The organism is Pseudomonas sp. NY15437 (assembly GCF_048068435.1).
Lineage (GTDB): Bacteria > Pseudomonadota > Gammaproteobacteria > Pseudomonadales > Pseudomonadaceae > Pseudomonas > Pseudomonas nitroreducens_B.
The window spans coordinates 280,761-326,922 of sequence record NZ_JBLUQC010000008.1; the positions used below are offsets into that span (position 1 = coordinate 280,761).

Genomic DNA, 46,162 nt, shown 5'->3' on the forward strand with positions numbered 1-46,162 from the left:
CAAGTTGCGACCAATAGCCATGAGCCTCGCACCATGATGCGAACTTTCGGCGTCATCACTCTTATCCTCTTTATTCTTTTCGAGCGATCTTCAGGCAATACAAGACCCACCTCGAAAGCACATGAGGCAACATGAACTATCGAGCACAGGCTATTGAATTAGCTGGATATTTTGAGTCGAAGAATTATTCTTCGGATGAACTTTCAGAACACTTTGCAGATTGTTGGCTTATCGTTACCGACCCTTGATTTACGGGGATGGCTCGATACTAAATAGCCCTCTGCCGACGAACAAATATCGTCTTCAGATGGGCCCCATAACAATCCGGCATGGCCGGACAAGGCACGACGATGACCCTCAAGCAGTTGCGTTACCTGATCGCCATCGCCGAGGCCGGCAGCTTCTCCGCCGCCGCCCGCAAGGCCTATATCGCCCAGCCGGCGCTGAGCCGGCAGATCGGCATGCTGGAGAGCGAACTGGAAGTGCAATTGCTGCTGCGCCAGCACGACGGCATCGACCTCACCGACGCCGGCCGGCGCCTGTACGAGGTGGCCCGTTCGGTGGTGCAGAAGATCGATTCGGTGAAGGACGAACTGGTGTCCAGCCGTGGCGACCCACGCGGGCGGGTGTCGGTGGCGATCCCGGTGACCACCTCTGCCCTGCTGCTGCCGGCGATCATCCAGCGCGTGCAGGAGAAGTTCGCCGGCATCGACCTGGTGGTGCGCGACGGCCTGAGCAAGGAAGGTGGCGAAGCCATCGAACTGGGCAAGGTGGATTTCGGCATCGTGCCCAATGCCGAGGAACTCGAAGGCGTGATCGCCGAGCCGATCTTCGTCGAGCAGCTCTACTGGGTCGGTCAGATGCCGCTGGCCAGCACGGGCGACACCATCACCCTGGCCGAGGCGCTCAGCCGGCCGCTGGTGATGCCGCCACGGGGCATGCACCTGCGCCGGCGCATCGAACAGGCGGCCATGGCGGCCGGGCTGGAACTCGACGTGAAGTACGAGCAGCAGTCCGCCTATGGCATCACCGGCCTGGTGGTCAGCGGGCTGGCGGCCTCCATCAGCAACTGGCCGCCCATCGAGGTGGGCTCGCAGTCCCTGGCGCGGCGCATCGTCGAGCCGCAGATCGAACGCACCATCTCCATTGCCCACTCGGCGCACAAGCCGCTGAGCTTCGCCGCGTCCTGCGTGCACGACCTGGTGCGCGAGCTGCTGGTGGAGGTGGTGCGCAACGGCATGTGGAAAGGCGAGCTGATCGAGCGCCCGCCCCTGCCGGCGGTCAATCTCGCGGATTGACCGCCGCTTCGGCACCGCCGATCAATGGGCGCCGGCCAGTTCGCCCGAGAGCTGCGCCCGCGAGCGCTGCGGGCGCATCCAGGCCAGGCCGACCAGCCCCGCCACCACCAGCAGCACGCCGCTGACCGCGAAGCCGTGGGCATAGCCGGCGCCGTCCAGCCCGCCCGAGCGCTGCACCAGGAAACCGGTGACTATGGGCGCGCTCAACCCCGCCAGCGAGGCGAAGGCGTTGCCGATGGCGAGAATGCTGCCGCGCTGGGCAGTGGGCGTGACCTCGGCGAGCATCGCCGGGCCCACCGAGTACATCACCAGCGCCAGGCCGCCGCTGAGGGTCATGTAGGTCATGCGCAGCGCCACCGGCAGGTCCGCCAGCAGGCTGATGGAGAGCACGCCGCTGGCCAGCAGGCAGGCCGAGACGAACACGCCGCGCGCCACCCGCGAGCTCACCCCGGCGCGCAGCAGGCGTTGCGACAGCCACGCCATGAACAGGCTGAGCGGCATGGTCACCAGCACGAACAGGCCGAACAGCCGTCCGGCATTCAGCGCGCTCATGCCCAGGCCGCTTTCCAGGTAGGCCGGCACCCAGGTCAGGGTCAGCGCCAGCGACCAGTTGGCGGCGAAGTGGCAGAAGTAGTTGGCCAGCACCGTGCTGTCGCCCAGCAGACGGCGGTACGGCAGGCGCTCACCGCCGCCGTGGCCGCGCGGGCCGTCACCCAGCCGCCCCTCCTGGCCGAAGAAGAACCAGGCCACGCACCAGATGGCGCCGAAGATCGCCAGCACCGCAAAGTTGCTGCGCCAGCCGTAGTGGGTGCTGATCCACGGGATCATCAGCCCGGCGATCAGCAGCCCCATGGCACTGCCCGAATGCAGCAGCGCCACCGGCAGGCTGCGGCGCTCGTCGGGGAACCACTTGTACAGCGCGTGGGTGGCCACCGGCGAGGCCGGTCCCTCGCCCACGCCCAGCAGCACCCGGCAGGCCACCAGCGTCCACAGCGACGTGGCATAGAGCATCGGCAACTGCACCAGCGCCCAGAAGGCGCCCATGCCCAGCAACAGCCAGCGGGTGGAGCGGCGGTTGGCGAGGAAGCCGCCGACCACCGCGGAGATGGAGAACAGCCAGTGCAGGCTGCCACCGACCAGGCCGAACTCGGCCGGGGTCAGGTTCAGCTCCTTCATCATCGGCACCGCCACCAGGCCGGTCACCACCTTGTCGAGGAAGTTCACCAGCATCATGGCCGCCAGCAGGAAGGCGACCGTCCAGGCGCGGCGGGGCTGATAGGCGTTGTGTCGGGCATCGAAATTGTGCATGTCGCTTATCTCTCTTGTTCTTGTCGGGTGCTGCGCTCGCGCGGTCGGGCACCCGATCAATCGGGCATGAGGATGCCCTTGGCGATGGTGTTGCGCTGGATTTCGCTGGTCCCGGTGAGGATGCGCATCATACGGGTCGCTCGGAACAGCCACTCCACCGGATGCCCGTTGATCAGGCCGGCGCCGCCGTGCACCTGCACCGCACGGTCGGCGATGCGGAAGGCGGTTTCCGAACTGAACACCTTGCACATCGACGACTGCGTGCGGATGTCGCCGCCGGCGTCGTAGCTGGCCGCCGTGGCGTACATCATGCTGCGCGCGGCGTACAGCTCGGTGGCCATGTCGGCGATCATGTGGCTGACCGCCTGGAACATGGCGATCGGCCGGCCGAACTGCACCCGCGTGCGGGCGTAATCCACCGACAGGTTGAGCGCCAGTTCGGCCATGCCGAGCATGGTTGCGCAGTGCAGCAGACGGTTCAGGGTGATACGCCCCATGGCCAGCTTGAAGCCCTTGCCCTCCTCGCCGATGCGGTGCGCCACCGGCACCTTCACCCCGTCGAGGAGGATGTCGCCGTGGGTGCCGGGGCCGGACATCGCCTGGTAGTCGGAAACCACCTGCGCGCCGGGCGCGGCGAGGTCGACGAAGAACGCCGAGATGCCCTCCGCGCCCTTGCCCGGCCCGGTCACCGCCAGCAGCACGGCGAAGTCCGCGTAGGGCGCGCCGGAGATGTAGCGCTTGGCGCCATCGAGCACATAGTGGTCGCCTTCCCGGCGCGCGCTGGTCTTGATCGCCGTCGCGTCGGAGCCGGCCTCGGCCTCGGTCAGGGCGAAGCACACGGCCTTCTCGGCGCGGCACACCGGGCGCAGGAAGTGTTCGACCTGCTCGTCGCTGGCGACGCGGAACAGGTGGCCGATGCGCGGCGGGCCGCTCAGCTCGCCCAGCACATGGGCAGCCAGCACCGCGCCGCTGCTGGCGGCGGCTTCCTTCACCGCGCACAGGTCGGCGATGCCCAGGCCCGCGCCGCCCAGTTCCTCTGGCAGCATGATGTTGTAGAAGCCGCGCTCGCAGGAGCGCCGCCACAGGTTGCGCAGCAGTTCGCGCGGGTGCCTCTCGCCGAAGCGGATGCCCTCGCGCTGCTCCAGCGGCAACAGTTCCTCGCGGATGAAGCCGCGCAGGTCGTCGATGATCGCCTGCGCCTTGGCGCTGGGTTGAATCGCTTGCATGATCGTGCTCCTCAGATCCGCCGTTCCTGGTGCTGCCAATAGGGTTCGCGCACCAGGCGGCGCACGACCTTGCCGTTGGGGTTCTTCGGCAGCTCGCGGACGAAGTCCACGCTGCGCGGCTTCTTGAAGCCGGCCAGCTGCGCAGCGCACAGCTCGATGATCCGCGCCTCGTCCAGCTGCATGCCGGGCTTGAGCACCACCACCGCCTTGACCGCCTCGCCCCACTGCTCGTCGGGCACGCCGACCACCGCCGCCTCGAAGACTTCCGGCAGGCTGTAGAGCACCTGTTCGACCTCGGTGGGGTAGATGTTGAAGCCGCCGGAAATGATCATTTCCTTCTTGCGGTCGACGATGAACACGTAGCCGTGCTCGTCCACCGTGGCGAGGTCCCCGGTGAGGTAATAGCCGTCGCGCATGACCTCGGCGGTCAGCTCCGGCGCCTGCCAGTAGCCCTGCATGATGTCCGGCCCGCGCACGACGATCTCGCCGATCTCGCCGGGCTTCACATCCTCGAAGTCCTCGTTGACCACCCGCAGGTCGGTGTCGAAATAGCAGCGCCCGCAGGAGGCCAGGCGCCTGGGATCGTCCAGCGCGGCGATGTGGTCCTGCTCGGTGAGCACGGTGACCAGCGAGCAGGTCTCGCCGGCGCCGTAGCCCTGGGCGAGGATCGGTCCGAACACCTGCATGGCGCGACGTACCAGGGCCGGCGCCATGGGCGCGGCGCCGTACATCACCAGGCGCAGGCTACTCAGGTCGTAGCTTTCCACGCCGGGGAAGTTCACCAGGCGGTTGATCATCGCCGGCACCAGGAACAGCCGGGTGACGCGCTCGCGCTGGATGGTTTCCAGCAGCAGGCGGTCGTCGTAGCGCTCCACCAGCAGGTTGCACGCGCCGGCGGCGAGCAGCGGCATGATCTGCATGCCGCTGGCATGGGTGATCGGGCCGACGTGGGCCATCACGTCGCCCGGCCCGGACCGGCCGGTCGGGCTGGCGATACTCTTGCGCACCAGCGCCTTGCGGTTGCCGACGCTGAGCATGGCGGCCTTGAGCACGCCGGAACTGCCGGAGGTGTAGTGCAGCACGGCCAGGGCGTCGTCCGCCGGGTCGCAGCTGATGTGCGCCTCGCTGCCGCGTTCGAGCACCTGAGCGTAGGGCACGTCGGCGCCCTCGTCGGCCAGCGGGACGATCAGCCTGAGGTCCGGCAGCTCGCCGCGGCGCTGGTCGATCAGCGCGGCGAAGGCGGCATCGGCGATCACCGCCTGGCTGCGCGAATCCTTCAGCACGCTGATGACTTCGTCGGCGGCCAGGCGCGCATTGATCGGCACCTTGACCATGGCGTTCTTGTAGAGCGCGACCTCCGCCTCCACCAGTTCGACGCGGTTGAGCGCCAGGATCGCCACGTGGGCGCCCTGCTCCAGCCCCAGCGCCAGCAGGCCGGAGGCCAGGCGGTTGGTGCGGCGTTCGAGCTGGGCGAAGGTGAGGCGTAGGCGGGAGTCGACCACGGCTTCGCGGTCAGGCCAGTAAAGCGCACTGCGGCGCAGGATTTTTCCCAGGTCCACTTGTTGTTCTCGTTGTCAGGCTGCTGATGAAAGTGACGAACGAGATGCTAAGAGCCGTGCGCGGCAACCGGCCAATACCATAGGGCGATGCCGGCCATGCCGGAATGCGATGGGTCCCGCGGGGTGGCGCTGGCGCTCAGTCCACCGGCGGTTCCTGGGCCACCCCGCGCGGCCCGGCGACACCCCAGATGGCCAGCCCGACCACCGGGAAGATGACGATCAGCAACGACCACAGGGCCTTGGCATTCACGTCCTTGTCGCTACGGAAAATGCTGACGATGGCCCACAGGTCCAGCAGCACGATGATGATCGCCACGGCGATCCAGAACCACGAGGCAAGGGCGAACGTGGACATTGGCGATGTCTCCTCTTCGGCTTCGGGCGAAGCTCGCCCGTGTCCTTGGGCTGGCCACAATCCACGCCCAAGGTTCATTCCGCGCGATGAAGGTGCGCCCCGCCCTGTAGGAGCGGGCCACGCCCGCGATTCGCCGGCAAGGCAGGCGCCCCGCCCGGCATCACCTGCCAGCCCCCACCCGCCGGATGGGTTTCGCGGCGCGCCCGCGCCATGCCACCTGTAGGAGCGGGCCACGCCCGCGATCCGCCGGCAAGGCCAGCGCCTCGCCCAGCATCACCTGCCAGCACCCACCCGCCGGATGGATTTCGCGGACAAGGTCCGCTCCCACGGGAACGCCGCCGTCGCATGGCGCAACCGTTCGTCCCTGGCGTCGAACACCCGGCGCCCTGCCCGGGTCATCCCCATAGGCGCCGCGAACGACGTCGCCCACTGCCACTGCTCGTGCCGAGCCACTCACACTCGACCCGAATCGCGAGGTGCACACGATGGGCTGGAATGATCATCAGGATGTCGAACGCTCGGAAGGTCTTCGCCGGCTGCTCGAAGACGGCGTACTGGAGGCGGACAGCCGCGAGGAAATCCTCGCCCGCTACATCCTCAACCACGGGTTCGCCGCGCTGTCGGAAGCCCAGCAGCAGGAATTCCACGATCAATTGCTGCCGCTGCTCGACCGCCGTGACCGCGGCGAGGGGCTGATGCCGCAGAGCGACCTCGACCCGGCGATCGACGATCCCGAACTGGCCCGCGCGCAGATCAACGATCCGGGCAACGAAGACCCCGGCTCGCTGATCGAGAGCGAGGTAGCCGAGGGGCTGCGTCCGGGGCACCGGGACCGCCGCTGATCTTTCCATGAGGCTCGAGGAGAACGCCATGACCTTCCCCCTGACCCACTTCTTCGTCCACCCCGAACAGGCCTGGCGCGAGCTGCGCGACAGCTCGGACCAGCATCCGGCCGCCTACCTGCCGTTCTGGCTGCTGATGCCGCTGATCCCCGCGGTGTGCCTGTTCATCGGCACCACCCAGGTCGGCTGGCGCCTGCCCGGCAACGACGAGACCCAGTACCTGAGCCTGGCCAGCGGCGCGCTGCTCAGCTTCTGGTGCTACGTCGGCCTGGTGGCCGGGATCGTGATCATCGCCTACCTGACCCGCTGGGTCCTGTTCCGCACCGAGGTGCGCCCCAACGTCAACCGCAGCATGGGCTTCTCCACCGCCGTGGCGCTGCCGCTGATGCTCGCCGGGGTCGCCGCGCTGCTGCCCTCGCGCTGGTTGCTGATCCTCGCCGCCGGCGTGGCCACGGCGTATTCGGCCTGGCTGTTGTTCATCGGCCTGCCGATCTACATGCGCCTGACCCAGCGCAGCGCGGTGTTCTACGCCGGCTGCATCCTGGGCTTCGGCTTCCTCGTGCTGCTGACCACCGCGTTCGGCTTCCTCGAGCTATGGGGCCAGGCGATGAACGGGTCGGGCGAATATCTGCAGGAATAGCCGGGTCTGGATCCCGGCTCCCGTAGGAGCGGACCTTGTCCGCGAAATCCATCAGACCGCCAGACGCTCACAGGCCTGTCACCAGGGCTGACCGCCGGCCCTGCCGACGGATCGCGGGCAGGGCCCGCTCCTACAGGTCACGTCCACGCGGCTCTTCGAAGGAGCGAGCTTGCGCAGCACCCGACTACGGCAAGGGGCCAGACAGATTGGCTGCCTTGCCGAGCTGCGGAGTACACCGCACCGGATTTCGCGGACAAGGTCCGCTCCTACGAACCCGTCACGCCGGAGCAAACCGGTAGGAGCGTGCCGCGCACGCGATGGCGGACAAAGTCCGCTGTTCCGGGTGGGCGGTTCGCGAGCAAGAACCAGGCGTCCCCCTCGCTCCTACGAAGAGCGACTGCGCGACGGCCTGGCATTGGCTTGGAAGACTTCCAGGAAAACTTCCGAACACTCTGACCGCCCCGTTCAGCAGGCCGAGTGGAGTCGGAGTTCCAGGGGTTGAGCGGCATGGATGCCGCGAGAGCCGCGATGGGCCAGGGATGGCCCGTCGCGGCGGGCCCCTGGAACTGCGATGGAGCGAGGGTATTTTTCGCCTGAGCGAAAAACCGGATGTCCGGGGCAAGACCTTTGCCTTCTTTGGGGCGACTGCCAAAGAAGGTCGCCCGAGGGGGCGAAACCACAACACATCCGCACACACAGAAGCGGCGCGGGAACGCCCAAGTGCCGACGCAGCCAAACAGGATCGCCATTCGAGCACGAACAAGGCGCCGGCCCTGCCGGCGGATCGCGGGCATGGCCCGCTCCTACAGGTGGGCATGGCGGGAGCGGATTTATCCGCGAAATCCCTCTGGTTGGCCGGCGCTCACAGGCATGACGCCAGGGCCTCGCCGGCGGTTCGCGGGCATGGCCCGCTCCTACAATGGGGGCCTATGCCACTTCGCTCTTCACTCCCGCATCCAGGTCCACCAGCAGCTCGATCATCGCCCGTGCCGCCGCCGAGAGGCGGTCGCCGCTGCGGGTGACGATGCCGCAGCGAGCCTGGAGGATGTCGACGTTCTGCGGCAGGTTGCGAAAATGCAGGCGCACCAGTTCGCCGCGGGCCATCGGCTCGCTCAGCGCCTCTTCCACGGCGATGCCGATGGCATCGGTCTGGCCGACGATGCGCACCAGCGACGCCATGTCCTCGCACTGCACGTTGGTGGTGATGTCGATCTTGCCGCTGAGGTTGGCGAGCATCTTCCGCGCGCTGGGCGGGATCAGCGTGGCCGCCAGCGGGTAGGCGAACATGTCGTTGGTGGAGAGGCTTTCCTTGGCCAGCAACGGGTGCCCCTCGCGGCAGAAGAACAGGCCGCTGCGCGGTTTCAGCGCGCGGGTGTGGAAGTTCGGGTCGGCCTCGAAATGACGGATGTCGGCGACGAAGAACTCGATCTCCTCGCGGCTCAGGCTGCGCGCCAGGCGCTCCCAGTTGTCCACGCCGAACTGGATGTGGATGCGCGGGTAGCGCTGGACGAAGCGCGCCACCGCATCGGACACCAGCTTCTGCGCCGGCGCCGGGCCGCTGCCAAAGCGCAGCTCGCCCGAATCCAGCTTGTTCAGCCGGGCCACCGCATGGCTCAGGTTGTTGGCGCCCTGCACCAGGCTCAGCGCGTGCTGCAGCACCACCTGCCCCTCGGGGGTGGGGCGCAGGTCCTTGCTGCCGCGGTCCACCAGGCGGCAGCCCAGTTCCTGCTCCAGGCCCTGGATGCTGCGGCTGAACGCCGGCTGGGTGATGCCCATCGCATCGGCGGCGCGAACGAAGCTGCGGTGTTCGTTGAGGGCAATGAAGTAGCGGAGTTGGCGCAAATCCATGATGCATTTCCGGCATTGAAAATAGTGGGCAAAGGCATTTGCCGCTTTCGTATGCGCTGGTTTTAAATGCAAGCTCTTATTCCGTCAACGAAGAATAAAACAAACATCTATTCTTTTATGAACTAAGAATATAGCTCAGACCAGGAGTCGCCCGATGCCAGCCTTGCACCTCCTTTCCTCGCGAATGTGCCTGTCGCGCTGTCGCTGACAGCAAAAAGCCGCTTCAACCCCACTGAAAACGTCGTTCGCCACTGCTGCGTGGCGCGGCCCCGTTTTGCCCGCGATTGGCGCCGGCAGATAAGGACACAGCATGACTTTTAGACATTCGCCCTTCCCCTTCAAACTTCACCGGCTGCGCTACGCCATCGTCCTGCTGGCCCTGGGCGGCGCGCTGCCGGTATTCGCCGAGGAAGCCGAGGACGGCGGTAACAGCAGTGACGCCAGCAACCCGGTCAGCGCTGCGCCGGCCAAGGCCGACGCGACCCTGGGCAAGGTCACCGTAACCGCCCGCCGCCGCGAGGAAGACTCGCAGAAAGTACCCACGCCGATCACCGTGGTCGGCGGCGAAACCCTGGAAACCCAGCGCGTCTACAAGGTGCAGGACCTGCAGCAGATCCTGCCCAGCGTGAACGTCGCCTTCATCCATGCGCGGCAGTCGAGCATTGCGGTGCGCGGCATCGGCAACAACCCGGCCAGCGACGGCCTGGAAGGCAGCGCCGGGGTCTACCTGGACAACGTCTACCTCGGCCGTCCCGGCATGGCGGTGTTCGACCTGCTGGACATCGAGCAGCTGGAACTGCTGCGCGGGCCGCAGGGCACGCTGTTCGGCAAGAACACCACCGCCGGCGTGCTGAACATCACCACCCGCGCGCCCACCTTCACCCCCGAGCGCAGCGTGGAAGTCTCCGGCGGGCAGGACGGCTACTTCCAGGGCAAGGGCACCGTTTCCGGCGCGCTGACCGACACCCTGGCCGGGCGCGTGTCGGCCTACCGCACCCGCGACGACGGCTACATCAAGAACATCCACGACGACAACTACCTCAACGGCGGCGAGCGCCAGGGCATCCGCGGGCAACTGCTGTTCAAGCCCAACGAGGACTTCGACCTGCGCTGGATCAACGACTACAACGAGGAGGATTCCAGCAACGGCAGCATGGTGGTGTACGGCGCCGCCGACCGCTTCTGGCAGCGCGCGGCCGCGGTGGGCGCCTCGCCGATCCGCGATCCGGACCGGCACAAGGTCAACATCAACAGCCGCCAGCATGTCAGCGTGCACCAGGGCGGCAGCTCGGTGGAGGCCAACTGGAACCTCAACGGCGGCTACAAGCTGACCTCCATCAGCGCCTATCGCTACTGGCACTTCACCCCGGCCAACGACGAGCAGCTCAACGTCTCGGCGATCAACAACACCGGCGTGGAAGTCCACGACCGCCAGTTCTCCCAGGAAATCCGCCTGGCCTCGCCCACCGGTGGCTTCTTCGACTATGTGCTGGGCGCCTACGCGTTCAACCAGAACCTGGGCAACAAGACCTTCACCGACTACGGCCCGCTGGCCGACCGCTACCTGCTGGGCACCAACCTGAATGCGCTGAACAACACCTATTCGAAAGCCAACGGCAAGATCAACACCGACAGCTTCGCGCTGTTCGCCCAGGGCACCTGGCACCTCACCGACAAGCTGGACTTCACCGCCGGCCTGCGCGGCACCTACGAGGAAAAGGACGCCAAGGTCGAGCGCTTCTCGCCGGTGGGCGGCGCGCCGGTGACCGGCGTCGGCGCGGTGGTGCGGCGCAACCAGCTGGGCGCCTACGACTCGGGTGACCTGAGCCTGTACAGCTTCGCCCCCTCGGCGCTACTGAGCCTGAGCTACCAGTTCACCGACGACCTGCTGGGCTATGCCTCGCTGTCCCACGGCGAGAAATCCGGCGGCGTGAACCTGGCCGTGGCCAGCGCCCCGACCGCGGGCGCGGACTCGCTGCTGGTCGGCCCGGAGCGCGCCAACGACGCCGAACTGGGGATCAAGACCACCCTGTTCGACAACCGCCTGCAGCTCAACACCAACATTTTCTGGACCGGCATCCACGGCTACCAGGCGACCACCCTGTACCAGCCGCCGGGCTCGACCCAGCTGGTCTCGGTGCTCTCCAACGCCGGCAGTGTGCGCTCGCGCGGCCTGGAGTTCGAGGCGACCGCCCTGCCGATCCGCGGCCTGACGCTGAACTTCAACGGCTCCTACAACGACGTCACCTACCTGTCGTTCAAGGACGCCCCGTGCCCGGCGGAAGTCTCCACTCAACCCAACGCCCCGGCCACCTGCGACCTCACCGGCCAGCGCGTGGTCGGCGCCTCGAAGTGGATCGCCAACCTCAACGGCGAGTATGCCTGGAACCTCGACGACGGCATCCGCCCCTACGTGACCGGCAGCTACTCCTACCGCTCCGAGGCCGAAGGCACGCTGGACAACTCCGACCTGTCGAAGATCGACGGCTACGGCCTGGCGAACTTCTCCGTCGGCCTGCGCAAGGACATCGGCGACGGCCAGCTGGACGCCTCCGTCTGGCTGAAGAACGCCTTCGACAAGGACTACTACCTGGCCGCCTTCGCCAGCATCAACGGCTCCTACACCGCCTCGGTGGGGCAGCCGCGCACGCTGGGCGCCTCGGTTCGCTACGACTTCTGATCCCCATCCGCCGCGCCAGAGTGCGCGGCGCCATTGCACAGCAAGAGGACGATGAGATGAGCAACGCAGCACAGGCTATCAAGCAAGACCTCGTCAATCTGGACATCCACCCGGTCGCCGGGCGCATCGGCGCGGAGATCCGCGGCGTGACGCTCTCCGGCGAGCTGGACGCCGCCACCGTCGACGCCATCCAGGCGGCGCTGGTGAAGCACAAGGTGATCTTCTTCCGCGGCCAGACGCAATTGGACGACCAGGGCCAGGAGGCCTTCGCCCACCTGCTCGGCAAGCCGGTGGCGCACCCCACCGTGCCGGTGCAGGACGGCACCCACTACCTGCTGGAGCTGGACGGCGCCCAGGGCCGCCGCGCCAATTCCTGGCACACCGACGTGACCTTCGTCGAGGCTTACCCCAAGGCTTCGATCCTGCGCAACGTGGTCGCTCCCGAGGCCGGCGGCGACACCGTATGGGCCAACACCGCCACGGCTTACGACGACCTGTCGCCGGAACTCAAAGCGCTGGCCGACTCGCTGTGGGCGGTGCACAGCAACGAGTACGACTATGCCAGCGTGCGCCCGAACGTCGACCCGGCGCGCCTGGAAGAGTACCGCAAGATTTTCACCTCCACCGTCTACGAAACCGAACACCCGGTGGTGCGCGTGCACCCGGTCAGTGGCGAGCGGACCCTGCTGCTGGGGCATTTCGTCAAGCGCCTGAAGGGCCTCTCGCAGCATGACTCGGCGCACCTGTTCGCCGTGCTGCAGGGCCACGTCACCCGCCTGGAGAACACCGTGCGCTGGCGCTGGCAGCCGGGCGACGTGGCCATCTGGGACAACCGCGCGACCCAGCACTACGCCGTGGACGACTACGGCACCCAGCCGCGCATCGTGCGCCGCGTGACCCTCGAAGGCGATGTGCCGGTGGGTATCGACGGGCAGCGCAGCCGGACGATCAAGAAGGTTTGAAGGTCCTCTGCCGCCGAACCCTTTCCCCAGCCCTCTCCCTGAAGGGAGAGGGAGTATCCGATTGAAGCGTATCTCCCGTGCGGTCCTGCTACGTCGGCGCAGGACTGGCACGTGGTTTCGCCTGGCACCGATCCAGTCCCCTCTCCCTTCAGGGAGAGGGTTAGGGAGAGGGCCGCCCATGCCTGAACGGAGCACTGTAAGATGACCCAATCCGCCCTCCAGCAATCCACCCCCGAACCCTTCGCCATCGTCCCCCTCGACGCCCCGCTGGGCGCCGAAGTCCGCGGTCTGGACGCCCGCGAGCCGCTGACGCCCGAACAGATCCTGGCGATCAAGCAGGCCCACCGCGAGCACCACATCCTGATCTTCAAGGACCAGCAACTGGACGATCAGCAGTACCTGCGTTTCGCCACCCTGTTCGGCGCGGTGTTCCAGCCGCCGGCGGACGTGCCGGTGCTGTCCTCCGGCGCCGATGGCAAGGCCCCGGACATCGTCAAGGTGGCCAACACCGAGGACGGCGAACTGGGCAACTTCGCCCTGCCGGCCCACGTCGACCACCAGTGGACGCCGGTGCCCTCCTCCGGCTCCTTCCTCTATGCGCTGGAGGTGCCGAAAACCGGTGGCGAAACCCAGTTCACCAACCTCGCCCGCGCTTACGAAACCCTGGACGAGGCGACCCGCGCCGAGATCGATCCGCTCAGGCTGATCAACTACAACCCGTTCATTCGCCTGAAGAGCGGCGGCTACAACGGCACCTTCGTGCGCTACCGCACTCCGGACATCGAGCCCATCCAGGGCACCGAGCACCCGCTGGTGCGCACCCACCCGGAGAGCGGCAAGCGCGTGCTGTTCCTCTCCGTGCACACCGAGGTGGAAATCCCCGGTGCCGACCCGAAACGGGGCGCCGCGCTGGTGGAGAAGCTGCGCGAACACCTGCAGAAGCCGGAGCTGATCTACAGCCACAAGTGGTCGGTGGGCGACATCGTTTGGTGGGACAACCAGGCGGTGCTGCATGGCCGCAATGCCTTCCCGGCGAGCGAGAAGCGCCGCCTGAAGCGCATCAGCCTGTCCGGCAGCCGGCCGTTCTGACGCAGCGTAGGAGCGGACTCTGTCCGCGAGGGTTTCCAGGCCGCTCACGGCGCCTGCCTGGGGTTCGCGAGCAAGCTCGCTCCTACGAAGAGCCGCGCGGAACAGGTTTTCCGCCAGCCCGTGCACGGCGGATAACGCTGGCGCTTCATGCGCCCTCCGCGCCTGGATTTTGTAGGAGCGCGCCATGCGCGCGATCGCGGGCATGGCCCGCTCCTACAGGGAAACGCCCTGCGAAAAGGGGTCATTGCCGCGGGCGTTTTTGATCGGGTAGGAGCGAGCTTGCTCGCGAACCGCTTAACGCTGGAGCGGCCGGGTAATCCGTTCGCGAGCAAGCTCGCTCCCACAGGGAACCTGCAGCCCCTAGAGCGAGAATGCCGCCGCGATGGCTCGAAGAAGCCCTACGGACAACGCTCTCTATGCTTATGCAAAATCGATTCTTGTCCTGAATCAATTATTCCTTTTATAGTCTCGCCAACTCGTCATAACAAGTTATGAACTATGGCCGAACTCCTCCCGCTTTCCCCCGTTCCCCTGTACAGCCAGCTCAAGGAACTGCTGCGTACGCGCATCCTCGACGGTACCTACCCGCCGCTCAGCCGCATGCCCTCCGAGGCCGAGCTGGGCAAGGCCTTCGAGGTCAGCCGGATCACCGTGCGCCAGGCGCTGGGCGATCTGCAGAAGGAAGGGCTGATCTTCAAGATCCACGGCAAGGGCACCTTCGTCGCCAAGCCCAAGGCATTCCAGAACGTCAGCACCCTGCAGGGCCTGGGCGAGTCCATGAGCCAGCGCGGCTATGAGGTGATCAACCGCCTACGCAGCTTCAAGACCGTGCCGGCCGACGCCCAGGTCGCCGCCCGGCTGCAGGTCGCCGAGGGCGACAACGTGGTGCAGATCAAGCGCGCCCGCCTGGTCAACCGCGAGCTGGTCTCGCTGGAGATCACCTGGCTGCCCGAGGCCGTCGGCAAGCGCCTGGAGAAGGCCGACCTGGTCAGCCGCGACATCTTCCTGATCCTGGAGAACGACTGCGCACTGCCCCTGGGCCACGCCGATCTCGCCATCGACGCCATCCTCGCCGACGCCGAACTGGCCCGCGCGCTGGAGGTGGAGGAAGGCTCGCCGGTGATGCGCATCGAGCGCCTGACCCACACCGCCGACGGCACCCCGCTGGACTACGAACACCTCTACTACCGCGGCGATGCCTTCCAGTACCGCCTGCGCATCGACCGCCACAAGGAACAACAGCCATGAGCCAGTTCGACCTTTCCCAGGTTCCCGAGGACAAGCACCTCGCCTACGACATCGTGGTGATCGGCGGCGGCACCGCCGGCCCGATGGCGGCGATCAAGGCCAAGGAAGCCAACCGCGAGCTGCGCGTGCTCCTGGTGGACAAGGCCAACGTGAAGCGCAGCGGCGCGATCAGCATGGGCATGGATGGCCTGAACAACGCCATCATCCCCGGCCATGCCACGCCCGAGCAGTACACCAAGGAGATCACCGTCGCCAACGATGGCATCGTCAACCAGGCGGCGGTCTACGCCTACGCCACCCACAGCTTCGAGACGCTGCAGCAGCTGGACCGCTGGGGCGTGAAGTTCGAGAAGGACGAGGTCGGCGACTACGCGGTGAAGAAGGTCCACCACATGGGCGCCTACGTGCTGCCCATGCCCGAGGGCCACGACATCAAGAAGGTGCTGTACCGCCAGCTCAAGCGTGCGCGCATCGAGATCACCAACCGCCTGGTGGTCACCCGCCTGCTCACCGACGCCGAGGGCGCGGTCAACGGCCTGCTCGGCTTCGACTGCCGCACCGCGCAATTCCAGGTGATCCGCGCCAAGGCCGTGGTGCTCGCCTGCGGCGCCGCCGGGCGCCTGGGCCTGCCGTCGTCGGGCTACCTGATGGGCACCTACGAGAACCCCACCAACGCCGGCGACGGCTACGCCATGGCCTACCACGCCGGTGCGGAGCTTTCGAACCTGGAATGTTTCCAGATCAACCCGCTGATCAAGGACTACAACGGCCCGGCCTGCGCCTACGTCACAGGCCCGCTGGGCGGCTACACCGCCAACAGCAAGGGCGAGCGCTTCATCGAGTGCGACTACTGGAGCGGCCAGATGATGTGGGAGTTCCACCAGGAACTCGAAGGCGGCAACGGCCCGGTCTTCCTCAAGCTGGACCACCTGGCCGAGGAAACCATCCAGACCATCGAGGAAATCCTCCACAGCAACGAACGCCCCAGCCGTGGCCAGTTCCACGCCGGGCGCGGCACCGACTACCGCCAGCAGATGGTGGAAATGCACATCTCCGAGATCGGCTTCTGCTCCGGCCATTCGGCCTCGGGCGTGTGGGTCAACGAGAAGGCCGAAACCAGCGTCAAGGGCCTGTATTCGGCCGGCGACATGGCCGCGGTGCCGCACAACTACATGCTCGGCGCCTTCACCTACGGCTGGTTCGCCGGCGCCAACGCCGCGCAGTACGTGGCCGGGCGCGAGTTCAGCGAGGTCGATAGCGGGCAGGTCGAGCGCGAGCGCGAACGCGTCTTCGCCCCGCTCCGTCGCGAGCACGGCCTGCCGCCGGCGCAGGTGGAATACAAGCTGCGGCGGATGGTCAACGACTACCTGCAGCCGCCCAAGGTGACCAAGAAGATGGAAATCGGCCTGCAGCGCTTCGCCGAAATCGCCCACGACCTGGACCAGATGAAGGCCAACAACCCCCACGAGCTGATGCGCGCCATGGAAGTCAGTGTGATCCGCGACTGCGCCGAGATGGCCGCCCGCGCCTCGCTGTTCCGTACCGAGAGCCGCTGGGGGCTGTACCACCACCGCGTGGACTACCCGCTGCGCAACGACGCCGAGTGGTTCTGCCACGCGCACCTGAAGAAGGGCGAGGACGGCGCGATGACCAGCTTCAAGAAACCCATCGAGCCCTACGTGATCGCGCTGGATGAGGATGAGCAGCAGGCTTACGAGAAGCTGCGGGTGAAGAGCGAGGCGGCTTGATGACGTCCGGCAGGCCGAAGAGCCCCTCTCCCCCCGCCCTCTCCCGCAAGCGGTAGAGGGTGCTGTCTGGAGCGAGCGGCAACCACGGAGCCAGCCGGCGATCGCAGGAATACGCGCGAAACGAAAAAACGCTATCCGGCGAGCTCCGCATTACCCGCCGGCACGACCAAGCCCCCTCTCCCTTCAGGGAGAGGGCTGGGGAGAGGGTAACGAGCCACCGCGCCGAACCCTGGCTCTAAAACAACCAGCCCGCCGCCACGACGGCCGGCAAGCAACACCATGAGGACCGCGTGCAATGGCCTACCAACCCCAGGAAATCTTCTTCCGCTCCAGCGCCCCGGTGACGGTGGACGAGGACAAGTGCATCGCCGACAAGGGCTGCACCGTCTGCGTCGAGGTCTGCCCGATGGACCTGCTGGCGATCAACCCCGCCACCCAGAAGGCCTACATGGCCTTCGACGAATGCTGGTACTGCATGCCCTGCGAGAAGGACTGCCCGACCGGCGCGGTGAAGGTCGAGATTCCGTACCTGCTGCGTTGAGCTGCCGCAACGAAGTTTCCCTGTAGGAGCGAGCTTGCTCGCGAACCAGAGCCGGCAGAGGGGCTGTTCGCGAGCAAGCTCGCTCCCACGAAAAGCCCAAGAAACACCAAAAAAAGCAACCGGCCAACGACCGGACGCCTGCTGCAAAACCCCCTCGTTTCCCACCGCAGACCCGCGGCGGAGACGATTCCAACACTGATGATTCGAGGGGAACACCCATGACCTTGCGCACCACCCTGGCCGGCCTCGCGCTGGCCGTCGCCAGCATCACCGCCCAGGCAGAGACGATTCGCGTCGCCATCGGCACCCAGGACACCACCATCAACTGCGCCGCCGGCGGCCTGTTGATCCGCGAACTCGGCCTGCTCGACAAGTACCTGCCCCACGACGGCCAGTACAAGGACGCGCAGTACGACGTGCAGTGGAAGAACTTCACCAGTGGCGCGCCGCTGACCAACGAGATGCTCGCCGGCAAGCTCGACTTCGGCGCCATGGCCGACTTCCCCGGCTCGCTCAACGGCGTCGCTCACGAGGCCGCCGGCAAGCGCAGCCTGTTCATCAGCGTGCTCTCGGGCAGCATCGAAGGCAGCGGCAACGGCATCGTCGTCCCAGCCGCGTCCACGGTGCAGTCGCTGGCCGAGCTCAAGGGCCAGACCATTTCCGTACCCTTCGCCTCCACCGCCCACGGCCTGCTGCTGCGCGCCATCGCCGCGCAAGGCTGGGACCCGGAGAAGGACGTCACCATCATCGCGCAGCCGCCGGAGGTCGCCGGCTCCGCCCTGCAGGCCAACAAGATCGCCGCCCACGCCGACTTCGTGCCCTTCGCCGAGCTGTTCGAAAGCCGCGGCATCGCCCGCAAGATCTACGACGGCTCCCAGGCCAAGGCGCCGACCTTCCACGGCGCGCTGGTGGAAGCGGACTACGCGCAGAAGTACCCGGAAATCGTCGAGGCCTACCTGCGCGCCACCTTTGAAGCCAACCAGCTGCTGGCGAAGGAGCCGGAGAAATACAGCGAGCTGATCGAGAAGGTCGCCGGCATTCCCGCCGAGGTGAACTACCTGTTCCACGGCCCGCTCGGCCTGCAGACCCGCGACCTGACCTGGAAGCCGGAATACCGCCAGGCCGTGGCCACCGCCATCGACACCCTGAAGCTGCTGAAGAAGGCCGACCGCGGGTTGAACGTCGAGCAGTTCGTCGACGACCGCTACATCCGCGCCGCCTTCAAGGCCTCCGGTGCCGACTATGAGCAGGCGCTGAAGAACTACGCCCAGCAACCGCTGCTGGGCAACGACGCACTGACCCACCAGCCGATCACCGACACCCGCAAGGTCGCGCAGATCTGGGTGCGTGGCGAGGCGAAGGTGCGCAGCTATGCGTCCGCCAAGGAAGCGCTGGGCCAGCTCGCCGAACTCAAGCAACAGGGCAAGGAGGTCCGCGCGGTGTACGCCCAGGCCAGCGACAGCGGCATCAAGCTGCTCGCCGGGCAGGCCTGGTTCGTCCGCGGCAAGGACGGCGCGCTGGATGCCTTCCTGCTGCGCGAACAGGCCGACGCCTTCGCCCGCCAGCATGGCGGAGAAGTCGCCGACTTCGCCGCCGCCAGCCAGCAGGCCGTAGCCAGCCGCTGAACCGGCAGCCAACCCTGAACAACAGCCCCGGCGGCCACGCGCCGGGGCTGCGGAGACAAGCCGATGAACAGCACCACCCTCACCCGCTGGAGCCTGCGCCTGGCCTCGCTGCTGGCCTGCCTCGCGCTCTGGCAGGTGCTCAGCGCGCGCCACGTCAACCTCGGCGTGGTCACCTTCGCCAACGTGCCCGGCCCGCGTGACGTGCTGGACGCCGCCTGGAACCTCGCGCAATCGAGCAAGCTCGGCCGCCACCTGGGCAGCAGCCTGCTGCGGGTGCTCGCCGGCTACCTGCTGGCGGCCTTCGCCGGCATCCTACTCGGGCTGGTGATCGGCCGTGGCCGCTGGGCGCGCGACAGCCTGCTGCCGCCGTTGGAAGTGCTGCGGCCGATCCCGGCGGTGGCGTGGATTCCGCTGGCGATCCTGATGTTCCCCAGCTCGGAGCTGTCGATGATCTTCATCACCTTCACCGGCGCGCTGTTCCCCATCCTGCTCAACACCATCCACGGCGTCGAGGCGGTCGACCCGCGCCTGCTCGCCTCCGCCCGCAGCCTCGGCGCAAGCCGCCTGGCGCTGCTGCGCGAAGTAGTGCTGCCGGGCGCCGCGCCGAGCATCGTCACCGGGCTTGCCATCGGCATGGGCACCTCGTGGTTCTGCCTGGTGACCGCCGAGATGATCTCCGGGCAATGGGGCATCGGCTACTACACCTGGGAGTCCTACACCTTGCAGAACTACCCCGACATCGTCGTCGGCATGCTGTTGATCGGCGTGCTCGGCATGGCCAGCAGCCTGCTGGTGCGCCAGCTCGGCGCCCTGGTCACACCCTGGCAGCGCCAGGCCGGAGGCAAGCCATGACCCTGCCCGCCAGCGCACCGGGGCGCGTGCGCGTCGACGGCCTGTCGATCCACCTGGGCAGCGGCCGCGACGCCTTCGAGGCCGTGCAATCCCTGAGTTTTTCCATCGAGCCCGGCGAGTTCGTCTGCGTGCTCGGCCCCTCCGGCTGCGGCAAGTCCACCCTGCTCGGCGCGCTGGCCGGGCACCTGGCGCCCAGCGGCGGCACGCTGGAAGTCGACGGCGCCAGCGTCGCCGGCCCCTCGCCGGAGCGCGGCATGGTGTTCCAGCACCACACCCTACTGCCCTGGCGGCGGGTGCGCGACAACGTCGCCTTCGGCCTGAAGATGCGCGGCGTGCCCCGCGCCGAGCGCCATCGCCAGGCGGATGACATGCTCCAGCTGGTGGGCCTGAACGGCTTCGCCCAGCGCTGGCCATCGCAGCTCTCCGGCGGCATGCAGCAGCGCGTGGAGATCGCCCGCGTGCTGATCAACCAGCCGCGCCTGCTGCTGATGGACGAACCCTTCGGCGCCCTCGATGCGCAGACGCGAATGATGATGCAGGAGCTGCTGCTGGACATCTGGACGCGCCTGCGCACCAGTGTGCTGTTCATCACCCACGACATCGACGAGGCGCTGTTCCTCGCCGACCGCATCCTGGTGATGAGCCCGCGCCCCGGACGCATCCTCGAAGACATCCGCCTCGACTTCCCGCGCCCGCGCCACGCCGACCTGCTCACCACGCCTGAATTCTCCCGGCTCAAGCGCCACTGCCTGGAACTGCTGCGCCACGAAGACGGCCGCCAGCTGCCACGCCTGACGCCACTGGGCCTGCCCACCCAACAACGGATACCGCGATTCGCCATATGACAGCCTTTGACCTCAGCACCGACAACCCCGATATCCTCGACCTGCAGCCGCGCCTGCAGAACGCCGACGCCGGCGTGCGCCGCATCGCCCTGATCGAGCTGGCCGACCTGGAAGAGCCCGACGGCCTGCCCTGGCTCGCCCATGCGCTGAACCATGACGCCGCCGCCAGCGTCCGCGCCGAGGCCGCGCGGCTGCTGGAAGCCTGGGAAGAGCCCGAGGTGGTGGACGCCCTCTGCCAGGCCCTGGCCGACAGCGACGAAGACGTGCGCGAAGCCGCCGCGCAGAGCCTGAGCGAGCTGAAGACCGCCGACGCTGGCGTGCGCCTACTGCCGTGGGCGACCCATGCCGACATCTTCGTCCGCCGCAGCGCCCTGCGTGCCCTGCGCGAACTGCGCCTGGAAGATGCCGCCGAACCGGCCCTGAACGCGTTGGCCGACAGCGACGCCGGCGTGCGTCGCGAGGCCGTGGGCATTCTCGGCTGGCTCAAGCGCACCGACGCGCTGCCGCACCTGGCACGCCTCACCCGCGACGACCCGGACGCGGAAGTGCGCCGCGCGGCGGCCGGCGCCCTCGGCCTGGCCATCGATGCCAGCGTGCTGCCGGCCCTGCAGGCGGCACTGGCCGACCCGGCCTGGCAAGTGCGCGAGGAAGCCGCCGGCACCCTCGGCAAACTGGCCCTGCCGGAGGCCGGCGACGCGCTGGTCAAGGCGCTGGAGGACGACTTCTGGCAAGTACGCCTGCGCGCCGCCCGCTCGCTGGGCAAGCTGCGCTACCTGCCGGCGCTGGAAGGCCTGAAGGGCGTGCTCGGCCACGGCATCAGCAACCTGCGCAAGGAAGCCGCGCTGGCCCTGGGCGAGTTGGGCAGCGGCGATGCCATCGACGCCCTGCGCCACGCCGAGCACGACGGCGACCCGGAGGTGCGCAAGGCCGTGCGCATCGCCCTGGCCCAACTGGGGCAGTCGGCATGAACACGCCGGTCGCCCTGCACCGCTCCAGCGCCGACGGCGAACTGCGCATCCGCTGGGACGACGGCGTCGAACAGTGCATCGGCTTCGCCCGCCTGCGCGGCGCCTGCCCCTGCTCGCAGTGCCGGGCCGCGCGCCTGCACGGGCGCATCGAGCTGGTCTCGGCCGGCGTCGTCCTGCAGCAACTCAACCTGCAGGGCTACGGCGTGCAACTGGTGTTCGACGACGGCCACGACCGCGGCATCTACCCCTGGGCGTACCTTCGCGAACTGGGGCAACCCGCGCTCACCTGATCGCGCGGGACAGGTGTTCGAGCACGCGTTCGACGGCGCGCTCCAGGCAGCCCTTGAAGAAGTGGTCGGCGCCGGCGTAGAGCACCACCTCGCGCTGCGTCGGCCGCGCCCAGTCCAGCAGGTTCGCCAGTGGCGCCATCTCGTCCGCCTCGCCATGCAGGAGCAGGCAGTCGCCCGGGACATCCTGCGCCGCGTAGTCGCGGCCGCCGGGGACGGTGCCGACCGGCAAACCCATCAGCACCAGGGCGTCCGCCGGGGGCGACACCGCGCCGGCCATGCGGGCGAACACATAGGCACCGAAGGAGAAGCCCACCAGCGCCAGTGGCAGGTGCGGATATTCGCCGCGCAGGTGCGCCACCACCGCGAGCATGTCCTGCGCCTCGCCGATACCGTCGGCGTACTCGCCTTCGCTGCCGTCTACGCCACGGAAGCTCGGCCGCACGGTCAGCCAGCCGGCGCCACAGAGCGCGCGCGACAGCGTCAGCGGCACGCGGTGCCGGGGGCTGCCGCCGAGCAGCGGCTGCGGATGGCTGATCAACGCGATGCCCTGCACCGGCACGCCGGGTCGGTCGATCAGCAATTGCAGCTGGCCGGCCGGGCCATCGATCAGTTGCGTACTGCGCAGTTCTGCTTCGGGCATGGGGCGTCCTGGTTGGCGGGGTGGGACCGGCATTGTAGGGGCACGGCGTGCGGCGAGGCAGCATCGGGCTTTCAGGCGCCCGCACAGACAGCAGCGCGCGGCCGTCGTTCGCCCTTTTGTCGGAAGCGCGAAACGAGCAACAGACAAACAGATATTTCCTACAACAAAAGAAGCGAAAAATTTGACCGGCTTCAACCTCGCCGGATCTTGCCTTCCACAGCTCTGTCAGACCATTAACCTGATCGCACCGCCACTTCCGTGGTGATGCGTACGAAACGGCTGACAGCCGTGTAGTGCGTCTTCCGCAAGCCTCTGGGTCTCGCAACCCCGACTGGAGTGCGCAATGAATACCTACCCGTTTGACGAACAGAAGGACTTGTTGCGTTGGCAAGATGTCTGTTACGGAGCGTCACCGCTGATCTTCATCCACGGCCTGGGCTGCGCATCGAGCAGTGACTACCCCCGCGTCGTCGCCTCCGATGCCTACAGCAGGCGCCGCTCCTGGCTGGTGGACCTCCCAGGCGCCGGCTTCAGCGACAAACCCGACGCCAACCTCTACGGCACCACCGCCCAGGCGCAGACCCTGGAACGCTGGATCCGCAGCACGCCGATCAATCGCTTCAGCCTGTTCGGCCACAGCGCCGGCGCCTTCATCGCGCTCAAGCTGGCCGCCGCCCTGCACGAGCGGGTGAACAACCTGATCCTCTGCCAACCCGGCCTCGACGCCTATGGCGTCGGACTGCTCGAATCCATCACGGCGATGAGCGAGCGCGAGTTCGTCAACTCCGGCTTCGCCCTGCTGCTGGAAATGCTCAAGCTCGACGGCGGCCATGAAGCCTGGCTGGGCCCGCTGCAACTGTGCTCGCCCCAGGCCATCTACCAGTGGGCGGCCGCGGCGCTGGCCGATCAGGACAACGGCAACTGGATCGATGGACTGCGCGAGGTGCCCATCGTGAAGAAGGCCGTGATCCTGTCCGACAACGCCCCGCTCAACGACATCCGCCAATACCACCAGGCCGGCTGCCGGGTCGAGATCGTCGCGCAGAGCGGGCACATGATGGCCTACGACAACCCCGACGGCCTGGCGCGGGCGATTTCCCACTTCGTCTACTAGCAACAGCGCCCCGTTTCCGGGGCGCCGCGTCCCTCAGAGAATCGACAGCGGGTAGTCGACGATCAGGCGCAACTCGTTGACGTCGCCTTCCACCTGGTCGGCATTGCCGCGGTGGATCGCCTCGCGCAGGCGCAGCGACAGGTCCTTCGCCGGCCCGGATTGCACCACGTACTTCGCCTCCAGGTTGGTCTCGTGGTGCTTGCCGTCCTCGCCGTAGCCATAGCCGCGGTACTGGCTGTCGGCGGCCATCTTGCTGCCGTCTATGCCGTGGCCGTTGACGTAGCGGGCCATGAAGCTCAGGCCGGGGATGCCGTAGCTGGCCATCGCCAGGTCGTAGCGCAGTTGCCAGGACTTCTCTTCCGGGCCGTTGAAGTCCGAGTACTGGATGGAGTTGGCGAGGAAGATCGAATCGGCAGTATCGCCGGGGCCGTTGACGCCGAAGGCCACGTAGTCGAATGGCGTGTCGCCATGCACCTTCTGGTAGGCCAGCGTCACGGTATGCGCCGTGAGGAAGCTGTACGCGGCGGCGGCGGACCAGGTGGTGTTGTTGATGTCGCCGGCCTTGGCGCTGCCGTCGTCGTTGGTGCGGTAGATGTTGAAGTCGATGTTCAGCGACTGGTCATCGGCCAGCGGCAGGGTGTAGTTGGCGTTGCCGTAGTACTGACGCCACACATCCTCCAGCTTGGAGGCGTACAGCGAGACGTTCAGCGCGTCGTTGATCGCGTACTTGCCGCCCACGTAGTCGATGCTGCTGGCCTCGACGTTGGCGTAGGACGCCCAGATGCCATGGTCGCCGTTGGTGGTCACCGGGCCATTGCCGCCGGTGAAGTGGCCGCCGTCCAGGTCCAGCCCGGCGATCTCGCTGCTGAGCACGTTGAAGCCGGTGGCGGTCTGCGGGAACAGGCGCGTGCCGCCGGCGGCGAATACCGGCGCGGTGGGCTGCAGGTCGCCCCAGCGCAGTTCGGTTTTCGACACGCGCAGCTTCACGGCGCCGCCAGCGCGGCCGTATTCGCTTTCCGGTGAGTCATTCTCGCGCACCGGCAGGTTGCCGGTGCCGGAGGTGCCGGCGCCGCCATCCAGGCGCACGCCCCAGTTGCCGAAGGCCTCGACGCCGAAGCCGACCGTGCCCTGGGTGAAGCCGGAGCTGTAGTTCAGCGTGAAACCCTGGGTCCAGTCCTTGCGGTCGCGGTCACCGGACTTGCGGTCGCTGTTGTAGTAGTAGTTGCGCAGCAACAGCGACGCGGTGCTGCCTTCGATGAAGCCGGTGGCTTCGGACTGGTCGGAAACGGCGGCCGCGTGGGCCAGTTGATACGGAATGCCGGCGAGCGATGCACTGACACAGGCACCGAGCACGGAAAGACGGAACGCGGACATCTGCTACCCCTTTGTTGGTCTTGTCTTGGCAGGTCTATCGAGTGAATGCTGAACAACTTTCTTATGTTTCCCCACCATTGGCAGAGCGTGCGAAGAGATAACAATCCGGTGCCTTTGCCTCAAACCAGCCTCGTCGATAGTCGATATCGAAACGAATGATTCAGCATTTATCGCCCGCACCATTAAGCTTGCGCCCCGATGAAGAACATGAGTCCCGGATGCCCGCTCCAGAGCGTCCGGAGGATTGCTCCACTTCATCATCCTTTGGTTTGGCCGCCTCCCCAGGCGGCCTTTTTTTTGGCTGCGAGAAAGTTCTGGAACAACCGTTCCAGGCGATATTCCCGGCAATTCCAACGTGCCTGGAATTACTCTTTCCTCACAACTTTCCGCTAACTTCGTCGGGCAACTTCTGCAGGATCGGGCAACTTGCGCGTACGCCGGAACGTGCTGCTCGCGCACCGTTCATCCGCTGCGCTTTCCCCCTCTCGATGAGTCACTTGCGCAAAGCAAGCGACCCGATTAGATTACAACCATAATCTTTTACCGACGCCCTTGCCTGTCGCCCTGCCAGGCCCATGGAACGGCGGCCTGGTTAGATGACGACCTTAATTCAAAGAGATGCAGCCATGCGCAGATCGAGCTTCGAACACCTGCCCTGCCCCGTGGCCCAGGCGCTGGACCTGATCGGCGACAGCTGGAACGTGCTGATCCTGCGCGAGGCCTTCTACGGCTCCACCCGCTTCGACCAGTTCCTCGCACGATTGGGCATTGCCAGCAACGTACTGACCCGCCGCCTGCGTGCCCTGGTGGACAGCGGCTTGCTGCAGCGCCACCCCTACAGCGACCACCCGCCGCGCTTCGAGTACCTGCTGACCGACCGCGGCCGCGACCTGCGCCCGGTGCTGCTGACCCTGCTGCAGTGGGGCAAGCGCCACGCCGGCATGGCCAGCGCCGCCGAACTGGTGGACACCCGCAGCGGGCGCCCGGTGCGCATCGCCCTGGTGGACGCCGACAGCGGCGAGCCCATCGGCCCGCAGCACCAGATCCACCGCCGCGAGGGCGAGCGACTCGTCCCGGTGTTCCCGCACGCCACTCCCCAGACCATTCCCCACGCCGATCACGCCTGAGCGAGGCCGCCATGAACCAGCCCGTCACCCTCCCCGCCACGCCAGCCGTCGACACGGCCAAACCCCGGTCCCGCAAGGCCCTCAAGCTCGCCGTCGCCACCGCCGCCATCCTGGGCGCGGGCGCCTATGCCGGGCACTGGTGGCTCGACGGACGCTTCCTGGAAAAGACCGACGATGCCTACGTCGGCGGCGATGTCACCGTCATCAGCCCGCGCGTGGCCGGCTACATCGCCGAGTTGAAGGTGAGCGACAACCAGCGGGTGCGCGCCGGCGACCTGCTCGCCCGCATCGACGACCGCGACTACCGTGCCGCCCTGGCCAAGGCCGAAGGCGCCGTGCATGCCGAGGAAGCGGCGCTGGGCAACGTCGATGCCCAGGCCTCGCTGCAGGACGCGCTGATCCGCCAGAGCCAGGCGGAAATCGACGCCGCCGCCGCCGAGGAAGTGCGCACCCGTGACGACCAGCGCCGCTACGCCACCCTGGTGCGCACCAACGCGGTGTCGGTGGAAGCCGCGCAGCGCGCCGACGCCAGCTTCAAGTCCGCCCACGCCAACAGCGACAAGGCCCACGCCAGCCTCCTCGCCGCGCGCCGCCAGCTGGACGTGATCCACAGCCAGCGCCAGCAGGTTCAGGCCGCCCTGGAGCAGGCCGTCGCCGCCCGCGACCTGGCGCGCCTGGACCTCAGCTACACCGAGCTGCGCGCGCCGGTGGACGGCTACATCGGCAACCGCCGCGCGCGGGTCGGCAGCTACGTCGCCGCCGGCACCCAGTTGCTCGCCGTGGTCCCCGCCCAGGGCCTGTGGGTCGACGCCAACTTCAAGGAAGACCAACTGGCGCGCATGCTGCCCGGCCAGGCGGTCACCATCGAGGCCGACATCCTCCCCGGCAAGGTCTTCCACGGCCACCTGGACAGCCTCGCGCCCGCCACCGGCGCGCAGTTCAGCATCCTCCCGCCGGAAAACGCCACCGGCAACTTCACCAAGATCGTCCAGCGCGTGCCGGTGCGCGTGCACCTGGACGATGCCGACGGTCGCCTGGGCGACCTGCGCCCGGGCCTCTCCGTGCTGGTGGAAGTGGACACCCGCGCCCATGAGCACGGCGACGCCGATCAGCGCGTCGCCCAGAGCACGCGGCCGTGAGCCTCGCCCGCAGCACCTTCTGGAGCAGCGAGGTGGTACCGGTGGCGAGCCTGTCCACCGGCCGCAAGGTGGTGTCCTTCGCCTGCATGTGCCTGGGCATGTTCATCGCCCTGCTGGACATCCAGATCGTCTCCGCGTCGCTGCGCGACATCGGCGGCGGGCTATCGGCCGGCGCCGACGAACTCGCCTGGGTGCAGACCAGCTACCTGATCGCCGAGATCATCGTCATTCCGCTCTCCGGCTGGCTGTCCAAGGTGCTTTCCACGCGCTGGCTGTTCGCCGCCTCGGCGCTGGGCTTCACCCTCACCAGCCTGCTCTGCGCCATGGCCTGGAACATCCAGAGCATGATCGCCTTCCGCGCGCTGCAGGGCTTCCTCGGCGGCTCGATGATCCCCATGGTGTTCACCACCGGCTTCATGTACTTCGACGGCAAGCAGCGGGTGATCGTCGCCGCCACCATCGGCGCCATCGCTTCCCTCGCGCCGACTCTGGGGCCGGTGGTGGGCGGCTGGATCACCGATATTTCCTCCTGGCCCTGGCTGTTCTACATCAACCTGGTGCCCGGCCTGTTCGTCGCCATCGTGGTGCCGATCATGGTGCGCATCGACAAGCCCGACCTGTCCCTGCTCAAGGGCGCCGACTATCCCGCCATCGTGCTGATGGCGCTGTTCCTCGGTTGCCTGGAATACACCCTGGAGGAAGGCCCGCGCTGGAACTGGTTCAGCGACGACACCATCGTCGCCACCGCCTGGATTTCCGGCCTGTGCGGCGTCGCCTTCATCTACCGCAGCCTGACCGCCGCGCACCCCATCGTCGACCTGCGCGCCCTGAAGGAACGCAACTTCGCCCTCGGCTGCCTGTTCAGCTTCGTCACCGGCATCGGCATCTTCGCCACCATCTACCTGACCCCGCTGTTCCTCGGCCGCGTGCGCGGCTACGGCGCGCTGGACATCGGTTTGGCGATCTTCTCCACGGGCATCTTCCAGATCATGAGCATCCCGCTGTACGCCGCCCTCGCCCGGCGCGTCGACCTGCGCTGGATCCTGCTGCTGGGGATGGTGATGTTTACCCTGTCGATGTATGAATTCGCGCCGCTGACCCACGACTGGGGCGCGGCCCAGCTGATGTTCCCGCAGGCCCTGCGCGGCATGGCGCAACAGTTCTGCGTGGCGCCCACGGTGACGCTGGCGTTGGGCTCGCTGCCGCCGGAGCGCCTGAAGCTGGCGTCCGGGCTGTTCAACCTGATGCGCAACCTGGGCGGCGCCATCGGCATCGCCGCCTGCGCCACGGTGCTCAACGACCGCGCCAACCTGCACTTCCTGCGCCTGGCCGAGCACCTGAACAGCGGCAACGAAGCCCTCAACCAGTGGCTGGCGCCGTCCCTGGGGCTCAACGGCGAACCCTCGCAACAAGCGCTGAAACACGTGTGGGACCTGACCTGGCGCGAGGCGCAGACGCTGACCTTCGCCGATGCCTTCCTGCTGGTGGGCGCCTGTTTCGCGGTGACCCTGCTGCTGGTGCCGCTAATGCGCAGGATCGCCCCGCCCACCCAGCCCAGCGCAGACAGTCACTGAGCCGCCATCAGCGCCTCGAGGAAGGCCACGAACACGCGGATGCGGCTGGACTCGCGCAGGCTCGGCGGGTACAGCACGTTGATGATGCCGGACGTGGTGCCGGGATAGGCGTCGTATCCGGCGAGCAGGCGCACCAGGCGCCCGGCGCGGACGTCCTCGGCCACCAGCCAGTCCGACAGCAGCGCAATGCCACCGCCGGCCAGGGCGGTCTCGCGCAGCACGTCGGCGTTGTTGCTCTGCAGGCGTCCCTGCACGTTGAGCGGCCAGGTGTCCTGGCCGTCGGTGCAGGTCCAGGTCAGGTGCGTGCCGCCGTAGTCGAAGCGCAGGCACTGGTACTCCATCAACTGCAGCGGATGTTCCGGTGTGCCGGCGCGTCGCAGGTAGTCAGGGCTCGCCACCAGCCAGCGCTGGAAGTGGCCGATGGGACGACTGATGATGTCGTCGCTGGTGAGGCTCGAACCCAGCCGCACGGAGAGGTCGATCTGCTGTTTCGGCAGGTCGGTGATCTGGTCGCTCAGCGACAGGCTGATTTCCAGCTCCGGGTACTGCGCCAGCAGGCGCCCCAGGTGCGGGGCGATGACCCGGCGGCCGAACTCCACCGGCACGCTGACCCGCAATCGGCCTTTCGCCTCGAGGCCTCGGTCGCTGACCAGGCCATCGGCCTCCACCAGCGCTTCGAGGATCGCCACGGCCTTGTCGTAGTACGCCTGCCCGGCCAGGGTCGGGCTGCTGTGGCGGGTGGTGCGGTTGAGCAGCGTGGCGCCCAGCTCCGCTTCCAGGGCCGCCACCTGGCGGGTCACCGAGGACGTCGCCACGCCCAGCTTGCGCGCCGCCGCCGAGTAGCCGCCGCAGCGGACGGTCCCGACGAACATCGTCAGGGCCTGCAGTTTGTCCATGGCGCAACTCCGGGAGCGGAAAACCCCGGAGTGTACCCAATCACCCACGCGCCCGCCTTGCACGCCTGTGCTCTCAGGCGTGGCTGTCGCCGCGCAGCAGGAACAGCAGAGTGGCGATGGCCGGGATCACCGCGGCGCCGATGGCGAACGGCGTCCAGCTGATGGCTTCGTAGAGCGGGCTGGCGAGCAGCGAGCCGAGCGCGCCGCCGACGAAGATGCTGGTCATGTACACCGCGTTCAGGCGTGCGCGGCTGTGCGGGTCGAGGGCGTACACCTCGCGCTGGCCCAGCACCATGTTCATCTGCACGGCGAAATCCAGCAGCACCGCACACACCACCAGCCAGAAGAACCCCGCGCCGGGCAGCGCCCCGAGCAACAGGGCGAACGGCGCCAGCAGCAGCGCCACCAGGGTGCCCCTGCCGGTGTGCCCGGCGTCCGCCAGGCGTCCGGCGATGGGCGCGGCCACAGCGCCCACGGCACCGACCAGGGCGAACAGCGCGACCTGGGTCTGGCTGAAGCCGTGGTGGCGAATCAACTCGATGGGCGCGATGGTCCAGAAGGCGCTGAACGCGGCGAACAGCAGGCCCTGGTAGAGCGCGCGCTCACGCAGCACGGCGTAGCGCCGCGCCAGGGCGAACACCGAGCCGATCAGTTGCGGATAAGTAGCGCTGTGCGCCGGCACGCGGCGCGGCAGCGCCACCGCCATCACCAGGGTGATCACCAGCATCAGCACCGACGCGGCGAAGAACACCCCGCGCCATCCGAAGACTTCAGCCAACAGGCTCGACACCGGCCGCGACAGCAGGATGCCCAGCAGCAGGCCGCCCATGATGTTGCCCACCACCCGGCCACGGGCTTCTTCGGGCGCCAGGTGCGCGGCCAACGGCACGAGGATCTGCACCGCCACCGAGGTCAGGCCGATCAGCAGCGCACAGGCCAGCAGCACCGACGGCGAATCCGCCAGGCCCGCACCGGCCAGGCACAGCGCCACGGCCAGGGTGAAGCCGATCACCAGCTTGCGGTTCTCCAGCAGGTCCGCCAGCGGCACCAGGAACAGCAGGCCGATGGCGTAGCCGAACTGGGTCAGCGAGACGATCAGGCTGGCGTGCCGGGTGGACAGGCCGATCGCCGGCGCGATCAGCTCGACGATGGGTTGGGCGTAGTAGAGGTTGGCGACCACGGCGCCACAGCAGAAGGCGAGCAGCGCCACCATCGCCGAGGACAGGGTGGGCTGTGCGTGGTCAGCCGGGAGGGACGTCGAAGCGGAGTTCATGACCATTCCTTGCGAGAAAAACAGTGAGGCAAGCCTATGCCGGCCGCCTGCCGCGCAGAATCCGCCGGGCCGGCAAAACAGCGGTGCGCACCACGCAACGCTGCCCGCCGGCGCGGTGTTTCAGGCCATGTCGCTGTTGCTGAATTCCTCGGCGAGGAAATCGATCAGCGTGCGCACCGAAGGCAGCAGGCCACGGCGCGACGGGAAGATCGCGTGGACGATGCCGCACTTGGGCCACCAGCCCGGCAGCAGCTCCACCAGCGTGCCGGCGGCGAGGTCTTCGCGCACCGCCACGCGCGGCACGTGGGCGATGCCGACGCCGGCGATCACGGCGTTGCGCAGGGCCAGCAGGTCATCGGTCACCATGCGCGGCTTGTGCGAGATCAGCAGGCGCTCGCCCTCCTCGTTGAACAGCTCCCACTGGTAGTCGCGCTGCATGCCGCCCCAGTGCAGGCTGGGCAACTGGCCAAAGCCCATGGGCGAACTGTCGCCGGCCATGCGCTCGAGGAAGTCCGGGCGGCCCACCAGGCACTGGGTACTGTTGCCCAGCACCTTCATCACCATGTCGGTGTTCTCCAGCGGCGGGAAGCGCACCCGCAGGGCGATGTCGAAGCCCTCGTGGAGCAGGTCGACGCGGCGGTTGGTGCTCTCGATGAACAACTCCACCAGCGGGTACTTGAGCATGTAGCGGGTGAGCATCGGCCCGACCCAGGAGTTGAGCAGCGTCGTCGGGCAGGCCAGCCGCACCAGTCCGCGCGGCTCGCTGCGGTTGCGCTCGATCACCTCGGACGCCCCTTCGGCCTCGATGCGCATGGCGACGCAACGCTGGTAGTACTCCTGGCCGATCTCGGTCAACGAACAATGCCGGCTGGTGCGGTGCAACAGTCGCACGCCCAGGCGCTCCTCCAGCTGCGCGATGCGCCGGCTGAGCTTGGACTTGGGAATGTCCAGCGCACGACCGGCCGCGGCAAAACCACCCTGCTCCACCACCTGGGTGAAGTAGTAGAGGGTGTTGAGGTCTTCCATGGATCGTTCTCCGCCTGGGACGCTGGGAAATCGGCGCAGCTTACCGCATTGCGCCCCACGAAAGCGCCGACGCCGGCCTGCAGGAGCGAGCTTGCTCGCGAACCCGCACAACGCCGGCCCTGCCGCCGATCACGGGCACGGCCCGTCGCGGCGGGCAGGCGCCCCGGTCAGTCCAGCGGCAGGCGGACGCAGAACTCCGCGCCCTGCCCCGGTTCGCTGCGCAGCTCGATGCGGCCGCCGTGGGCCTGGACGATCTGTTCGGAAATGAACAACCCCAGCCCCAGCCCGGCGACGCGGGCCGCGCCGGCGCCGCGTTCGAACTGCTGGAAGATGCGCTGCTGCTCTTCGGCGCTGACGCCCTCGCCATGGTCGCGCACGCAGAGCTGCGCCTGGCCCTCGTGCACCGCGACCGTCACCTCCACCGGCTGGCCGGGGCCGTAGCGCAGGGCGTTGCTGAGCAGGTTGCTGAGCACCTGCTCCAGGCGATAGGCATCCCAGACGCCCTCCACCACCTGCGGTGCGTTCAGGCTCAGGTCGCAGCCGGCGGCCTGGGCCTGCACGGCGAAATTCCCCATGACGCGGCGGGCGATGTCGGCGAGGTTGGCCGGCTCCGGGCGGATCGACAGCTTGCCGGTGCGGATGCGCGAGACGTCGAGCATGTCCTCGATCAGCCGGTTCAGCCCGGCGAGCTGGCGCTCGTCGCGCTCGAACAGCGCACCCAGGCGCTCCGGCGCGAAGTGCTCCAGCTTGCCCTTGGCCAGGTAGAGGCGGCGCAGCTGGGTATCGAGCATCAGGCCGTTGAGCGGCGTGCGCAGTTCGTGGGAGACGATGGACATGAAGTCGTCGCGCATCTTGACAGCGCGCTGCAGTTCCACCTGGGTTTCGCGCAGCTCGGCGAGCAACGCGTCCTGTTCGTGGTGCGCCTGCTCCAGGGCTTCGAGCTGCCGCGCGAGCACCTTGCGCTGGCGGTAGAGGTCGACGAAGACGTTCACCTTGCTGCGCACCGCGTGGTTGTCCAGCGGCTTGTAGAGGAAGTCCACGGCGCCGCTCTCGTAGCCCTTGAAGGCGTAGTTCAGCTCGCGGCCGGCGGCGGTGACGAAGACGATGGGAATGTTCTTGGTGCGCTCGGTGCCGCGCATCAGTTCGGCCAGGGCGAAGCCGTCCATGCCCGGCATCTGCACGTCGAGCAGCGCCAGGGCGAATTCGTGCTCCAGCAGCAGCGAGAGCGCCTCGTCCGCCGACGAGGCCTTGAACACTTCGCGTCCCTCGCCCTTGATCAGCGCCTCCAGCGCCAGGAGATTCTCCGGCAGGTCGTCGACGATCAGCAGTTTGCTTCCCTGGTTACGCAGCATGTCGGGTGCCCATTCGGGTCAGGAGCGCGTGGATTTCGCGCAAGGAAAGAATGTAGTCCGGGGCGTGCAATGCGATGGCCGCCTCCGGCATGGTGGCCACGGCGGCTTCGGCCGGGTCCTGGACGATGGAGAGCCCACCCTCGCGCTGGATGTGCGCCAGGCCCTGCGCGCCGTCCTGGTTGGCGCCGGTGAGGAGGATGCCGGCGAGCGTGTCACGGTACGCATCGGCCGCCGAGTCGAAGAGGATGTCGATCGACGGCCGGGAGAAATTCCGCGGCGCCTCGCGGCTCAGGGCGAAGGTGCGGTCCTGCTCGATGGACAGGTGGTAGCCGGCAGCGGCGAAATACAGCGTGCCCGGCTCCAGCGGCGCCTTGTCGCGCGCTTCCGCCACGGGAATCGACAGGCGCCGGGCGAACAGGTCCACCAACTGGCTGTCGTGGCTTTCCGGCAGGTGCAGCACGGCCACCAGCGGCAACGCGAAGTCGGCCGGGAGCCCGCCGAACAACCTGAACAGCGCGTCCACGCCGCCCGCGGAGGCGCCGATGACCACGGCCTGCACATCCCGCTGGGCGTTCATCGCTTGCGAAACACCCGTTCGCGGCGGTTGACCACCTCGAACTCGGAGGCGAAATCGGTGAATTCCAGGCTTTCCTTGCTGCCCAGGCCGAGGAAGCCGCGGTGGCACAGCGAGTCGTGGAACAGGCCGATGGCGCGGTTCTGCAGCGGGCGATTGAAGTAGATCAGCACGTTGCGGCAGGAGATCAGGTGCGTCTCGGAGAACACGCTGTCGGTGGCCAGGCTGTGGTCGGCAAAGGTCACGTTGGCGCGCAGCATCTTGTCGAACAGCGCGCCGTCGTAGGCGGCGGTGTAGTAGTCCGAGAGCGAGCCGTGGCCGCCGGCGGCGCGGTAGTTCGCGCTGGCCTGGGCCAGGTCGTCCACCGCGTAGATGCCGCGCTGGGCCTGCTCCAGCGAGCGCGGGTTGATGTCGGTGGCGTAGATCAGCGTGCGCTCCAGCAGGCCCTCCTCGTGCAGCAGGATGGCCAGCGAATGCACTTCCTCGCCGGTGCTGCAGCCGGCCACCCACAGGCGCAGCGACGGGTAGGTGCGCAGCACCGGCACCACTTCCTGGCGCAGCGCGAGGAAGTAGCTGGGGTCGCGGAACATCTCGCTCACCGAGATGGTGAGGTACTGCAGCAGCTCGTGGAAGGCGTGCGGGTCGTGCAGGATGCGCTCCTGCAGCGCCGAGATGCTGCGGCACTCGAACAGGTTGGTGGCGTGCAGCACGCGGCGCTTGAGCGAGGTGCCGGAGTAGTCGCGGAAGTCGTAGCTGTACTTGAGGTAGATCGCCTCGATGAGGAGGCGCAGCTCGATGTCCTGGCTGCGATCAGGCATGTCAGATGCGCTCCAGCTTCGGCAGCCAGACCCGGATCAGCGAGAACAGGCGGTCCAGGTCGATGGGCTTGGCCAGGTAGTCGTTGGCGCCGGCGCGCAGGCACAACTCGTGGTCGTCCTTCATCGCCTTGGCAGTCACCGCAAGTATGGGCAGTTTCTTCCAGCGCGGGTCCTGGCGGATCAGCCGGGTCGCTTCGTAGCCGTCCATTTCCGGCATCATCACGTCCATCAGCACCAGGTCGATGTCGCCGACCTCGGCGAGCTTCTCGATGGCTTCGCGGCCGTTGCGCGCCACTTCCATGCGGGCGCCCTTGTGCTCCAGGGCGCTGGTGAGGGCGAAGATGTTGCGCACGTCGTCGTCCACCAGCAGGATGCGCCGGTCCTCGAAGGCGCGGTCGCGGTTGCGCGAGGTGCGCAGCATGCGCTGGCGCTCGCTGGAGAGCTGCGACTCGACCTTGTGCAGGAACAGGGTCACCTCGTCCAGCAGCCGTTCCGGCGACCGCGCGCCCTTGATGATGATCGAGCGCGAGTACTTGAGCAGCTCGGCTTCCTCGTCGCGGGTCAGGTTGCGCCCGGTGTAGACGATCACCGGCGGGAAGGAGCAGATGTCCTCCTCGCCCATGCGCCGCAGCAGTTCGTTGCCCTGCATGTCCGGCAGCTTGAGGTCGATGATCATGCAGTCGTAGATGTTCTGGCGCAGCAGTTCCAGGGCCTGCTCGCCCTGCTCCACCGCGGTGATCTCGATGTCGTCGTCGCCGATCAGGCGCGAGACGCTGTCGCGTTGCAGCGGGTCGTCCTCCACCAGCAGGATGCGCTTGACCTCCTGGGTCAGCTTGGCCTCCAGCTTGCCGAACACCTCGCGCAGCTGCTCGCGGCTGGTGGGCTTGAGCGCATAGCCGATGGCGCCCAGGTGCAGCGCCGCTTCGCTGCGGTCTTCCACCGAGACCACGTGCACCGGCACGTGGCGCGTGCGCGGGTTGGCCTTCAGGCGCTGCAGCACGGCCAGGCCGGATTCGTCGGGCAGGTGCATGTCCAGCAGGATGGCATCGGGGCCGTGTTCGTCGGCCAGGCGCAGGCCTTCCTCGGCGCCCATCGCCACCAGGCAGCGGTAGCCCAGTTCATGGGCCAGGTCGTAGAGGATGCGGGCGAACTTGGGCTCGTCCTCCACCACCAGCACGCAGCGCTGGCCGATGTTGAGCTGGTCGCGGTCGTCGGCGAAGCTCGCCGCGGCCGGGGCCTGCACCGTCGGCGTGGCGACCGGCGCGGGTTGCGGGGCGACGATCGGCGCCGGCGTGCTGACCGCGTCGTCGCTGGCCGGCGCCTGGTAGTTGACCGGCAGCAGCAGGCTGAACACGCTGCCCTTGCCGGGCTCGCTGCTGACGATGATGTTGCCGCCCAGCAGGTGCGCGAGGTCGCGGGAAATGGACAGCCCCAGGCCGGTGCCGCCGTAGCGGCGATTGGTGGCGCCGTCGGCCTGCTGGAAGGCCTCGAAGATGCGCTGCAACTGGTCCTGCGCGATGCCGATGCCGCTGTCGCGCACGTCGAAGCGCAGGCCCTCGGGCGCGGTGCTCACGTGCAGGGACACCTCACCGGCGTCGGTGAACTTGAAGGCATTGGACAGCAGGTTCTTGAGGATCTGCTCGACCCGCTGGCGGTCGCTGTAGAGCATGCCGGGCGCATCGTCGGCGACGCTGACCACGAAGCTCAGGCCCTTGTCGTCGGCCTGCGGGCGGAACAGCCCTTCCACCGCCTCCACCAGGCGCCGCACGCTGGCGTTTTCCGGACGCACGTCCAGCTTGCCGGCCTCGACCTTGGAGATGTCGAGGATGTCGTTGATCAGGTTGAGCAGGTCGTTGCCGGCGGAATAGATCGACTCGGCGAACTTCACCTGCTCGTCGTCCAGGTTGCCGTGCTCGTTGTCCGCCAGCAGGCGCGCGAGGATCAGCGAGCTGTTGAGCGGCGTGCGCAGCTCGTGGGACATGTTGGCGAGGAACTCGGACTTGTAGCGGCTGGCGCGCTGCAGCTCGTCGGCGCGGCCCTGGAGTTCCAGGCGGGCCTGGTTCAGCTCGGTGTTCTTTCCGTCGAGGTCGTCGCGCTGCGCGGCCAGCTCCTGGGCCTGCTCGGCGAGGCGCTCGTTGGTCTGTTCCAGCTCCGCCTGCTGGGCTTCCAGGTGAGCCTGGGATTCCTTGAGCACGCGGGACTGTTCCTCCAGTTCCTCGTTGGCGGTCTTCAGCTCTTCCTGCTGCACCTGCAGCTCTTCGTTGAGCTGCTGGGTTTCCGCCAGCAGGTCCTGCAGGCGCTGGCGATGCTGGGCCGAGGCGATGGCGCTGCCGAGTGTCTCGGCGACGTTCTGCAGGAAGGCCTGGTCGCGCTCCTGAAGCGGGCGCAGGAAGCCCAGCTCCAGCACACCGACCACCCCGCCCTCGTTGAGCAGCGGCAGCAGCGCCACGCTCACCGGCTGGCCATTGCCCAGCGCCGAGTTGACCTTCAGGTAATCCGGCGGCAGGCCGTCGACCACGCGCAGCTTGCGCTGGCGGGCGGCCTGGGCGATCAGGCTCTCGTCGGGGGCGAAATGGCTGTCACCCGGCGCCTCGACGGTAAAGCCAAAGGTGCCGGACAGACGCAGGCCGCCCCGGTCGTCGCGGACATACAGCGCGCCCACCGGCGAGCCGACGAAATCGCCGAGGAAGTCCATCAGGCTGCGCCCCAGGGCGGCCATCGACGGCTGGCCGATCAGTTGCTCGCCGAGCCGGGTCTGGCCGTCCTGCAGCCAGGCCTGGCGCTCCAGGTGTTCGTTATGGCGTACCTGGCGGCGCAGGGATTCGGCGTAGGACTCGGACAGGCCGAGCAACTGCCGGCGACCGAAATACGCCAGCAACGCGCCCACCACGATGCTGAATACCAGGTAGAGGATGACGACGCCGGTGGAGAGGTTCGAGGCGAACTGGTTGCGGTCGTGGCGCAAATGCTGCTCGGTGTTGATCAGCGAGGCGTACTGCGCGCGGATCGCGTCCATCATGCTCTTGCCGCGCCCGGCCTTGATCGCGTCGGAGGTGTCCTGCCCCTGGCGGCGCTGCTCGATCATCTGCTGGGCGAAGGTCATCCATTCGTCCTGCATCGCGGTCAGGCGGCCCAGGCGCTCGACCTGCGGCGGGTTGTCCACGACCAGTTCGGCCAGGCTCTTGAGCCCGGCATTGATCCGCGGCCGCGCCTGTTCCAGCGGCTCGAGGAAGCGCGGATCGCCGGTGATCAAATAGCCGCGCAGGCCGCTCTCCTGGTCCACGCTCAGGCGCTGCATCTCGTTGGCGCTGGAGATCACCCGGTCGGTGTGCTCGACCCAGCCCAGCACGTTGAGCATGTACAGGATCAGGCCGATGAACAGCACGGCGCCGAGCAGGCAGATACCCAGCGGCAGCGCCATGTTGCGCGCGAGGATGCGGCGGAAGGCGCTTTCGTCGGCGATGGCTTTCTGGTTCATCTGCGGGTTCCCTGATGGACTTTCTTCCCTGGGTGCGAACAACCGGTATGACGGAGATTACGACGGAGGCCAGGTAAGTATTTGAAGTTATTGTACGAACGTTCTTAAAACTGCAGGGATAATAACGCGAAGCGTTGTAGGCTACACCTGAGTTGGCGAGTTGACCCGCACACCGCCGGGTGGTTCGAACTATTTGCCGGGCCGGCTGAAAGAAGTGGAATTTTCCCTCGCCGGGACTTTCCAACGCGTGATGTGGACTGAATGGGTAGCACGGTATGAAAGGATCGGACGCAAGGCCCGCTCCATGCCAGGTTCCGCGGGGATGACTCCCACCGTCACGGCGCCGGGCCAGGGCGACTTCCTCAACAGCAGCAGCGCCATGGCACCGCTGATCCGCCAGCACGACTGGGCGGCCACGCCGCTCGGCCCGATGGAAGCGTGGCCGGCCACGCTCAAGGGCATCCTCGAGGTGGGGCTGAACTCGCGCCTGCCGGTGTGCATCTACTGGGGCCCGGAATTCGTCCTGCTGTACAACGACGCCTGGAGCGCCATCCCCGGCGACAAGCACCCCGCCTGCCTGGGCCAGCCAGCGCGCATCGCCTGGTCGGACATCTGGTCGATCCTCGACCCCATGTACAACGGCATCCTGCAGACCGGCGTCGCCGCCCACGAGGAAGATCGCCTGCTGCCCATGGTGCGCTTCGGCTATGTGGAAGAAGCCTATTTCACCTACAACGTCAGCCCGATCTTCGGCCAGGACGGCAAGCCCATCGGCCTGTTCAACACCGCGGTGGAGACCACCGGCAACGTCATCCAGCAGCGCCGCCAGCGCCTGCTCACCCGGCTGGCCGAACGCATCGGCCAGGCCGACGACGGCGCGCAGATCTGCGCCGATGCCCTTGCCCTGCTGGCCGACGCCAGCATCGACGTGCCGTTCTGCCTGCTCTACCACGGCGGCACCCTGCTCGGCTCCTGCGGCACGGACGTCACCGACCGCTTCGCCCCGGCGCAGCTGACCCTCGACGACGACCCGCTGCACCTGTTCAACGGCCTGCAGCAGGCGCACCAGTCGCCGTTGGGCAGCCAGTACGCACGCGCCTTCGCCCCCTGGCCGGAGCTGCTCGACAGCACCTATGCCACGCCGCTGGAGGGCTATCCGGGCAGCCTCGCGGTGTTCGGCATCAGCCCGCGCCGGCGCCTGGACGACAGCTACGCGACCTTCTTCAACGAGCTGGCCGCCCTGCTCGGCCATGCCCTGGCCGCCGCCAGCCAGCGCGCCGAGGACCGCCGCTTCAAGGAAGCGGTGCAGGAAGAGGCGCGCCAGCGCACCCTGGAGCGCGACCGCGTCTGGGCCATGAGCCAGGACCTGCTCTGCGTGCTCGACCAGCAGGGCAGGCTGCGTAGCGTCAACCCGGCCTGGACCACCCTGCTGGGCTGGAGCGAAGCCCAGCTCACCGGGCGCAACAGCGAAGAGCTGGTGCACCCCGACGACCTCGCGCCGAGCATCGGCACCCGCGCCACCCTGGCCCGCGGCGAGCCCCTGCAGCACTTCCAGAACCGCATGCGGCATGCCGACGGCAGCTATCGCTGGATTTCCTGGCATGCCAGCGCGGACAACGGCCTGATCTATGGCTGCGGCCGCGACGTCACCGAGCAGCGCCGCGCCACCGAGCTGCTGGAGCAGGCGCAATCGGCCCTGGCCAATGCCCAGCGCATGGAGGCCGTCGGCCAGCTCACCGGCGGCATCGCCCACGACTTCAACAACCTGCTGGCGAGCATCCGCTTCAGCCTCGACCTGATCACCCGCCGCGCGCAGGCCAACGCCCAGCCGGAGCTCAACCACATCCTGCACGCTGCCACCCAGGCCACCGAGCGCGCCGCCGAGCTGACCCACAACCTGCTCGCCTTCGCCCGCCGCCAGGCCCTGGCCATGCACCCGGTGGAGCTGGGCCGGCTACTGCGCGACTGGCTGCCCGAACTGACCGAGCGCGCCGGCGCCCGCGTGCGCCTGACCCTGGCCTGCGAAACCAGCGACACCGTGCTGAGCGACCGCGAGCAGTTGCACAAGGTGCTGCAACACCTGGTGGACAACGCCCGCGACGCGATGCCCGGCGGCGGCACCCTGCAGATCAGCCTGCGACGCCAGGAAATCATCGGCGGCGACAGCGACCTGCCGGCCGGCGATTACCTCGCCCTGGCCGTGCAGGACGACGGCCTGGGCATGAGCGAATCGATCCTCACCCACGTCTTCGACCCCTTTTTCACCACCAAGGGCATCGGCCCCAACAGCGGGCTGGGCCTGTCGATGGTCTACGGCTTCATCAAGCAATCCGGCGGGCACATCCGCCTGCGCAGCGAGCCCGGCCAGGGCACCTGCGTCACACTCTATATCCCGAGAGGCAACTCAGTGGTCAGCATTCCCGACATTCCCGTCACCCCCAACGAACCGGCCAACCAGCAGCTGTGCGTCCTCGTCGTCGAGGATAACGACCTGGTGCGCATGCTGACCGTGGAAGTGCTGGAGGAGATCGGCTATCAGGTCCTGCAGGCCGAGGACGCCGAGGAGGCGCTGCCGATCCTGCAGGGCGACACCGCCATCGACCTGCTGCTGACCGACGTCGGCCTGCCCGGCATAAACGGCGAGGAGCTGGCCGCCGCCGCGCGGCAGGCGCGGCCCGAGCTGCCGATCCTGTTCGCCACCGGGTTCGCCGAGATCGTCCATATCGACGGCAGCGAACTGGCCACGCGCATGTCGATGATCGCCAAGCCGTTCTCCATCGACGCCCTGCGCGACAAGGTCAACGACATGCTGGGGCGCAAGGACGGCTGATCGCTATCCCTGGCTCAGCAACAGGCTCAGCGCCGCGCGCAGCTTGCCGGGCTTGAGCGGCTTGTTCAGCAGCGGCATGCCCAGCCGCTGCAGGGCGCGGCGGCAATCGTCGCTGCGGTCGGCGGTGATCATCACCGCCGGCAACTCGCGGCGGAAATACTCGCGCAGCCCGCGCACCGCATCGCAGCCGGTACGCCCATGGTCGAGGTGGTAGTCGGCCAGGATCACCTCCGGCGCCTTGCCATCGAGCACCTTCAGCGCGTCATCGATATTCGTCGCCAGCAGCACCTCGCAACCCCACTGCCCTAGCAACGCGGCCATGCTGGCGAGGATCGCCTGCTCGTTGTCGATGACCAGCAGGCGCCGCCCCGGCAGCGGGTCGCCGGTGACCGGGCGCGGGCCGCTGTCGACCGGGCCGGCAGGCGGCAGGTCGCGCACCAGCGGCGCCTCGATGGCGAACACCGAACCGCGCCCCGGCACCGAGCGCACCTGCACCCGGCAACCGAGAATGCCGGCGATGCGGTCGACGATCGCCAATCCCAGCCCGACGCCGCGCCGCTCCGCCGCCCGGCCAACCTCCAGCTGGTTGAATTCGAGGAAGATCGCCTGTAGCTGGTCAGCCGGAATCCCACGGCCGGTATCCCACACCTCCAGGCGCACACTGTCGGCGCGCCGGCGGGCGGCGAGCAGCACGCTGCCGCGCTCGGTGTAGCGGCAGGCATTGCTGAGGAAGTTGCGCAGGATGCGCGTCAGCAGGCGGTGATCGGTGCGCAGCGCCAGCGGTGGAATCCGCGCACGCAGGCGCAGCCCCGCGGCGCGGGCCACCTCGTCGAACTCCGAGACCAGCGGGCCGAGCAGTTCGTCCAGGGTATACACGTCCAGGTCGGGGCGAATCGCGCTCTGGTCCAGGCGGCCGATTTCCAGCAGGTCGGTGAGCAGGTCCTCGGCGCCTTCCAGGGCCTGGTGCGTGCGCTCCACCAGCACCTGCTCGGCGCTCGGCAGGGAGCGTTCGCGCAGGGTGGAAACCAGCAGCCGCGCGGCGTTCAGCGGTTGCAGCAGGTCGTGGCTGGCGGCGGCCAGGTACTTGTCCTTGCTCTGGTTGGCGGCCTCGGCGGCGTCGCGCGCCTCGCGCAGCTGCTGGTTCAGCCCTTCCAGTTCACGGGTGCGCTCGGCGACGCGCTGCTCCAGTTCCTCGTTGAGGCTCTGCAGGCGCTGCTGGGCCTGGACGCGCTCGGTGATGTCGGCGACGAAGCCTTCCACCAGGCCGTCTTCGCCGGGCTTGATCAGCAGGTTCATCAGGACGATCACATGGCTGCCGTCGCGGCGGCGCAGGCGCGTCTCGTAGCCGAACAGGCCGTCGCGCTCGCGCAGCAAGGCCCGGATGCGACGCATCTCCGCCTCGCCGCCGACGAACAGCTGGCTGGCCATGTCCTGCAGGTTCCACAGCACCTCTTGCGGGTCGTCATAGCCGAGCATCCGCGCCAGCGCCGGGTTGGCGGCGCGCAGGCCCTGGCTCAGGCTGGCCTGGAAGATGCCGTGGACGGCGTGCTCGAACAGCCACTTGTAGCGGTTGCGCTCGGCCTCCAGCTCGTCCAGCCGCGCCACCAGCTCGGGGTAGTGGCTCTTGCGCGCGGAATGGCTGCCCAGCCCCAGCAGCCCGGCCAGGGCCTGTTGCTGCTGCTCGTCAGAGGGCCTCGCCATACACCACCTCGACGTCGCGCTGGCTGGACTCGCGGGGGTTGGTGAGGATGCACGGGTCCTGCATCGCATGGCGCGAGAGGAACGGAATGTCCGAGCTGCCCACGCCGTGCAGGCCGAGGCTTTCATGGAAGCCCACGGCGTTCTTCAGGGCGATCAGGTGCTCCACCAGGCGCTGGCGGATCTGCGCATGGTTCAGGCCACGGCAGTCGATGCCGAAGGTCTCGGCGATCACCTTGAAACGCTCGGGCGCGGCGCTGTAGTTGAACGCCACCACGTGCTCCACCAGCACGGCGTTGCACAGGCCGTGCGGCAGGTCGAGGTAGCCGCCCAGGCTGTGGGACATGGCATGCACCGCGCCGAGGATCGCGTTGGAGAACGCCAGCCCCGCCTGCATGCTGCCCAGCATGATCTTCTCGCGCAGAGCGATGTCCGCCGGGTTGGCGATCATCTGCACCAGGTTGCCGTTGATCAGCCGCATGGCCTCCAGCGCGTGGGGGTCGGTGAGCGGGCCGTGGCCGGTGGAGACGAACGCCTCGATGGCATGCACCAGCGCGTCGATGCCGGTGCAGGCAGAGAGGAACGGGTCCATGGTCAGGGTGGTTTCCGGGTCGATCAGCGACACGTCGGGCACCACCGCCTTGCTGACGATGGAGAACTTCATCCGCTCGTCCTGGTTGGAGATGATCACGAACTGCGACACATCCGCCGAGGTGCCGGCGGTGGTGGGGATCAGGATCAGCGGCGGGCTGGGCACGCGCAAGGTGTCCACGCCCTCGAATTCGAGGATGTTGCGGCCGTGGGCGGCGACGATGCCGATACCCTTGGCGCAGTCCATGGGGCTGCCGCCGCCCACCGCGACGATCACGTTGCAGCCCTCGCTGCGGTAGACGTCGGCGCCGCGCATGACTTCTTCCACGCGCGGGTTGGGCGAGACATCGGTGTAACGGCAGAAGGAAATGTCCTGGGCGGCCAGGCTGACTTCGATGTCGGCGACCCAGCCGGCGGCGACGACGCCGGGGTCCGACACCACCAGCACCTTGCGGGCGCCGAAGGTCTTCACGTAATTGGCGACATTGTGCCGGCATCCGGCACCGAAAATGATCTCTGGCGAGACGAATTTGCGCAGCTGGCTGAGCTCGTGGGACATCGGGGGCTCTGTCGTTATTGTTATGGGATGTTTCCGGGAGCCTACTGCATCCGTCAGCTATTGCAATGCGACCTTGGCAGACGGTTCTGACAGACGCCTACCCGCTGTCAGTGCGCCAGCAACGCCTGGTAGAAGCGCCATTCGGCTTCCAGGGCGTGGGCCAGGTTGCCCGCCTGGCGGAAGCCGTGGCGCTCCCCGGCGTAGCGGTGCACCTCCACCGGCACGCCGCGCTGGCGCAGGGACTCGACCATGGCGTCGGTCTGCGCCGGCACCACCACGGCGTCCAGCTCGCCCTGGAAGAAGATCACCGGCGCACGGATGTGCCCGGCCAGCAGCACCGGCGTGCGCTCGCGGTAGCGCTCGGCGTCGTCGTGCGGGTCACCGATCAGCCAGTCGAGGTAATCGGCCTCGAACTTGTGGGTGGCCCGCGCCAGTGCCTGCGGGTCGCTCACCCCGTAAAGGCTGGCGCCGCCGCGCAGGCCCGGCAGCCGCGCCAGGGCCATCAGCGCGCTGTAGCCGCCGGCACTGGCGCCGCGTACGAACACCCGCTGGCGGTCGATGCGGCCGGCCTTGGCGAGATAGTCCAGCGCCGCGCCGATGTCCTCCACCTCCACCTGGCCCCAGCCCAGGTACAGGCGCTCGCGGTAGGCGCGGCCGTAGCCGCTGCTGCCGCGGTAGTTGAGGTCGGCCACGGCGAAGCCCCGCCGCGTCCAGAACTGGACGCGGCCGTCGAACACCGGGTAGCTGGCCGAGGTCGGCCCGCCGTGCAGGAACACCACCAGTGGCGGCGCGGGCTCGCCGCCGAACGGCGGGTAGAAGAAGCCGTGCCCGCCTTCGTCCGCGCCCACGGGATAGCGGAACGCCTCGCCGCGGGACAGCTCGGCCTCCGGCAGGGGCCGCTCGCCGCCGGCCAACACCTGGGTAACGCCATCCACCCGGCGGATCGCCAGTAAGGTGGGCAAGCGGTCCGGCGCGGCGGCGATGCAATAGAAGTTTCGCTCATCCGCCGCCAGCGCGCGGAAGCGGCTGTACGCCGGCGCCAGCCGAAGTTCGCCGCCGCGTCCGTCATACAACACCAGCAAGCCATGGCCCGCTTCGTAGCGCGTCGCCAGCAGCTGACCGCCCGGTAGCGGGAGAAAGGTGCGCCCACCCAGTTGCCAGGGCGCACTGGCATGGTCGGCGGCAGCACAGGGCAAGGCACCGAATATTTCATGGTACGGCTGCCAGTAACCGTCACGGTCGCTCAGCCAGTGCAGGCGACCGTCCTCGGCGAAGCGCGGCTGCTGGATGGATTCGTGGCTGGCCTGGCCGGCCAGGCAGCGCTGCTCGCCGGCAAAGGATTCGCACAGGCGGGTGCGCGTCCAGGGCTGGTGCGGGCGGTCCCATTCCACCCAGGCGATGCGCTCGGCGCGGGCGTCCGCCACCGGCGAGGCGTAGAAGTCCGCGCCGGCGGCAATCACCCGGCGCCGGCCATCGGCATCCAGGCGGACGATACGGTGAACCGCCCCGCCGCTGCCGTTCTGCTCTTCCACCGCCAGCAGGGCATTCCACGCTGGCACGTAGTGCAGGTCGCCGTAGCGGCAGTCGTCGCGGTGGGTAATGGGCCGGGGTGAGCCGCCCAGGCGCAGCCAGTGCACCTGCTGGTCGCCCTCTTCCACCCAGGCCACACCGTCGGCGGTGGCGCAGCAGGCGCCGCCGCCGTACTCGTAGACGCGGCTGCGCACCGAGGCGCCGGGCGGCGTCAGCTCGACGCTCTGCCCGTCACGACGCAGGAACAGCCGGCAGCGCGCGCTGGCCGGGTCGAACGCCGCCCAGAGCAATCCGCCGTGGGCCACGTGCAGCTCGGCGAAATCCCCGGCGGCGGCTACCGCGCGTTCGGCGCTCCAGTCGCTGCAGTCCATCTCAGGCCTTGCAGATCAGTTGCGAGGCCCGCTCGTTGCGCAGGGTCAGTGCGCTGAGCGGCGCGGCCGCCGTTTCCGCCTCGCGGCGGGCGTCGAGGATGATGCCGTGGTGGGCGGACTTGGCGCACACCGGGTCGGTGGCCTCGGCGTCGCCGGTGAGCAGGAAGGCCTGGCAACGGCAACCGCCGAAGTCGCGCTCCTTCTCATCGCAGGAGCGGCACGGTTCGGGCATCCAGGCGTCGCCGCGGAAGCGGTTGAAGCCGAAGGATTCGTA

General features: G+C 67.9%; 37 protein-coding genes and 1 pseudogene (1 of these 38 running past the window's edge). 19 read left to right on the top strand and 19 right to left on the bottom strand.

The features are described from left to right. A protein-coding gene (locus ACNFIA_RS19695; RefSeq protein ID WP_416788016.1) for a DUF1302 domain-containing protein crosses the window boundary here: on the bottom strand, positions 1–35 show its 5' end (the start). 1,795 nt of this gene lie to the left of the window's left edge; only the first 35 of its 1,830 coding nucleotides appear in the window; the start codon lies at positions 33–35; its stop codon lies off the left edge, out of view. A 315-nt stretch (positions 36–350) separates the two neighbouring features. On the opposite strand from ACNFIA_RS19695, the gene ACNFIA_RS19700 reads away from it, so the two are divergent. After that, positions 351–1,298: a LysR family transcriptional regulator gene (locus tag ACNFIA_RS19700; protein WP_259759645.1), complete on the top strand. Its 948-nt coding sequence runs from the start codon at positions 351–353 to the stop codon at positions 1,296–1,298. A gap of 21 nt (positions 1,299–1,319) precedes the next feature. On the opposite strand, the gene ACNFIA_RS19705 is transcribed toward ACNFIA_RS19700, so the two are convergent. From ACNFIA_RS19705 to ACNFIA_RS19720, 4 genes are all read right to left on the bottom strand, one after another. Further along, a complete protein-coding gene (locus ACNFIA_RS19705; protein WP_416787933.1) occupies positions 1,320–2,606 on the bottom strand; it encodes an MFS transporter in 1,287 nt (428 codons plus the stop codon). Between the two features lie 56 nt (positions 2,607–2,662). Continuing rightward, entirely contained in the window at positions 2,663–3,832 is a 1,170-nt protein-coding gene (locus ACNFIA_RS19710; RefSeq protein ID WP_416787936.1) for an acyl-CoA dehydrogenase family protein, read from the bottom strand. An 11-nt stretch (positions 3,833–3,843) separates the two neighbouring features. Then, the gene (locus ACNFIA_RS19715) at positions 3,844–5,391 is read right to left on the bottom strand and encodes an AMP-binding protein (RefSeq protein ID WP_416787938.1); all 1,548 of its coding nucleotides are present in this window, start codon (positions 5,389–5,391) and stop codon (positions 3,844–3,846) included. A 136-nt stretch (positions 5,392–5,527) separates the two neighbouring features. Further along, on the bottom strand, positions 5,528–5,746 hold the full coding sequence (locus ACNFIA_RS19720; RefSeq protein ID WP_259754721.1) for a PLD nuclease N-terminal domain-containing protein: 219 nt from the start codon (positions 5,744–5,746) through the stop codon (positions 5,528–5,530). Positions 5,747–6,231: 485 nt separating this feature from the next. On the opposite strand from ACNFIA_RS19720, the gene ACNFIA_RS19725 reads away from it, so the two are divergent. Together ACNFIA_RS19725 and ACNFIA_RS19730 are read left to right on the top strand one after the other, a co-directional pair. Further along, on the top strand, positions 6,232–6,588 hold the full coding sequence (locus tag ACNFIA_RS19725) for a hypothetical protein (RefSeq protein WP_416787941.1): 357 nt from the start codon (positions 6,232–6,234) through the stop codon (positions 6,586–6,588). A gap of 28 nt (positions 6,589–6,616) precedes the next feature. Beyond that, a complete protein-coding gene (locus ACNFIA_RS19730) occupies positions 6,617–7,228 on the top strand; it encodes a Yip1 family protein (protein WP_416787944.1) in 612 nt (203 codons plus the stop codon). Between the two features lie 927 nt (positions 7,229–8,155). Here the strand turns inward: ACNFIA_RS19730 and ACNFIA_RS19735 are convergent. After that, positions 8,156–9,076 (bottom strand): LysR family transcriptional regulator, encoded by a 921-nt coding sequence (locus tag ACNFIA_RS19735; protein ID WP_416787946.1) that lies wholly within the window; start codon positions 9,074–9,076, stop codon positions 8,156–8,158. Positions 9,077–9,386: 310 nt separating this feature from the next. Here ACNFIA_RS19735 and ACNFIA_RS19740 point away from each other — a divergent pair, with 310 nt between their 5' ends. The 11 genes from ACNFIA_RS19740 (at position 9,387) to ACNFIA_RS19790 (ending at position 21,924) form a co-directional block, all read left to right on the top strand. Then, the gene (locus ACNFIA_RS19740; protein ID WP_416787948.1) at positions 9,387–11,756 is read left to right on the top strand and encodes a TonB-dependent receptor; all 2,370 of its coding nucleotides are present in this window, start codon (positions 9,387–9,389) and stop codon (positions 11,754–11,756) included. A 56-nt stretch (positions 11,757–11,812) separates the two neighbouring features. Beyond that, positions 11,813–12,718 (top strand): TauD/TfdA dioxygenase family protein, encoded by a 906-nt coding sequence (locus tag ACNFIA_RS19745; protein WP_401086291.1) that lies wholly within the window; start codon positions 11,813–11,815, stop codon positions 12,716–12,718. Positions 12,719–12,919: 201 nt separating this feature from the next. Next, positions 12,920–13,807, top strand: a complete 888-nt coding sequence (locus tag ACNFIA_RS19750) for a TauD/TfdA dioxygenase family protein (RefSeq protein WP_416787951.1) — start codon at positions 12,920–12,922, stop codon at positions 13,805–13,807. A gap of 498 nt (positions 13,808–14,305) precedes the next feature. Next, complete coding sequence (locus ACNFIA_RS19755; protein WP_259755251.1) at positions 14,306–15,055, top strand: GntR family transcriptional regulator; 750 nt, start codon at positions 14,306–14,308, stop codon at positions 15,053–15,055. After that, positions 15,052–16,803, top strand: a complete 1,752-nt coding sequence (locus ACNFIA_RS19760) for a fumarate reductase/succinate dehydrogenase flavoprotein subunit (RefSeq protein ID WP_416787953.1) — start codon at positions 15,052–15,054, stop codon at positions 16,801–16,803. The genes ACNFIA_RS19755 and ACNFIA_RS19760 overlap by 4 nt, the downstream gene beginning before the upstream one ends. Positions 16,804–17,098: 295 nt before the next feature. Further along, complete coding sequence (locus ACNFIA_RS19765) at positions 17,099–17,344, top strand: 4Fe-4S dicluster domain-containing protein (RefSeq protein WP_081517023.1); 246 nt, start codon at positions 17,099–17,101, stop codon at positions 17,342–17,344. A 218-nt stretch (positions 17,345–17,562) separates the two neighbouring features. After that, positions 17,563–18,969: an ABC transporter substrate-binding protein gene (locus ACNFIA_RS19770; protein WP_416787956.1), complete on the top strand. Its 1,407-nt coding sequence runs from the start codon at positions 17,563–17,565 to the stop codon at positions 18,967–18,969. 63 nt (positions 18,970–19,032) lie between these two features. After that, complete coding sequence (locus ACNFIA_RS19775) at positions 19,033–19,821, top strand: ABC transporter permease (protein WP_416787959.1); 789 nt, start codon at positions 19,033–19,035, stop codon at positions 19,819–19,821. After that, complete coding sequence (locus tag ACNFIA_RS19780) at positions 19,818–20,666, top strand: ABC transporter ATP-binding protein (RefSeq protein WP_259755256.1); 849 nt, start codon at positions 19,818–19,820, stop codon at positions 20,664–20,666. Before ACNFIA_RS19775 ends, ACNFIA_RS19780 begins: the two co-directional genes overlap by 4 nt. Continuing rightward, entirely contained in the window at positions 20,663–21,634 is a 972-nt protein-coding gene (locus tag ACNFIA_RS19785) for a HEAT repeat domain-containing protein (protein WP_416787963.1), read from the top strand. Before ACNFIA_RS19780 ends, ACNFIA_RS19785 begins: the two co-directional genes overlap by 4 nt. After that, positions 21,631–21,924 (top strand): gamma-butyrobetaine hydroxylase-like domain-containing protein, encoded by a 294-nt coding sequence (locus ACNFIA_RS19790; RefSeq protein ID WP_259755259.1) that lies wholly within the window; start codon positions 21,631–21,633, stop codon positions 21,922–21,924. The genes ACNFIA_RS19785 and ACNFIA_RS19790 overlap by 4 nt, the downstream gene beginning before the upstream one ends. Here the strand turns inward: ACNFIA_RS19790 and ACNFIA_RS19795 are convergent. Then, positions 21,917–22,564, bottom strand: a complete 648-nt coding sequence (locus ACNFIA_RS19795) for an alpha/beta hydrolase (protein WP_416787968.1) — start codon at positions 22,562–22,564, stop codon at positions 21,917–21,919. The genes ACNFIA_RS19790 and ACNFIA_RS19795 overlap by 8 nt on opposite strands. 343 nt (positions 22,565–22,907) lie before the next feature. On the opposite strand from ACNFIA_RS19795, the gene ACNFIA_RS19800 reads away from it, so the two are divergent. Then, positions 22,908–23,678, top strand: coding sequence for an alpha/beta fold hydrolase (locus tag ACNFIA_RS19800; protein WP_259755262.1), 771 nt, complete (start codon positions 22,908–22,910; stop codon positions 23,676–23,678). Between the two features lie 33 nt (positions 23,679–23,711). On the opposite strand, the gene ACNFIA_RS19805 is transcribed toward ACNFIA_RS19800, so the two are convergent. Further along, entirely contained in the window at positions 23,712–25,052 is a 1,341-nt protein-coding gene (locus tag ACNFIA_RS19805; RefSeq protein WP_259755264.1) for an OprD family porin, read from the bottom strand. A 626-nt stretch (positions 25,053–25,678) separates the two neighbouring features. Here ACNFIA_RS19805 and ACNFIA_RS19810 point away from each other — a divergent pair. The 3 genes from ACNFIA_RS19810 (at position 25,679) to ACNFIA_RS19820 (ending at position 28,892) form a co-directional block, all read left to right on the top strand. After that, the gene (locus ACNFIA_RS19810; protein ID WP_416787972.1) at positions 25,679–26,179 is read left to right on the top strand and encodes a winged helix-turn-helix transcriptional regulator; all 501 of its coding nucleotides are present in this window, start codon (positions 25,679–25,681) and stop codon (positions 26,177–26,179) included. 11 nt (positions 26,180–26,190) lie between these two features. Next, positions 26,191–27,318, top strand: a complete 1,128-nt coding sequence (locus tag ACNFIA_RS19815; protein ID WP_416787974.1) for an efflux RND transporter periplasmic adaptor subunit — start codon at positions 26,191–26,193, stop codon at positions 27,316–27,318. An 86-nt stretch (positions 27,319–27,404) separates the two neighbouring features. After that, positions 27,405–28,892 carry a DHA2 family efflux MFS transporter permease subunit gene (locus ACNFIA_RS19820; RefSeq protein ID WP_259759665.1) on the top strand — a complete coding sequence of 496 codons (1,488 nt, stop codon included), beginning with the start codon at positions 27,405–27,407 and terminating at the stop codon, positions 28,890–28,892. On the opposite strand, the gene ACNFIA_RS19825 is transcribed toward ACNFIA_RS19820, so the two are convergent. The 7 genes from ACNFIA_RS19825 to ACNFIA_RS19855 all read right to left on the bottom strand — a co-directional run bounded on the left by ACNFIA_RS19825 (position 28,886) and on the right by ACNFIA_RS19855 (position 38,309). Continuing rightward, complete coding sequence (locus tag ACNFIA_RS19825; protein WP_416787977.1) at positions 28,886–29,788, bottom strand: LysR family transcriptional regulator; 903 nt, start codon at positions 29,786–29,788, stop codon at positions 28,886–28,888. The two genes, ACNFIA_RS19820 and ACNFIA_RS19825, sit on opposite strands and share 7 nt — an antisense overlap. A gap of 73 nt (positions 29,789–29,861) precedes the next feature. Continuing rightward, complete coding sequence (locus ACNFIA_RS19830) at positions 29,862–31,061, bottom strand: MFS transporter (RefSeq protein ID WP_416787979.1); 1,200 nt, start codon at positions 31,059–31,061, stop codon at positions 29,862–29,864. Positions 31,062–31,181: 120 nt separating this feature from the next. Then, positions 31,182–32,087 (bottom strand): LysR substrate-binding domain-containing protein, encoded by a 906-nt coding sequence (locus ACNFIA_RS19835; protein ID WP_416787981.1) that lies wholly within the window; start codon positions 32,085–32,087, stop codon positions 31,182–31,184. Between the two features lie 167 nt (positions 32,088–32,254). After that, a complete protein-coding gene (locus ACNFIA_RS19840; protein WP_259754701.1) occupies positions 32,255–33,439 on the bottom strand; it encodes a hybrid sensor histidine kinase/response regulator in 1,185 nt (394 codons plus the stop codon). Then, positions 33,429–34,016 carry a chemotaxis protein CheB gene (locus ACNFIA_RS19845; protein ID WP_416787983.1) on the bottom strand — a complete coding sequence of 196 codons (588 nt, stop codon included), beginning with the start codon at positions 34,014–34,016 and terminating at the stop codon, positions 33,429–33,431. The genes ACNFIA_RS19840 and ACNFIA_RS19845 overlap by 11 nt, the downstream gene beginning before the upstream one ends. After that, a complete protein-coding gene (locus ACNFIA_RS19850; RefSeq protein ID WP_259754698.1) occupies positions 34,013–34,831 on the bottom strand; it encodes a CheR family methyltransferase in 819 nt (272 codons plus the stop codon). Before ACNFIA_RS19850 ends, ACNFIA_RS19845 begins: the two co-directional genes overlap by 4 nt. A 1-nt stretch (position 34,832) precedes the next feature. After that, positions 34,833–38,309, bottom strand: coding sequence for a response regulator (locus tag ACNFIA_RS19855; protein WP_416787988.1), 3,477 nt, complete (start codon positions 38,307–38,309; stop codon positions 34,833–34,835). A 322-nt stretch (positions 38,310–38,631) separates the two neighbouring features. On the opposite strand from ACNFIA_RS19855, the gene ACNFIA_RS19860 reads away from it, so the two are divergent. Further along, positions 38,632–41,139 (top strand): ATP-binding protein, encoded by a 2,508-nt coding sequence (locus ACNFIA_RS19860; RefSeq protein ID WP_416787990.1) that lies wholly within the window; start codon positions 38,632–38,634, stop codon positions 41,137–41,139. Between the two features lie 3 nt (positions 41,140–41,142). Here ACNFIA_RS19860 and ACNFIA_RS19865 read toward each other — a convergent pair whose 3' ends face one another. The 4 genes and pseudogenes from ACNFIA_RS19865 to ACNFIA_RS19880 all read right to left on the bottom strand — a co-directional run. Continuing rightward, positions 41,143–42,840: a NahK/ErcS family hybrid sensor histidine kinase/response regulator gene (locus ACNFIA_RS19865; RefSeq protein ID WP_416787992.1), complete on the bottom strand. Its 1,698-nt coding sequence runs from the start codon at positions 42,838–42,840 to the stop codon at positions 41,143–41,145. Then, positions 42,824–43,987, bottom strand: a complete 1,164-nt coding sequence (ercA, locus tag ACNFIA_RS19870; RefSeq protein ID WP_416787995.1) for an alcohol dehydrogenase-like regulatory protein ErcA — start codon at positions 43,985–43,987, stop codon at positions 42,824–42,826. Before ercA ends, ACNFIA_RS19865 begins: the two co-directional genes overlap by 17 nt. Before the next feature lie 107 nt (positions 43,988–44,094). Continuing rightward, positions 44,095–45,888 carry an alpha/beta hydrolase family protein gene (locus ACNFIA_RS19875; protein WP_416787998.1) on the bottom strand — a complete coding sequence of 598 codons (1,794 nt, stop codon included), beginning with the start codon at positions 45,886–45,888 and terminating at the stop codon, positions 44,095–44,097. Between the two features lies 1 nt (position 45,889). Beyond that, positions 45,890–46,162: pseudogene (locus ACNFIA_RS19880) on the bottom strand (pyrroloquinoline quinone biosynthesis protein PqqE); the annotation flags it as partial.

What these genes read in the sequence shown, in the direction of transcription:
- ACNFIA_RS19700 (WP_259759645.1), top strand. Translation starts at nt 351, where the DNA reads ATGACCCTCAAGCAGTTGCGTTACCTGATCGCCATCGCCGAGGCCGGC.
- ACNFIA_RS19705 (WP_416787933.1), bottom strand. Translation starts at nt 2,606, where the DNA reads ATGCACAATTTCGATGCCCGACACAACGCCTATCAGCCCCGCCGCGCC.
- ACNFIA_RS19710 (WP_416787936.1), bottom strand. Translation starts at nt 3,832, where the DNA reads ATGCAAGCGATTCAACCCAGCGCCAAGGCGCAGGCGATCATCGACGAC.
- ACNFIA_RS19720 (WP_259754721.1), bottom strand. Translation starts at nt 5,746, where the DNA reads ATGTCCACGTTCGCCCTTGCCTCGTGGTTCTGGATCGCCGTGGCGATC.
- ACNFIA_RS19725 (WP_416787941.1), top strand. Translation starts at nt 6,232, where the DNA reads ATGGGCTGGAATGATCATCAGGATGTCGAACGCTCGGAAGGTCTTCGC.
- ACNFIA_RS19730 (WP_416787944.1), top strand. Translation starts at nt 6,617, where the DNA reads ATGACCTTCCCCCTGACCCACTTCTTCGTCCACCCCGAACAGGCCTGG.
- ACNFIA_RS19735 (WP_416787946.1), bottom strand. Translation starts at nt 9,076, where the DNA reads ATGGATTTGCGCCAACTCCGCTACTTCATTGCCCTCAACGAACACCGC.
- ACNFIA_RS19740 (WP_416787948.1), top strand. Translation starts at nt 9,387, where the DNA reads ATGACTTTTAGACATTCGCCCTTCCCCTTCAAACTTCACCGGCTGCGC.
- ACNFIA_RS19745 (WP_401086291.1), top strand. Translation starts at nt 11,813, where the DNA reads ATGAGCAACGCAGCACAGGCTATCAAGCAAGACCTCGTCAATCTGGAC.
- ACNFIA_RS19750 (WP_416787951.1), top strand. Translation starts at nt 12,920, where the DNA reads ATGACCCAATCCGCCCTCCAGCAATCCACCCCCGAACCCTTCGCCATC.
- ACNFIA_RS19755 (WP_259755251.1), top strand. Translation starts at nt 14,306, where the DNA reads ATGGCCGAACTCCTCCCGCTTTCCCCCGTTCCCCTGTACAGCCAGCTC.
- ACNFIA_RS19760 (WP_416787953.1), top strand. Translation starts at nt 15,052, where the DNA reads ATGAGCCAGTTCGACCTTTCCCAGGTTCCCGAGGACAAGCACCTCGCC.
- ACNFIA_RS19765 (WP_081517023.1), top strand. Translation starts at nt 17,099, where the DNA reads ATGGCCTACCAACCCCAGGAAATCTTCTTCCGCTCCAGCGCCCCGGTG.
- ACNFIA_RS19770 (WP_416787956.1), top strand. Translation starts at nt 17,563, where the DNA reads ATGACCTTGCGCACCACCCTGGCCGGCCTCGCGCTGGCCGTCGCCAGC.
- ACNFIA_RS19775 (WP_416787959.1), top strand. Translation starts at nt 19,033, where the DNA reads ATGAACAGCACCACCCTCACCCGCTGGAGCCTGCGCCTGGCCTCGCTG.
- ACNFIA_RS19780 (WP_259755256.1), top strand. Translation starts at nt 19,818, where the DNA reads ATGACCCTGCCCGCCAGCGCACCGGGGCGCGTGCGCGTCGACGGCCTG.
- ACNFIA_RS19785 (WP_416787963.1), top strand. Translation starts at nt 20,663, where the DNA reads ATGACAGCCTTTGACCTCAGCACCGACAACCCCGATATCCTCGACCTG.
- ACNFIA_RS19790 (WP_259755259.1), top strand. Translation starts at nt 21,631, where the DNA reads ATGAACACGCCGGTCGCCCTGCACCGCTCCAGCGCCGACGGCGAACTG.
- ACNFIA_RS19795 (WP_416787968.1), bottom strand. Translation starts at nt 22,564, where the DNA reads ATGCCCGAAGCAGAACTGCGCAGTACGCAACTGATCGATGGCCCGGCC.
- ACNFIA_RS19800 (WP_259755262.1), top strand. Translation starts at nt 22,908, where the DNA reads ATGAATACCTACCCGTTTGACGAACAGAAGGACTTGTTGCGTTGGCAA.
- ACNFIA_RS19805 (WP_259755264.1), bottom strand. Translation starts at nt 25,052, where the DNA reads ATGTCCGCGTTCCGTCTTTCCGTGCTCGGTGCCTGTGTCAGTGCATCG.
- ACNFIA_RS19810 (WP_416787972.1), top strand. Translation starts at nt 25,679, where the DNA reads ATGCGCAGATCGAGCTTCGAACACCTGCCCTGCCCCGTGGCCCAGGCG.
- ACNFIA_RS19815 (WP_416787974.1), top strand. Translation starts at nt 26,191, where the DNA reads ATGAACCAGCCCGTCACCCTCCCCGCCACGCCAGCCGTCGACACGGCC.
- ACNFIA_RS19820 (WP_259759665.1), top strand. Translation starts at nt 27,405, where the DNA reads ATGTGCCTGGGCATGTTCATCGCCCTGCTGGACATCCAGATCGTCTCC.
- ACNFIA_RS19825 (WP_416787977.1), bottom strand. Translation starts at nt 29,788, where the DNA reads ATGGACAAACTGCAGGCCCTGACGATGTTCGTCGGGACCGTCCGCTGC.
- ACNFIA_RS19830 (WP_416787979.1), bottom strand. Translation starts at nt 31,061, where the DNA reads ATGAACTCCGCTTCGACGTCCCTCCCGGCTGACCACGCACAGCCCACC.
- ACNFIA_RS19835 (WP_416787981.1), bottom strand. Translation starts at nt 32,087, where the DNA reads ATGGAAGACCTCAACACCCTCTACTACTTCACCCAGGTGGTGGAGCAG.
- ACNFIA_RS19840 (WP_259754701.1), bottom strand. Translation starts at nt 33,439, where the DNA reads ATGCTGCGTAACCAGGGAAGCAAACTGCTGATCGTCGACGACCTGCCG.
- ACNFIA_RS19845 (WP_416787983.1), bottom strand. Translation starts at nt 34,016, where the DNA reads ATGAACGCCCAGCGGGATGTGCAGGCCGTGGTCATCGGCGCCTCCGCG.
- ACNFIA_RS19850 (WP_259754698.1), bottom strand. Translation starts at nt 34,831, where the DNA reads ATGCCTGATCGCAGCCAGGACATCGAGCTGCGCCTCCTCATCGAGGCG.
- ACNFIA_RS19855 (WP_416787988.1), bottom strand. Translation starts at nt 38,309, where the DNA reads ATGAACCAGAAAGCCATCGCCGACGAAAGCGCCTTCCGCCGCATCCTC.
- ACNFIA_RS19860 (WP_416787990.1), top strand. Translation starts at nt 38,632, where the DNA reads ATGACTCCCACCGTCACGGCGCCGGGCCAGGGCGACTTCCTCAACAGC.
- ACNFIA_RS19865 (WP_416787992.1), bottom strand. Translation starts at nt 42,840, where the DNA reads ATGGCGAGGCCCTCTGACGAGCAGCAGCAACAGGCCCTGGCCGGGCTG.
- ercA (WP_416787995.1), bottom strand. Translation starts at nt 43,987, where the DNA reads ATGTCCCACGAGCTCAGCCAGCTGCGCAAATTCGTCTCGCCAGAGATC.
- ACNFIA_RS19875 (WP_416787998.1), bottom strand. Translation starts at nt 45,888, where the DNA reads ATGGACTGCAGCGACTGGAGCGCCGAACGCGCGGTAGCCGCCGCCGGG.